Annotated in this window: 40 protein-coding genes, 2 tRNA genes and 2 pseudogenes (1 of these 44 running past the window's edge); 29 read left to right on the top strand and 15 right to left on the bottom strand. The window is 65.5% G+C overall.

What is annotated here, in order from left to right:
* The 6 genes from ctaD to AVT10_RS14770 form a co-directional block, all read right to left on the bottom strand.
* A protein-coding gene (gene ctaD / locus AVT10_RS14795) for a cytochrome c oxidase subunit I (RefSeq protein ID WP_066693146.1) crosses the window boundary here: on the bottom strand, nucleotides 1–1,348 show its 5' portion. It extends 1,178 nt beyond the left edge of the window; only the first 1,348 of its 2,526 coding nucleotides appear in the window; the start codon lies at nucleotides 1,346–1,348; its stop codon lies off the left edge, out of view.
* Nucleotides 1,345–2,319 (bottom strand): cytochrome c oxidase subunit II, encoded by a 975-nt coding sequence (coxB, locus tag AVT10_RS14790; RefSeq protein WP_066693144.1) that lies wholly within the window; start codon nucleotides 2,317–2,319, stop codon nucleotides 1,345–1,347. Before coxB ends, ctaD begins: the two co-directional genes overlap by 4 nt.
* A gap of 52 nt (nucleotides 2,320–2,371) precedes the next feature.
* Nucleotides 2,372–5,410, bottom strand: a complete 3,039-nt coding sequence (locus tag AVT10_RS14785) for a discoidin domain-containing protein (RefSeq protein WP_232308038.1) — start codon at nucleotides 5,408–5,410, stop codon at nucleotides 2,372–2,374.
* Complete coding sequence (locus AVT10_RS14780) at nucleotides 5,407–6,810, bottom strand: glucoamylase family protein (protein WP_066693140.1); 1,404 nt, start codon at nucleotides 6,808–6,810, stop codon at nucleotides 5,407–5,409. Before AVT10_RS14780 ends, AVT10_RS14785 begins: the two co-directional genes overlap by 4 nt.
* An 80-nt stretch (nucleotides 6,811–6,890) precedes the next feature.
* Entirely contained in the window at nucleotides 6,891–9,944 is a 3,054-nt protein-coding gene (locus AVT10_RS14775; RefSeq protein WP_232308037.1) for a TonB-dependent receptor, read from the bottom strand.
* Nucleotides 9,941–10,969 carry a LacI family DNA-binding transcriptional regulator gene (locus AVT10_RS14770; protein ID WP_066693135.1) on the bottom strand — a complete coding sequence of 343 codons (1,029 nt, stop codon included), beginning with the start codon at nucleotides 10,967–10,969 and terminating at the stop codon, nucleotides 9,941–9,943. The genes AVT10_RS14775 and AVT10_RS14770 overlap by 4 nt, the downstream gene beginning before the upstream one ends.
* A 184-nt stretch (nucleotides 10,970–11,153) precedes the next feature.
* On the opposite strand from AVT10_RS14770, the gene AVT10_RS14765 reads away from it, so the two are divergent.
* Together AVT10_RS14765 and AVT10_RS14760 are read left to right on the top strand one after the other, a co-directional pair.
* Nucleotides 11,154–13,439 (top strand): glycoside hydrolase family 3 N-terminal domain-containing protein, encoded by a 2,286-nt coding sequence (locus tag AVT10_RS14765; RefSeq protein WP_066693132.1) that lies wholly within the window; start codon nucleotides 11,154–11,156, stop codon nucleotides 13,437–13,439.
* A 57-nt stretch (nucleotides 13,440–13,496) separates the two neighbouring features.
* A complete protein-coding gene (locus tag AVT10_RS14760; protein WP_066693127.1) occupies nucleotides 13,497–13,736 on the top strand; it encodes a hypothetical protein in 240 nt (79 codons plus the stop codon).
* Here the strand turns inward: AVT10_RS14760 and AVT10_RS14755 are convergent.
* A complete protein-coding gene (locus tag AVT10_RS14755; protein ID WP_232308036.1) occupies nucleotides 13,733–14,614 on the bottom strand; it encodes an ROK family protein in 882 nt (293 codons plus the stop codon). The genes AVT10_RS14760 and AVT10_RS14755 overlap by 4 nt on opposite strands.
* A 166-nt stretch (nucleotides 14,615–14,780) precedes the next feature.
* Here AVT10_RS14755 and AVT10_RS14750 point away from each other — a divergent pair, with 166 nt between their 5' ends.
* The 4 genes from AVT10_RS14750 (at nucleotide 14,781) to AVT10_RS14735 (ending at nucleotide 18,229) form a co-directional block, all read left to right on the top strand.
* Nucleotides 14,781–15,809 carry a LacI family DNA-binding transcriptional regulator gene (locus tag AVT10_RS14750; protein ID WP_066693121.1) on the top strand — a complete coding sequence of 343 codons (1,029 nt, stop codon included), beginning with the start codon at nucleotides 14,781–14,783 and terminating at the stop codon, nucleotides 15,807–15,809.
* A 78-nt stretch (nucleotides 15,810–15,887) separates the two neighbouring features.
* Nucleotides 15,888–15,963: transfer RNA gene (locus AVT10_RS14745), tRNA-Ile, on the top strand.
* Nucleotides 15,964–16,008: 45 nt separating this feature from the next.
* A tRNA-Pro gene (locus tag AVT10_RS14740) sits at nucleotides 16,009–16,085 on the top strand.
* Between the two features lie 107 nt (nucleotides 16,086–16,192).
* The gene (locus AVT10_RS14735; protein WP_066693119.1) at nucleotides 16,193–18,229 is read left to right on the top strand and encodes a hypothetical protein; all 2,037 of its coding nucleotides are present in this window, start codon (nucleotides 16,193–16,195) and stop codon (nucleotides 18,227–18,229) included.
* Between the two features lie 5 nt (nucleotides 18,230–18,234).
* On the opposite strand, the gene AVT10_RS14730 is transcribed toward AVT10_RS14735, so the two are convergent.
* The 7 genes from AVT10_RS14730 to AVT10_RS14700 form a co-directional block, all read right to left on the bottom strand.
* Entirely contained in the window at nucleotides 18,235–18,564 is a 330-nt protein-coding gene (locus AVT10_RS14730) for a type II toxin-antitoxin system YafQ family toxin (protein WP_066693112.1), read from the bottom strand.
* Complete coding sequence (locus AVT10_RS14725) at nucleotides 18,557–18,820, bottom strand: type II toxin-antitoxin system RelB/DinJ family antitoxin (protein WP_232308035.1); 264 nt, start codon at nucleotides 18,818–18,820, stop codon at nucleotides 18,557–18,559. The genes AVT10_RS14730 and AVT10_RS14725 overlap by 8 nt, the downstream gene beginning before the upstream one ends.
* A 178-nt stretch (nucleotides 18,821–18,998) precedes the next feature.
* Nucleotides 18,999–19,715 (bottom strand): MobA/MobL family protein, encoded by a 717-nt coding sequence (locus AVT10_RS14720; protein ID WP_066693108.1) that lies wholly within the window; start codon nucleotides 19,713–19,715, stop codon nucleotides 18,999–19,001.
* An 88-nt stretch (nucleotides 19,716–19,803) separates the two neighbouring features.
* Nucleotides 19,804–20,337, bottom strand: a complete 534-nt coding sequence (locus tag AVT10_RS14715) for a hypothetical protein (protein WP_126013849.1) — start codon at nucleotides 20,335–20,337, stop codon at nucleotides 19,804–19,806.
* A gap of 85 nt (nucleotides 20,338–20,422) precedes the next feature.
* Nucleotides 20,423–21,070, bottom strand: coding sequence for a hypothetical protein (locus AVT10_RS14710; RefSeq protein ID WP_066693103.1), 648 nt, complete (start codon nucleotides 21,068–21,070; stop codon nucleotides 20,423–20,425).
* Between the two features lie 93 nt (nucleotides 21,071–21,163).
* Nucleotides 21,164–21,994, bottom strand: a complete 831-nt coding sequence (locus AVT10_RS14705; protein ID WP_066693101.1) for a hypothetical protein — start codon at nucleotides 21,992–21,994, stop codon at nucleotides 21,164–21,166.
* A gap of 267 nt (nucleotides 21,995–22,261) precedes the next feature.
* Nucleotides 22,262–22,861 carry a hypothetical protein gene (locus AVT10_RS14700; protein ID WP_126013847.1) on the bottom strand — a complete coding sequence of 200 codons (600 nt, stop codon included), beginning with the start codon at nucleotides 22,859–22,861 and terminating at the stop codon, nucleotides 22,262–22,264.
* A 446-nt stretch (nucleotides 22,862–23,307) separates the two neighbouring features.
* On the opposite strand from AVT10_RS14700, the gene AVT10_RS14695 reads away from it, so the two are divergent.
* From AVT10_RS14695 to AVT10_RS14630, 15 genes are all read left to right on the top strand, one after another.
* Nucleotides 23,308–24,189 carry a hypothetical protein gene (locus tag AVT10_RS14695; RefSeq protein ID WP_066693093.1) on the top strand — a complete coding sequence of 294 codons (882 nt, stop codon included), beginning with the start codon at nucleotides 23,308–23,310 and terminating at the stop codon, nucleotides 24,187–24,189.
* A 79-nt stretch (nucleotides 24,190–24,268) separates the two neighbouring features.
* Entirely contained in the window at nucleotides 24,269–24,973 is a 705-nt protein-coding gene (locus AVT10_RS14690) for a hypothetical protein (RefSeq protein ID WP_066693090.1), read from the top strand.
* A complete protein-coding gene (locus AVT10_RS14685; RefSeq protein ID WP_066693087.1) occupies nucleotides 24,973–25,494 on the top strand; it encodes a hypothetical protein in 522 nt (173 codons plus the stop codon). Before AVT10_RS14690 ends, AVT10_RS14685 begins: the two co-directional genes overlap by 1 nt.
* A gap of 458 nt (nucleotides 25,495–25,952) precedes the next feature.
* Entirely contained in the window at nucleotides 25,953–26,534 is a 582-nt protein-coding gene (locus tag AVT10_RS14680) for a hypothetical protein (RefSeq protein WP_198158602.1), read from the top strand.
* Nucleotides 26,535–26,911: 377 nt separating this feature from the next.
* A complete protein-coding gene (locus AVT10_RS14675; protein ID WP_066693079.1) occupies nucleotides 26,912–27,244 on the top strand; it encodes an ArsR/SmtB family transcription factor in 333 nt (110 codons plus the stop codon).
* Nucleotides 27,245–27,255: 11 nt separating this feature from the next.
* Nucleotides 27,256–27,684, top strand: a complete 429-nt coding sequence (gene arsC / locus AVT10_RS14670) for an arsenate reductase (glutaredoxin) (RefSeq protein ID WP_066693076.1) — start codon at nucleotides 27,256–27,258, stop codon at nucleotides 27,682–27,684.
* Nucleotides 27,684–28,970, top strand: a complete 1,287-nt coding sequence (locus tag AVT10_RS14665) for an arsenic transporter (protein ID WP_066693074.1) — start codon at nucleotides 27,684–27,686, stop codon at nucleotides 28,968–28,970. The genes arsC and AVT10_RS14665 overlap by 1 nt, the downstream gene beginning before the upstream one ends.
* A gap of 40 nt (nucleotides 28,971–29,010) precedes the next feature.
* Complete coding sequence (arsH, locus tag AVT10_RS14660; RefSeq protein ID WP_066693073.1) at nucleotides 29,011–29,763, top strand: arsenical resistance protein ArsH; 753 nt, start codon at nucleotides 29,011–29,013, stop codon at nucleotides 29,761–29,763.
* A 367-nt stretch (nucleotides 29,764–30,130) separates the two neighbouring features.
* Complete coding sequence (gene dcm, locus AVT10_RS14655; protein ID WP_066693071.1) at nucleotides 30,131–31,384, top strand: DNA (cytosine-5-)-methyltransferase; 1,254 nt, start codon at nucleotides 30,131–30,133, stop codon at nucleotides 31,382–31,384.
* Complete coding sequence (locus AVT10_RS14650) at nucleotides 31,377–31,850, top strand: very short patch repair endonuclease (protein WP_066693068.1); 474 nt, start codon at nucleotides 31,377–31,379, stop codon at nucleotides 31,848–31,850. The genes dcm and AVT10_RS14650 overlap by 8 nt, the downstream gene beginning before the upstream one ends.
* On the top strand, nucleotides 31,847–33,208 hold the full coding sequence (locus AVT10_RS14645) for a type II restriction endonuclease (protein ID WP_066693061.1): 1,362 nt from the start codon (nucleotides 31,847–31,849) through the stop codon (nucleotides 33,206–33,208). The genes AVT10_RS14650 and AVT10_RS14645 overlap by 4 nt, the downstream gene beginning before the upstream one ends.
* On the top strand, nucleotides 33,205–33,498 hold the full coding sequence (locus AVT10_RS18915) for a glutathione S-transferase N-terminal domain-containing protein (RefSeq protein WP_332307357.1): 294 nt from the start codon (nucleotides 33,205–33,207) through the stop codon (nucleotides 33,496–33,498). Before AVT10_RS14645 ends, AVT10_RS18915 begins: the two co-directional genes overlap by 4 nt.
* Entirely contained in the window at nucleotides 33,458–33,823 is a 366-nt protein-coding gene (locus AVT10_RS18910) for a hypothetical protein (RefSeq protein WP_332307356.1), read from the top strand. Before AVT10_RS18915 ends, AVT10_RS18910 begins: the two co-directional genes overlap by 41 nt.
* A 359-nt stretch (nucleotides 33,824–34,182) precedes the next feature.
* Nucleotides 34,183–35,919 carry a hypothetical protein gene (locus tag AVT10_RS14635; RefSeq protein ID WP_066693058.1) on the top strand — a complete coding sequence of 579 codons (1,737 nt, stop codon included), beginning with the start codon at nucleotides 34,183–34,185 and terminating at the stop codon, nucleotides 35,917–35,919.
* Nucleotides 35,916–37,715, top strand: coding sequence for a hypothetical protein (locus AVT10_RS14630; protein ID WP_066693055.1), 1,800 nt, complete (start codon nucleotides 35,916–35,918; stop codon nucleotides 37,713–37,715). Before AVT10_RS14635 ends, AVT10_RS14630 begins: the two co-directional genes overlap by 4 nt.
* Nucleotides 37,716–37,861: 146 nt before the next feature.
* Here the strand turns inward: AVT10_RS14630 and AVT10_RS14625 are convergent, their stop codons facing one another.
* Nucleotides 37,862–42,265 (bottom strand): hypothetical protein, encoded by a 4,404-nt coding sequence (locus AVT10_RS14625; protein ID WP_066693052.1) that lies wholly within the window; start codon nucleotides 42,263–42,265, stop codon nucleotides 37,862–37,864.
* A gap of 563 nt (nucleotides 42,266–42,828) precedes the next feature.
* On the opposite strand from AVT10_RS14625, the gene AVT10_RS14620 reads away from it, so the two are divergent.
* From AVT10_RS14620 to AVT10_RS18340, 8 genes and pseudogenes are all read left to right on the top strand, one after another.
* Complete coding sequence (locus AVT10_RS14620) at nucleotides 42,829–47,601, top strand: DEAD/DEAH box helicase (RefSeq protein ID WP_066693049.1); 4,773 nt, start codon at nucleotides 42,829–42,831, stop codon at nucleotides 47,599–47,601.
* Nucleotides 47,602–47,817: 216 nt separating this feature from the next.
* Nucleotides 47,818–49,968: a UvrD-helicase domain-containing protein gene (locus tag AVT10_RS14615; protein ID WP_066693046.1), complete on the top strand. Its 2,151-nt coding sequence runs from the start codon at nucleotides 47,818–47,820 to the stop codon at nucleotides 49,966–49,968.
* Nucleotides 49,965–53,171, top strand: coding sequence for a helicase C-terminal domain-containing protein (locus tag AVT10_RS14610; protein ID WP_066693044.1), 3,207 nt, complete (start codon nucleotides 49,965–49,967; stop codon nucleotides 53,169–53,171). Before AVT10_RS14615 ends, AVT10_RS14610 begins: the two co-directional genes overlap by 4 nt.
* A complete protein-coding gene (drmB, locus tag AVT10_RS14605; RefSeq protein WP_066693043.1) occupies nucleotides 53,171–55,063 on the top strand; it encodes a DUF1998 domain-containing protein in 1,893 nt (630 codons plus the stop codon). The genes AVT10_RS14610 and drmB overlap by 1 nt, the downstream gene beginning before the upstream one ends.
* The gene (locus AVT10_RS14600) at nucleotides 55,051–56,790 is read left to right on the top strand and encodes a nuclease-related domain-containing DEAD/DEAH box helicase (protein ID WP_066693042.1); all 1,740 of its coding nucleotides are present in this window, start codon (nucleotides 55,051–55,053) and stop codon (nucleotides 56,788–56,790) included. Before drmB ends, AVT10_RS14600 begins: the two co-directional genes overlap by 13 nt.
* Before the next feature lie 94 nt (nucleotides 56,791–56,884).
* A pseudogene (locus AVT10_RS14595) lies at nucleotides 56,885–57,100 on the top strand (transposase); the annotation flags it as partial.
* A gap of 330 nt (nucleotides 57,101–57,430) precedes the next feature.
* Nucleotides 57,431–57,490: pseudogene (locus AVT10_RS18965) on the top strand (hypothetical protein); the annotation flags it as partial.
* The coding region (locus tag AVT10_RS18340; RefSeq protein WP_420038515.1) for a hypothetical protein at nucleotides 57,491–57,671 on the top strand (181 nt) is incomplete at its 3' end. It lies immediately after the preceding pseudogene.

Here is a 57,671-nt window from a genome sequence, read left to right as displayed (position 1 = left end):
AGAAGGTCAGGTTCGCGCCGACGAACAACATCCAGAAGGCGGTGCGACCGAGCTTGTCCGACAGCTTCTTACCGGTGATCAATGGCCAGTAATAATAGAGACCGCCGAACAGCGGCAGCAGCGTGCCGCCGATCAGCACGTAATGCAGGTGGGCGACGACGAAATAGGTATCGTGCGCCTGCCAGTCGAACGGCGCGATCGCGACCATCACGCCGGTCAGACCGCCGATCACGAAGATGGCGAGCGATCCGCTGGCGTAGAGCAGCGGCGTCGACCATTTGACCTTGCCGGCCCAGAGCGTCGCGATGAACGCGAAAATCTGGATACCGGTCGGGATCGCGACGGCTTCGGACGCAGCCGAGAAGAAGGCGAGGCTGATCTTGGGCAAGCCGGTCGCGAACATGTGGTGGACCCAAAGCCCGAACGACAGGAACGCGGTGCCGACCGCTGCCAGCACGATCCACGGATAGCCCAGCAGATGGCGCTGCGCGAAAGTCGGGATCATCATCGCGAACAGCGCGATCGACGGCAGGAAGACGATATAGACTTCGGGGTGGCCGAAGATCCAGAACAGGTGCTGCCACAACAACGGATCGCCGCCGCGTGTCGCGTCGAAGAACGGCCAGTTGAGCAACCGCTCCATTTCGAACAGCACGTCACCCGCGATCAGCGGCGGGAAGGCGAACAGGATCATCACCGCGACGACCAAAATGTACCAGGCGTAGAGCGGCATCAGGTTCAGCCGCATGCCCGGCGGCCGGCATTTGAGCACGCCGACGATCAGCTCGACCGCCGCCGCCACCGACGACACCTCGATGAAGCTCAGCCCCAGCATCCAGATATCGGCACCCAGCCCCGACAGGTCCGTGCGCGTGGTGAGCGGCGGGTACATGAACCACCCGCCATCGGGCGCGGCGTTGAAGAAGATCGACCCGCCGACGAACACCCCGCCCAGCAGGAACGACCAGTATCCAAAGGCGGACAGGCGCGGGAAGGGCAGGTCGCGCGCGCCCAGCAACTGCGGCAAGAGGATGATCGACACCGCCTCGAACATCGGGACGGCGAACAGGAACATCATCATCGAGCCGTGCAGCGTGAACAGCTGGTTGAAGGTGTTCGCCGAAACCAGATCGTTTTCCGGCACCGCCAGCTGCGTGCGCATGATCAGCGCCAGCACGCCCGCGAACAGCATGAAGCCGAACGCGGTCAGCGTGTACCATACGCCGACCCGGTTGTTGTTGCAGTCGGTCCAGCGCAGGAAAATGCCCTGCGGCGCCTTCCACACTTCGCGCAGGCGGTCCTCCTGCGCGGCGCGGAGCGCGGGATCGTCTTGCGCGTGCAGGCTCATTTCAGGCTTTCCAGATAGGCGGCGATCGCCTGCGCGTCCTGCACGGGCAGCTGCGGATAGGCGGGCATGCGGGCACCGGGCTTCACCGCCGGGGCGTCCTTGATGAAGCGGACCAGGGCATCGCGGGTCATCGGCGTCGTTCCGGCGCCCAGCGACGCGCGGCTGCCGATATGGGTCAGGTCGGGACCGATCAGCCCGGCCGCCCCGGTTCCGGCGATGGCATGGCAGCCGGTGCAGCCATTGGCGGCAAAGGCGCGCGCACCGCCTGCCGTGTCCGCGGCCGGGGTGGCGGGGCGACGCTCGTTCGCCAGCCACGCATCGAACGCCGCCGGCTCCATCGCGACCACGTCGAACGCCATCAGCGCATGGCTGAGCCCGCAAAATTCGGTGCAGACGCCGCGGAAGGTGCCGGCCCTGGTCGCGCGGACGATCAGCCGGTTGGTGCGGCCGGGGATCATATCCATCTTGCCGGCAAGACCGGGGATCCAGAAGCTGTGGATCACATCGCCGGCGGTCAGGTCGAACTGCACGGTGCGGCCGACGGGAATGCGGATTTCATTGGCGGTGACGACCGGCGGGCTGCCCGGCGGCTGGTAGCGGACGCGCCACCAGAATTGTTCGCCCTCCACCGCGATGCGCAGGTCGTCCCGTGCCACGGGCAGCGGCCGCATGGCGGGCAGGCTGTAGAGCAGCAGGCCGAGCAGCACGACGACCGGCAGCACGCCGCCCAGCCATCCGATCAGGCGCATGCCGCCCTTCAGCGTCAGCTTGCCCTCCGGCGCGCGGACGGCGGCGATCATCAATCCCGCGACACCGGCGGCGATGACGATCGCGCCGATCAGCATGATGATGGTCAGGTGACGGACGGTCGCGGCTTCGTCGCCGAATACGTCGAGCGCCGACTGGTGACGGTTGCACGCCCCCAGCAGCAGCAACGCGGCTGCACCTACACTGGCCCTGACGCCGCGCATAATCCCCCTTCGCCCCGCGTCGCATTATACGACACGGATACGAAACGACATGTCAGCGTCGCCGTTCCATCCTGACGGAAATTGGTCCGTTTCGCGCCGGAATGTGCAGGCCGTCGCTGGCGATTTTCACCGCCTTGCCGTCGATCGTCGCCCGGCCGGCTTCGCCGCTCAGTGGCCAGGGCAGGACGAAGCCGCCGGGCGGCATCGCTCCGCCGCCGATGGTCGCGACGACCGCGTCGCCGTCGGCACGGATGGCGAGATCGACGGTGCCATAGGGGGTGCGCAGGCCGCGCACGTCCGATCCCTTCTCGGCCAGCCAGTCGTCGTCCAGCCCACCCGCCAGTACGATCGCTTGGGCGTCCTGATCGACATAGGCGAACAGGTCGAGCGCGGCGCGAGTATAGTCCGATGCGACCCAGGCATGCGGCACATCCCCCAGGAAGCGGATTTCACGCTGATCGCGCCCGACCACCTCTGCCCAGCCATTCCACCCGCCCGGCCGCCGGTCGCCCATGTAGAAATCGAGCATCCGGTTCGCCCGCTCACGCCGGCCCAGCCGGACCATCGCCGACACGTTGCGCAGTTCATAGGGCGTGTAATCGCTCCAGTCGCTGCTGACCGGCCGCGTCATCACCCGCCGCCATTGCCTGTCGAAGGTATTAGCCAGCAGTTTCGGGTCGAGCCGCGCCTGTTCGCCCGCCGGATCGAGCCCCATGGTGGTCGAGGTCGCGTCGAAATCGCCCAGGCTGGTCGCACCGGGGATATAGTCGATCTTCCAGAACCGGACTGCCGCCGCGATCGCGGCGTGTAGGTCACGCTGGAACCGGTCGCGCTGCGCTTCGATCTCCGCCGCCTCGGGCTTGTTCAGCACCCGCGCGGCAAAGGCGGCGTCCTTATACCCGGTCAGCGCCCAGAAATCGTCCCACAGGCTGTACTGCGCCTTGGCCGAATAGCCTTCATGGCTGATCGACGGCGGCATCAGCCCGTACAGCATCCGCCGCTCGGGCGTCTGGTTGGCAGCGGTCCGTTCGGACTGGGCGAGGCTTTCCATATAGCGCCGCGCCGCGTCCAGCTTCGGCCAGTCGCGCTCCAGTGCCGCCTTGTCCCCGGTATAGCGGTACAGGTCGGTGACGAGGTGAATATACTGCCCGTGACTGTCATTTTCCGGCACCGGGTCCGGCCCGCGCGCATCGACACAGCACGGCACCTTGCCGTTGGCGAACAGGTTCGGGCCGTACCAGTCGGCGAACGCGCGACCCGGCGCAACGACGCCCATGCGCAGCATCGTCTCGGTCATCATCGCGCCGTCACGGATCCAGCTGCGATCATAGGAACGCGTGCCGGGCTTCAGCGCGGGTCCGTCGCGGCTCATCAGCACCTGCGCCAGCGCCGACTTGACCGTATCGGCCAGCGGCTGCTTCATCGTCGGCACGTTCATCGTCACTGCGCCCAGCGTCCGTTGCCAGCTGGCGCGTGTCGCGGCATGCGCGCTGTCCAGCGCGGCCTGCGTGACCGACGCGTCGCCGCCCAGTGCCATCGCCGTGCTCCAGCTTTCGCCGGGCGCCAGCGTGATGTCATAGGCCAACCCGCCCGAGGCGAGTTGCGTCGGATCCTCGACCCGCATGGCCTTGCCCGGTTCGGCAGGGTCGGCAAGCGCGCCCTGATCGAACGGCTTGGCCCAAGCCTGCGCCGGGGCGGTCAGCGGGAACAGCCGCCGCGTTACCGCCGCATCGCCGGCAATCGCGCCGGGCGTCGTCACCGCCATCGCGCTGCCGTCCCATGCCAGCGTCGCAATCGGACTGACCCCGCCGCGCTGGCTCAGGAACTGCGCAGGCGGGTTCACCTGGAACGGCCGCACCGCCAGCACCAGTCGCAGCGTGCGCGCGACGTCGCCGGTGTTCTTGAGCGTCCAGCGCGCCATTAGCCGCTTGCTGTCGGCATCGGCGAACAGGCTGGTGTCGAGCGTCCACCCGGCGGCGGTCCACAGCGCATGGGGTATCGGCAGATAGCCGTTTTCAAGGGAATGACCGGTCGCGACGTCGCTCCACGCGATCGTCCGGCCATTTTCCACCACAAAAGGTTCGACCGAGAAACCGCCCTTCGCGATCTCGATCGCGCCATCTTCGCCGATCAGCCCGCTGACCGCACCGCCATCACTGGCGACGAGCGTCCAATAGCTTTGTTCGGTGAAGCCGCGTGGGAAGCGTCCGCGCGGGGCGTTGCGGGCAAGATCGGCGACGAAAGCGTTGGGCGTTTCCGCCCAGGAGCGATCCTTGACCTCGACCTCGGCCAGCCCCTTTGCCCCGCCGATCCGCAGATAGCGCGTTTCGGTATCGGGCAGCGCGATAGGATCGCCGCCGCCATCGCCGTGGCGCACGCTGCGCAGCGTGCGCCAGCGGCGGCGGTCGTCGCTTGCCTCGATGGCGTAGGCGGTCGCAGCACCCGCCCAGTGCAGCACCAGCCCACCCAGTTCGCGCTGGCCACCGAAGTCGATCGTCACGGGTCCTTTGGCGGCGGTCGTCCGGTCGCCATCGATCGCGCGCGGATCGCTCGCCACCGGGGCGGGCAGCGGGCGGGGCGGGGGCAGGGCTTCGAAGGTCCAGTCGTCGACCTCGATCGTGCCTGCCCCGCCGTCTCGCCCGCGCACCACGACGATCTCGACCGCCTGCGTGGCTTTCAGCGTCTTGTCGGTGGTCGGTCCCCAGGCGAACTGCACGTCGCGCGGGCGGATGCGCAGTTCCTGCCATTCGGCGGAGGGACGGAAATTGGGCTTGGTCACCCACCAGACATTGGTGCCATCGGCGTCGGTGAACTTGATCTGCAGGTCGTTGACGCCGCCGGTGCCGCGAACCTTCAGCCGCATTTCCCAGTTGGGCGGGAAGGTGATCGGCAGCGTCCGCCGCACGAACGCATAGCCCGACACCTTGGCGAAATCGTAGCGCAGTTGCAGCGCCTTATCCGTCACGCCGGGCACCGCAGTCGCCGTCGCGCTGACCCCGTCCGACGATGCCGCGCGCCATGCCGCCACATCGTCGAAGCGGTCGAGCGGCTGCGCCTGTGCCGCCGCAGCGAGCAGGACGACCGGGATCACGCCAGCCAGCCCCCCTTGAACCCGGCGCGCTCCAGCCCGCGGCGGATATGCGGATTGCGCCGCATCACCTCCCAGATCATCCCCGACCGGCGGTTCTCGATCATCAGCACGATCGGCCCCTGGTCGATGCCCAGATAATCGCCATCGACCCAGCCCACGCCCGCCACCAGCTTGCCATGCTTGAGCGGTTCGTCGGTGCGGGTCAGCGTCGGGTTGAAGCTGTCGAGGAAGCCGTATCTGTCATAGATACCGGCGCCATAGCGCGCGTGCATCTTTCCGATCATCGGCTCGACGATCTCGGGCGCAAACGCGATCGATCCCAGTGCCGCGGTGGGCGCGACCGTCCCGTCGTCACGCTCGCCCGGCCCGCGCGCGGAATAGCTGTAGAATTCGCGCACCCGCCCGTCGATCGTCACCTTGAAATCGCCCGGTCCGTCGCAGGCGGTCAGGCCCCAGCAGTCGTCGCCATAGCCGACCTTTTGCCCCGGATTCTCATTGGCATAGGCGCGCTGGGCATAGGTCGCGCGGCGGCTGTTCTCGAAATAATCGATGCCCTTCGACGCGATATAGGGATCGCGGATGCCGCGGAAATCGATCCAGACATGGCTGTACTGATGGCCGAACATCGGCGCGAATTGCAGGTGCGGCTCACCCCAGCGATTGCCCCAGCTCTTGTCGAACTGCTGCGTCAGCTGCGCCCAGGTTTCGGCCGGCAGCGGATGCGTCGGGCTGGCCAGCGCCAACACGTACAGGATCATGCCCTCGTTATAGATGTTCCAGTCGGAGCGGATGAAGCCGCTCTCCGGGTGCCAGCCCATCGACACGAACGGCGGGCGGGGCACGATCCAGTCCCATTCGACCGCGCGATAGAGCTGCTCGGCAAGGTCGCGGATGCGTGTCTCGGTCGGGTCAGCACGGTCGAACCAGCTTTGTGCGAACAGCACGCCGCCGAGCAGCAGCGCGGTGTCGATCGTCGACAGCTCGCACCGGGCGAAACGCAGCCCCTGAGTCACGCCGAGGAAGTGGTAGAAGAACCCCTTATAGCCGCTGAACCCGGTCTCGCCGTCGCCCTGCGGCGCCCGGGCGAGAAATTCGAGCGTGGTGAGCGTGCGTTCGGCATGTTGCTGGCGGGTGATCCAGCCATGTTTCTCGCCGACGCCATAGGCGGTCAGCGCAAAGCCGATCGCGGCGATCGAGGCGAAGCTGGGCGTCGGCCAGCGATCGGGCGCAAGGCCGGTCGCGGCATCGGTCGTGTCCCAGAAGAAGCGGAACGCCCGCTCCTGAATATCGGACAGAAGATCGGGATTGCTGGCAGGGGCGGGTGCGATCCCGGTCCGTGGCGTGCAGGCCCCGACAAGCGCGGCGGTGCTGGCGGCAAGGAAGAAGCGGCGATCGATCACGTTGCAGGCCCCTTGAGTTGAGCAGTCACAAAAAAGCCGGGACAGGCGGGGGAGCCTGTCCCGGCAGGGGAGGGAAGTGGTTAGAAGTTGAAGCCCGCCGACAGCTTGATCGTGCGCGGCTGGTTGCCGCCGATGCTGAACGACGAACGCTCGCCATAGACGTGCTGCGTGCCGTCGGTGCGGCTGTTGTCGAGTGGGTTGTTGTTGAAGTCGATATAGTTGCGATCGTTCATCAGGTTGATGATGTCGACGCGGAAGCGAATCCGTGCGGTATCATTGACGAACCGGATCGGGATATACTTCGTCGCGGCGACGTCGAGCTGACGACGGCCCCACTGATCGCCGAGACTGTCGCGGAACGCGCCGACGAACGTACGCTGATACGGGTTCGAAGTGTTGAACGGCGCGACCTGGAACAGCGGCGATTCGATCGAGAACTTGCTCGACAGTGTCAGCCCGATCGGCGTGTCGACGCTACCCGCCATGACGAAGCGGTGGCGCGGTACGCCGGCCGACCGCAGCGTCGGGTAATCGTCGATCGACGGGAAATCGAGGCTGAACGTTTCGCCGAACTGCCGGTTTTCCGACGCTTCGGTGAAGGTGTAGGTCGCATCGAGGCTCCACGGCGACGTCGGCGAATAGGGCTTGGTCAGCTTGACATATGCCGAATCCGCGTCGGTCTTGAGACCGTTGTCGCCGATGAGGATCGAACCGAAGCCCGGCGGCGTGAACGGGAAGGGCGACTGCGGCGTCGGCGCGGCGGTCGTCGGGCCGCTGGCGAAGAAAGAGCCGTCGGGACGACGGTTGCCCAGCAGATATACGAAGCCGTCACGGCTCGAGATATGCTGATAGCCGACCTCGAGTTCGATCGGATTGAACCGCGACCGGAAGCCGAGCGACACCTGATCCGAATAGGGCATCTTCAAGTCGTTCTTGATGAAGCGCAGTTCGCGCCCACCGCCCGTGCTGCTCTGCGCCAACTGCGCCCGACCTTCCGCCGTCAGGTAAATCGGGTTCCAAGCGATGCAGGTCGACGACGGCGTGCACTGGTTGAGCGGGTTCGCGCCCTGGAACAGGAAAGTGCGCTGCTGGAACGCACCAACCGACAGCTCCTGTTGCAGGAAGTCGAACTGGTTGCGATCGTACGACCGGCCGAATCCGCCGAAGACAGTGAAGCGACCTTCCTCATCGATGCGATAGGTGAAGCCGACACGCGGCTGGATGGCGCCCATGAACGCCTTCCGGTTGTTGCCGGTCGAGATGAAGTCGTTGATGTTGTAATCGGCACCCTGCAGGTTCGGGTACTGTGCGATCGCGGTCAGGTTCGACTGCGGCGTCACGAAGTCGAGGAACGCGGGCGTGCGTTCATAATCCCACCGCACGCCGAGGTTCAGCGTCAGCCGGTCATTCACGTCCCAGTCGTCCTGCACGTAGATGCCGAACTGGAAGTTCTTCGACTGGATCGACGAACTGCCGAAGCCGCTCGGTGCGCCAAACTGCAGGCGATACGGAACGTCGGTCTGAAAGCCGGTCGGGCTGAACAGGTTTACATCATAGGTATAGGAACCGTTGATGTTGTTCTGTTCGAGCGTGTTAAGGTCGACCCACTTCGCCTTCACACCCGTCTTGAAGGTGTGACCCTCTAGACCGGTGTAGGTAAAGTCGTTCTGGACGGTCCAGCCCTTCTGCCCCTTGTTCTGGTTGTTGGTGCCGCCACCGATACGCAGGAGATCGATGCGGACCGGCCCGTTGGCGCGCTGTTCAGTGCGCTGGAAGAACTGGTTGATGCCCGGTTCCGCCGGCTGAGGTGCCCAGCTGACGTCTTCGTACGACACACGGAAATCGTTGATCCAGTTGTCGGCGGTGTGCTGCCACCGCGCCATGCCACGCAGTTCCTCGACCGAATTGTTCGTTCGGGTCGAAAAGGCGCTGATGCCGCTGCCCAGACTGTCACCGCTTTCCTTGCGGTACTTGGCGGTAAACTCGATCAAATCCTCGGCAGTCGGCGAAATGTCGATCTTGCCGAAGATCAGGTCTTCGTTGAACGTGTTGGTAAAGTTGCCGAAGCGCGAGCGCAGGTCGGCCGGCAACACGTTGATGTCGACGCCGTTGCCCGGCAGTACGTCGACCGGGCGTTCCTGACGCTTGCCTTCATAGCTGGCGAAGAAGTGCGCGACATCCTTGATGATCGGGCCGCCCAGCGCGACGCCGTACTGGATGTCCTTGGTGTCGACTTTCTTCACCCGTGTCGGGAATAGTTCGGTCGGGCGATAATCGCGCAGGTCCTGGTTCGTGAAGTCGACGAACCCTTCGCCGTGGAACTCGTTCGTACCCGACTTGGTGCCGGCGACGATCGCGACCGAGCTGACCTGATCGAATTCCGCCTTATAGTTCGACGACAGCACCTGATATTCGCCGATGGCGAGCTGCGGGAACGGGTTGCCCGGCGTCGAGTCCTGGCCCGTCACGCCGTTCTTGAGGACATAGTCCTTCTGGCTGACGCCATCGATGAAGACGTTGACTGAGTTCGACCGTTGTGCGCCGCCCTGCAGACGGGCCTGGCCGTTGGCGCCTTCCTCGACGAAGCGGACGCCCGGCGCCAGATCGGCGAAGGCGAGGAAGTTGCGGTTGTTCTGCGGCAGTTGCTCGATCAGGCGCTGCGTGATGTTGATGCCGACCTGACCGCCCGACAGGGTCCGGATGCGGCTGCCGGTGACGATGATTTCCTCGTCGTTCGACGCGACGCTGCCCGGATCGGTTTCGGTCGTCTCACCGGCCGGAGCGGCCGCGGCGGTCGTCAGGTCGAGGTCGAGGCCGGCATTCTGGCCGACGCGCAGCGTGAATTCGTCCGAATTGCGCGTGCCGTTGGTCAGCTGGATTTCCAGCCGATAGGTGCCGGCGCGCAGCGAGGCGAAGTTGTACGTCCCGTCGGCCGCGATCGTGGCGGTACGGCGGATGCCGGTCGCGACTTCGACCGCGGTGACCTGGGTCGCCTTGTTATCCGCGGGCGACGTGATCGTCCCGCGCAGCGAGGCCTGTCCGACCTGGGCGTGCGCCGCCATCGGGGCGACAAACGCCCCCGTGGCCAGCGTCGTCGCGGCGGCGAGCGCCGCGCGGATCATGGTTTTCCTCATGCGTATATTCCCCTTTGTTCCCGGTTTTCCGGGTCTTCCCTTGGTGAAGTGGTGTCGCGCACGACCAGCATCGGTGCGCGCAGTTCGACGCTGCGGTCGTCGCGGCCGTCGATCTGTTCGATCAGGCGCGCGACCGCGCGTTCACCGAGACCTGCGATGTCGATTCGCAGGGTGGTGAGCGATGGCGAGATGAGGCGGGCGAGCGGGATGTCGTCGAACCCGGCGATTGCCACCCGCCCGGGAACGGCGATGCCGGCGCGGCGAAATGCCATCAATGCGCCGATCGCCATCATGTCGTTCGCGGCGAAAACCGCATCGACATCCGTCCCCTCCCGAACCAGTCGTTCCGCTACGGAAACGCCCGACTCTTCGAGAAAGGTTCCATATTCGACGACGGATTCGAGGCCGGCGGCGGCCATCGCCGCACGGTATCCCGCAAGTCGTTCCTCGGCATCGATATTTCCGGCAGGACCCGCCAGATGCACGATCCGTCGCCGTCCGGTCGCGACCAGATGCTCGACCATCGTCCGCGCGCCGGCTGCGTTGTCGATGCGCAGTTCGGGGCGTGGCTGATGGTGCGGGGCGCAGCTGACCAGCACCGCCGGGACGCCGGGGGGCAGGTGGCCGAACAGCTGGTCCGGGTCGATATGCGGTGCCATCACCACCAGCCCGTCGACCCGCCCGCGCATCGTGTGCAGCGCCTCGACGCCGCGCGCCGGATCGGCATGCATGTTGGACAGCAGGAGTTGCAGCCCGCGCTCCGACGCCTCGCGGTCCATGCCGCGCAGCAGTTCGGAAAAGAATTCACCGTGCAGGTCCGGCAACACCACGCCGATCGCGTTGGACCACGCCAGGCTGAGCGAGCGCGCTCCGGCATGCGGGACATAGCCGAGCGCCTGTGCGGCGGCCTCCACCTTCTCGCGCAGCGCGGGGCGGACGTTTTCGTGCCGGTTGAGGACGCGCGAAACCGAAGCGACGGACACGTCCGCCGCGCGAGCCACATCGCGGATGGTGGCATTCGCCATGCTCTTTCGGTCCACTCCCTGCGTCGCCGCGCCTATTCGCGACGAATCCGACGGCCGCCTGCCGTTCGCTCTTGATGTAACCGGTTACATGAATCTACAACGCGCTTCAACACCAGATTCGACAACACAGATTTGAAACACCGGCGCGACTGGATCGTTGCGCAAACGACACAGAGGGGATCGCATGGAAGACATCCGCATTTCGCGCCGCGCATGGTTGATGGGCGCGGGTGCCGTGGCGGCGTGGAGCGCGTCACCGGCTCGGGCGCTACTGGCACAGGCGGGCGACCGCCTGCCGGCATCGGTCGAGGCGCTGATCGGCCAGATGACGGTCGAGGAAAAATGCGGCCAGCTGACGTTGATGGCCGCCGCCTGGGCGGGGGGCGCCGCGAATGCGCTCAACCCGATCAGCGCGACCGCGACGTTCGACGAGCAGCTGGCGCAGGTTCGCACCGGGCGGCTGACCGGCGTGTTCAACGGCAATGGTGCGGAAATGGCGCGCCGGATGCAGACGGTCGCGATGCGCGAGCAGCGGCTGAAGGTGCCGCTGCTGTTCGCCGCCGACATCATCCATGGTTTCCGCACCGTGTTCCCGATGCCGCTGGCGGAGGCGGGCAGCTTCGACGCCGACCTCGCCGAACGTACCGCGCGCGCGGCGGCGGTCGAGGCGTCGGCGGCGGGCATCGACTGGACCTTCGCACCGATGGTCGACATCGCCCGCGACCAGCGCTGGGGTCGCGGTATCGAAGGGGCGGGCGAGGACCTGCTGCTGGGCAAGGTCATGGCCGATGCCCGGGTGCGTGGCTTCCAGGGCCGTCGCGGGCTGACCGCCGACGACGCCGTTGCCGCCTGCGCGAAGCATTTCGCCGCCTATGGCGCGGCGGAGGCCGGACTGGACTATAACACGGTCGATATCTCCGAACGGACGTTGCGCGAAACCTATTTCCCGCCGTTCCAGAGCGCCTTCGCCGCCGGTGCGCCGACGACGATGGCGTCGTTCAACGAATTGTCCGGCGTGCCGGCGACCGCGAATCCGTGGTTGCTCGACACGATCCTGCGCAAGGAGTGGGGGTTCGGCGGGCTGGTCGTGTCCGACTATACCGGTGACGAGGAACTGATCGCCCACGGCTTCGCCGCCGATGCGCGCGAGGCGACGAAGCTCGCCTTCCTGGCGGGCGTCGACATGTCGATGCAGTCGGGTTTCTATATCAAGCACTTGCCCGACCTTGTGGCGAAGGGCGAGGTGCCGATGGCGCGGCTCGATCAGGCGGTGCGCCGCGTGCTGGCCTTGAAGGCGCAGCTCGGCCTGTTCGACGATCCGTTCCGCCGGATCGATCCGCGCCGCGAAAAGCAGCGGGTGCGGACGGCTGCGCACCTCAAGCTGTCCCGTGAGGCCGGTGCGCGGTCGATCGTGATGCTGAAGAATGACGGCGACCTGCTGCCGCTGGCCAAGTCGGGCAAGAAGATCGCGCTGATCGGCCCGTTCGTGCAGGGGCAGCGCGAACTGATCGGCACGTGGAACGTCTATGGTTCGGATGCCGAGGCGGTCGACCTGCTGACCGGCGTGCGCGCGGCGGTTACCGATCCCTCGCTGGTCACCGCCGTCGACGGATCGGGCATCACCGATGCGATCCCCGGCGGGATCGAGGCGGCGGTAATCGCCGCCTCGCAGGCCGATGTGGTGCTGCTGGCGATCGGCGAATCGCAGCGCATGTCGGGCGAGGCGCAGTCGCGGGTCGATATCGGTATTCCGCAGGCGCAGCTCGATCTGGCGCAGGCGGTGCTCGCGACCGGCAAGCCGACCGTCGTCTTGCTGCGCAACGGCCGGGCGATGGTGCTGGAAAAGCCGGTGCTGGATGCGCGTGCGATCCTCGTCACTTGGTTCCTGGGATCGCAGAGCGGCCCGGCGACCGCCGACATCCTGTTCGGCGACATGTCGCCGTCCGCTCGCCTACCGGTCAGCTTCCCCTATTCGACCGGGCAGCAGCCCTATTATTATGCGCACAAGACCACCGGTCGCCCGAACCCGCCGGGGCCGCTCGCCGAATATAAGGCGCGCTATCGCGAAGGGCCCAGTGCCGCCCGCTTCCCGTTCGGGCACGGCCTGACCTATGGTCGTATCGCCTATAGCGACCTCGATCTCGGCGGCGGGCGGCTGAACACCGACGGCGCGCTGAAGGTCCGCGCGCGCATCACCAACAGCGGCACCCGCGCCGCGACCGAGGTGGTGCAGCTCTACATCCACGACGTTGCCGCCAGCATCACCCGTCCGGTGCGCGAGCTGAAGGCGTTTCAGCGGGTGGCACTAGCGCCCGGTGAATCGAAGATCGTGGAGTTCACCCTGCGCGCCGACGATCTGCGCTTCATCGGCACGCAGAATCGCCCGACCGTCGAACCGGGCAGCTTCCGCATCTGGGTCGCACCATCGGCCGAGGCGGACGGCGTCAATGGCAGCTTCGTGCTGGCGTAACGCACCCGGCATCGGTCTTCGTGCGTTAACTCCCTGAACGGCAAGGAGAAGCGCGCGATGACCGACGACGGAAAGCAACCCAATCAGGCGGTCGGTGGCGGTTCCGACGCCGCCAAACCCGATGGCGTCAATACTTCGCCCAGCGGCGGCGAATCTGCCGGCGGCGCCTATCCCAACCCGCATGACGACAGCGATGCCGGCCGCTTCGATGGCGGGCAGAGCGAAAAGGACTATCATGGCGGTCCGGGCGGCGCCCACAACGACGCAACCGGGACCGACAAGTCCGACGCGGATTAGGCGCCCGGGAGCACGCCCTGCGCCATGACCAAGGTGCCGAGCGGGCCGGCTTCATCGCCCAAGCCCGCCCGCACGATCCGCTCGGCGATCGAGTGCTCGTCGACGAAGCCCAGATAGCCGGCCAACGCCGCGACCGTGCGTTCGCGCACCATCGGCAGCACCTGCGGCTGACCCAGCCCGACGCCACCGCCGACGATGAGGCGGGCAGGGGACAGGGTGAGGAACAGCATCGCGAACGCCTCGCCCAGCGCATCGGCGACATCGCGCCACGCCGGATCGTCGGCCGTCAGCAGATGCGCCGGCTTGCCCGCCCGTGCGGCGATCGCCGGCCCACTGACCAGCCCTTCAAGACAATCGCCATGGAACGGGCAGGCACCGGCAAAATCGTCGCCCGCGCGACGTCGCACGCGGATATGCCCGGCCTCCGGGTGCATCATGCCGGTGACCGGCTGCCCGTTGGCGATGATTCCCATGCCAACCCCGGTGCCGACCGTGACATAGAGGAAATCGGACAGGCCGACGCCGGCGCCATGGCGCCCTTCGCCCAGCGCCGCGCCGGTCACGTCGGTATGGAACGCCACCCGGTCGAACCCGGCGGCAAGGGGGCCGACGATGTCCGCGCCCGCCCAATGCGGCTTGGGCGTCGGCAGCATCCGCCCTTGCTCAACCGAGATCGGCCCGAAGCTGGCGATGCCGATCGCTTCGGGACGATGGATTCGCCGCCATTCGGCGAGCTTCGCGGCCAGCGCTCCCAATGTTTCGCCGGGTGTCGTGGTCGGCACGCGGAAGCTGTCGAGGATCGTGTCGCCCCGTCCGATCACCGCGATCGACTTGGTCCCGCCCAGTTCGACACCGGCCACCATCCTGTCCGCAACCATCGATCGATCCTCTTCCGCTGGAACCCGGTCATGCCGCAGCGACCGAGGTCGCGACAAGCCGTGTCGTTACAATCGCCGTTACTTGGCCCTGCAATCGTTTGCAACCATGCTGCTCGCGGTCACATTCCGCTGGCCGAACAATCCAATATGTTCCTACAAGTACGCCATGGACGAATATTCGACAGCGCGTTCCCCCGTACGAACGATTGCCGATCTGGCGCGGCTGGCCGGGGTGTCGCCGGGTACGGTATCGCGCGCGCTGGCCGGCAAGTCGCTGGTCAATGCCGAAACCCGTGACCGCATCCAGGCGCTGGCCGCCGAACACAGCTTTCGCCCGAACCAGATGGCCAGCCGGTTGCGGACGCAGCGCACCGGCGTGATCGGCGTGGTCGTTCCGCTGGGCCATGAGCGGCGCCAGCATCTGTCCGACCCGTTCTTCATGACCATGCTCGGATTCCTCGCCGACCGGCTTACCGAGGACGGTTACGACCTGATGCTGTCGCGCGTCATCCCGGACGCGACCGACTGGCTGGAACGGATCGTCGATTCGGGGATGATGGACGGCGTGCTGCTGATCGGCCAGTCCGACCAGTTCCACACGATCGAGCGTGTCGCCCGCCGCTACCGCCCGCTGGTGGCGTGGGGCAGCAGCAACCTGCCCGGCCAGGTGCATTGCGCGGTCGGCACCGACAATATCGCCGGCGGCCGGCTGGCGGGCGAACGGCTGATCGAGCGCGGGGCCAAGCGCATCGCGTTTCTGGGCGAACTGCGCGCACCTGAAATCCGGCAACGTTGCGAAGGCGTGGCGCAGGCGATGGCGATGGCCGGCATCGCCAAGCCGCCGATCCAGCTCGACACCCATCTCGCATCCGACATCATGGAGCAGGAGATCGCCGCGCATCTCGATCGCGTCGGTGGCGAGATCGACGGCATCGCCGCCGCGTCCGACGTCATCGCGCTGACCACGCTGCGGGTGCTGGCCGACCGCGGCCTGCGCGTGCCGGGTGACCTGCCGGTTGTCGGCTATGACGACCTGCCGCTGTCGTCCAGCGCCGTGCCGCGCATCACGACCGTCCGCCAGGATATCGCCCGTGGCGCCAATGAAATGGTGTCCGCGCTGTTCCGCCGGATCGCGGGCGAGGATGCGCCCTCGGTCGTCATGTCGCCGATCCTGGTCGAACGCGACTCCGCCTGATCGCGCGGGAAGCGGGCAGGGCATGATCGCCCTTGCGCAATCCCCGCGCCCGACGCTATCGCTCCGCACGTACAGCGTGGGCCTGTAGCTCAATGGTTAGAGCTGGCCGCTCATAACGGCTAGGTTGCGGGTTCGAGTCCTGCCGGGCCCACCAACGCTTGTACCGCGCGGCATTTGCGACTAGGGCCGCGCTTCGCGTCGGGGAGTGGCGCAGTCTGGTAGCGCGCCTGCTTTGGGAGCAGGATGTCGCAGGTTCGAATCCTGTCTCCCCGACCACTTTATCGCGAAAGCGACGGATTTCCGCCAATTTGCGTGGCTTGCTATCGTGGTCTGTAACATGGACCGACTACACGATGGTAGGACACGCCGAAAGGCGAAGGCCCTTGGCCCATATCCCCCATACCCGTCGAACGAACGGCCGCTACGTCTTCCAGCGTCGCGTTCATTACCGAAATCTTATCTCGAAACCGGTACCGCTCGCGCTGGGCACCGCCGATCCGAAGGTCGCGCGGACCCGCGCGGCGATCCTGTCGGCGCGCTTCGTCCGGGTTAAGTCGAGCGTGGATGCGATGCTGGAAGAAGGAAGACGCCTCACCGGACCCGAGATCGAGGCGCTGTTCCGCAATGCGCTCGAAGCCGAGCTCACCTCCTATGTCCACAGTGCGTATGAAAATGCGTCCTGGTCGTCGTCCGTGCCCGAGGTCGCCGCGCAGGAAGCCGAAGCCTACCGGATCATCCGCCGCCCCGACCGTCATCTCGGGCTGACCGACCAGGACCGCGCCGAACTGGTGGCACGCGGACTTGGTGCCGACGTCCCGGCAATCGAGGACTATGCGCAGCAGATTCGCGATCTGCTGACTGACGCTGTGGTGGCAAAGCGGCTCGAAGCGATCGGCGCGCCGGTTCACGCGGACACCATCGCCGTCGCCCGGACGCACCTGATCCGCGCCGCGGCAAGTGCTTGCACCCGGGTCCAGCGCGTCTTCGACGACGACATCATGGACGCGGCCGACCCCATCGCCGCGCTGATGGCAGATCTTGGTCCCCCAGCCACACTGCCGAAGCCGATAGCAATCACCGAGCCGGTGGTCGTCCCGATCACGCCGCCGATCGACAGCCAGTTTCAGGTCTATGACCCGCGTCCGTTCAGTGCCGCGATCGACGACATACTGACCGACCTGAAAACAGACGGTATCTGGAAGGGAGACTTGCGGCAGCAGCGCCGCATCATGGAAACATTCGCCTGGATCACCGGGGACAAACCGCTCGGCGCCTACAATCACCTCGATGCGGCGACGTTCAAGAAGGGCATGCAGAAACTGCCTGCCCGCTTCTATTATGGCTCGCTGACCGAGGGTGCCATGTCGCGCCCGTTCGCGGACGTCCTCGCCGAGCTGCCGCCGGTTGCTCCCGCCGATCGGCGCAATCCCAAGACCATCAATCGCGACCTGTCGACGATGGCGACCGTTGCCAGGCACCTGGCTACCACGTCGTGGAAGCCGCGCCTGCCGGGCACGACGGTGATGGACTTCGGTGCCGGGCGCATCGCGATCAAGGTCGATCCGAATATCGATACCCGCCCGCCGTGGACCACGGCGCACCTCGAACATCTCTTCGCCTCTCCGCTCTACACCGGCGGCGGTGGCGCGCTGAAACGCCTGCGCGACGCTGGACGCGATCGGCAGGTCTGGCACGATGCCGCCTATTTCCTGCCGTTGCTCTGGTTTTACCATCATAGTTGCCGCGAGGAGACTGCAGGGCTTGAGGTCGCCGACGTCGTCACGGACCACCCCGTCCCGCACTTCCACATTCGCGATAATCTGACCCGTGGCCGCGATGGCGAAATGGCTGGCGAAAAGCGCGGTGCGCGCAACCGCAAGCTGCCGGTCCATGCAGAACTGATCCGGCTCGGCTTTCTGGACTATGTCGATGCGATCCGGGCCGAGGGGCATGTCGCGCTTTTTCCCGAACTCTACGTCAACGAGGAGAAGCGCGGCGGCGCGCATTTCTACGAACGCGCCTGGCAGCACATGGTCGATTACATCGCCGAGCGGCTACCACTGCCCATGAACCCCGCCGGCAAGGGGCCGGACATCCATTCGATCCGTGCCCTCGGCTCGAGCTTCTACGAGGTCGATGGCGTCAATGCGTTGATGCGCGCGGACGTCATGGGCCACGCCCGTGAAGGGACGAATGGCAAGCACTATTCGAAGCGCATGGCGACGGAAGGACTTGATGTCGTCCTCCCGGAGCGGCGCGACTTCATCGAACGCTATGTCCCCACGATTACCGGCAACATCGAGCCGCACCCGATACGGCTGCTGCCGCTCGAAAAGCGTTCAAGGGTCGGTGCCGGCATCACGCGCAAGCGTCGCAGTGATGCCGGAGTGTCACGGACCGGAGCAGGTGGCGATCGATAAGGCCGTTACTCGCCGAACAGGTCGGCGTGCGTTCCAGCCCTGACGAAGACGATGGTGCCGCCCTTACCGGCACCGTCGTCTGTTTTGTAGATGAGCAGGAAGTCCCCGCCGACATGGCATTCGCGGTGCGAGGACCATTCGCCCTTGAGCGGGTGATCCTTCCATTCCGGCCCCAGCGGCGCGTCGTTGGCGATGAGCAGGAGCATGACGGCCTTCAGCCGGTTCATGTCATACCGGCCCGAACCGGACAGGCGGGTCCAATCCTTGCTGAACGCCTTCGTATAGTCGCAGGCACGGGGATGAGAGGCGCGCTTGGTCTGAGCGCCCTTAGCCATCCAGCGTCCCGATCATCGCCTCACCATCCTCGAACCGGTCCGCACGCGAGGCAATGATGGCATCCGCTTCGAGCATCGCTTGCCGGGTGGCGGCGTTAGGGACCTTCAGTTCGAGCGGGAGCGCCTGGTCGGCCACGATGCGGTGATAGAGAAGCCGCACCGCATCCGCCGCCGACAGGCCCATCGCGGCGAGCGCTGCATTGCCCTTGGTCTTGATGTCTTCGTCCAGCCGGACGTGAAGCATGGTAGAGGCCATCACCGACTCCTGTATCTCAAATGAGATACATAGAACCAAGGCCATCACGGTCAAGGTTCTATGTATGCCACAGTCAGTTGCTGCCTTCCAATTGGCCGGCCCGGCCTTCACTCGCATCCGCATCCAGCGAGCGGCTATGCCCGAACCCAGCCGGCTGACGGATCGCTGGGTCTCACCGCTAGGACAGGATCGGCAGCGTCGACCATCGAAAGCCCGCCTGTGCCATCAGACGGGTCGTGGCGCACCGCCTTCGCCACGCGACACCAAGTCGCCGTTGCTGTTCCGAGGACGCGATCCAGGCAGGATGCCGTTCACCCTTTCTGGCACCCGTCTTCCACCGCCGTGCCGTGACGATCGCGTGGCCATGCGGCGAAACGAGCCAATCCCCATTGCATCCCTCAAGTGCGTGAACGGCCCATGCGACGGCGGCACCCTTGCTGGACAACTCACGCTCAAGGAAGCCCCGGAACATCCAGTGCCAATGCGTCGGCGACACGCTCTCTGGAATCTGCGCCATGACGTGCCAGGCGCTGACGGCGGTTGGATCGCCGGTCGCGAACGCCGCCTCGTCGGCATCCTGCCAGATCCGGTAGCCCTCGGTTGCCCATAGCGGAGCGTTGGCCGGCAACAACAGGCCTGCACCGCGAAGCTCACACCGTCGTTCCGCGAACGCAGCGGGCATAGGACCAAAGCGGTCCTCGACGTCCGAGTCCCGCCAGATATAGGCCGCGTTGCACGTCGCTGTCTTGTAGCTCGGCATGCGGTGAACCAGCCGCCAGTCTTCGGAGATGGGTCGAATCTTGAAGTCGATCGCATCGGCAGGCCGGCGATTGCGGGGCGGAGCTGCGAGGAGGGCACGACGGGCGTCGGCAAGTTCGGCTTTGGTTATGAACATGGGTGTCTCCTAGAAACGACGACGCCGCCCGGATCAGGGGCGGCGTCGTCGGAAGCATCGTGATCCACGATGCTGATGGTGAGGGGTGTCAGGCGGCGATCTTGAGATGTTCGTGTGGGATTGCGTCCTTGAACGTGCCCCCCGGCGGCACCCAGAGCGCCTTTTCCAGCGTCAGCGGTACCTCCATCGCGGCCGCATGCTGCCAGCGACGCCAGGCGATCTCTTCTCCCCGCGCCTTGCGGTGTCTGGGCGGCAGCTTGGCGCTGGTCAGGAACGACCGCGGGCCAATGAACCAACGGCGATCATAGGCCAGCAGTTCGAGCGGTGCTTTCTCGTCCGCTGCATACAGATGGACGTCTGGGATCCATGCCACGCCTGCACCTTGTCGAACCGCCAGGGACACGCTCGATGGTGCGTCGATATCCAGCGCGAAGGCGACGTGGACCGGATCACTTCCCTTGTCGGCCGCGATCTGCGTCAATTCCAACGCTTGAGAAACGTCGCGCGGCGAGCTGGAGCGCCATGCCGTCGTGTGGAACGGCAGCGCGTAGGCCGGATAGTTCATCAAGGTGCGCAGGGCGATGCACCAAGCTTGTGCATGGTCGAGATATGGTGAGGTCATTATGGTCTCCTGTTCGATGATGACGGTCTGTCTTCCGCGGGTTCTTTTTCCGCTCTCCAACGAACCTCGCCTTCTCCATTTCTCGTCAGGCAGGACTGCCGGTGGGCACCACTGCGTTCATGCGCCGGCGGCGCAGAACCCAGGCGTCGGTAGCCGCCTCGGCTTCGAGCCCGGACACGCTGGCGGCACGGACGAAGGTTCGCCAGATCGCCAGCGCCTCGTCCGCGAGGTCGCGGCGAAGCCGGTCGGTCGCGCCGACCGCCCAGTCGCCGGTCATCGCGTCGATGTTCCAGGCGGGCGCATAGATCGCCATGTCCTTCGCGACTTCGGCAAACGCCGGCGCGCCAGCACCGCCATGCTGTAGCGCCATGTCGACGACGCCGCCGGTGAGCAGCAGACGGAGCCGTTCGAGGAAGCGATGGGCAACTGCAGGCGGAGCCGTCGCGGCCGCGTCGAGTAGCGCCGGGACGAGGCAGTGGTCGACGTTCCAGCCGATCAGCATGGCCTCGCCCGGCAGACGGGCCACGGCCCATTCGAGCAATGTGCCCTCTGCCTCGCCTGCCGGAATGGCATGAGCGCGACGTGCAAAGCGCCAGCGACCCTTGTCGTCACGTTCGGCGATGAAGATCGCGATGCCGACGAGATGCTGGCCGGCAGCGTGACGGCCATTGAGGGAGGCTGGCATTGGAACGGTTGCGGTGGTGACTGCGACATAGCTGGGATTCGTGATCATTCATGCTCCGATGGGCACACGTCATCGCGCCGCCGGCATTGCCGGCAGCGGATGTCCAGGTTGATGGGTGGACAGGCCTTGGCGCCCGGCGGATCAGCGTGCGCTGGCGGCGAAGGCCTGCTCGTCGCGCTCCTGCGCAAGCCGAAGTTCAGCATCGGCCGATGCCCTTGCGGCGCGAAAGCCCGGTGCATGGGCCAGCGCCCAGCGGGCGGGTGGGCACTCGGCGAATCCGCGGAAGGGTTTGAGTTCAGGCGTCGTCTGGAGCCAGACGGCGAAGTCCGCCAGCGGCAGCGCCAGTTCGGCCGGGTCAGCGTTCTTCCACGCGGCCCAATGAAGCCATACGATCCAGGTGGCGATGGTGTCCTCGGCGACGTAGCCCAGAACCGCTTCGACATCCCCCGCGCGCCACAAAGCGCCGACGTCGGATCCGTGGATCGACGTCTTCACGGGGATTTGCAGCGTCTCGCAGACCGCCGCCAGTGACAGCGTACGCGACGAACCATACCCAGACATCTGATCGGCCAGATCGCAATGGGTCGTATCGTAGCGGCTGGCCTGAGCCTGCCGAGCCAGACCCGGGAGGCCGAACATGTGGTGGGACATCGCCTGCAGCCGAAGAACCGGCAGATCGAAACCCTTCGAATTCCAACCGATGCCGACGACTCCGGCCGGGAGGCACGCATCGACCTTGCGGTAAAACTGCGCCTCCTCGTTGTGGTGACAGACCAGCACATTCAACCGGAAGCTGTGCGCGCCATCGGTGCCCCGCGTTGCGGCCAGAAACGCCGCCGCTACCGGCTGGTGCCGGGGGATCGGGGGAAAGCTGCCGTCCGTCGGTTCGTCTTGGACGATGGTTTCGATGTCAAACGCAACCACCTGCTCCGTGGGGTGATCGTCGCGGGGACGCTGTTGCCAGATGCCCATATGCTATTCCTCATGTCGAAGGACGCACCGCCCGGTGGCGGTGCGGATCGATCGGAGCGGCGGCCGCGACATGCAGCTTTTCCTCAACTCCTGACCGATCACGACGCCCGCTTCAGACAGGCTCTGCACACGCCGCACGCCGACACAGGAATGGCGCACATCAATTGCTGTCCGCATTGGGATAAGCATTTTCTCGGAAGATCCCGGCGAGGGCGCCGTCGTGTTCCCGCCTCGACAACGTCCACGGCACGACCTGAACCGACTGGATTATGAGGCTTTGTCGCGAACCGGCATCCGAAAGGGATTCCAGAACGGATGACGCTTGCCTCCGTGACCGCGCATATCCGCAGCGGTGCGGATGGGCGGTAGCGCATCAAGACGCTGGTCGACCTTGCGACGGATATAGCGCGCGATCGCCTCGACCTCGACGGCGGTGAGGACGGTGTAGTTGCCTCGCACCACGCCACACTTGTTCAATGCAGCGATCAGCGGACCATATTCCGCGCTATCGGCTTCCTGACGTTCCGCGGCATCTTGCTGTTTCCAGCGGCGACGTTCGGCGGCATCGACCTCTGCGATCATTTCCTCAGCCAGTTCGATCGTAACGATATGGCCAAGCGCCTCCGCGAGTGGCTTTTCGAGTTTGCGTATCGCGTTGGCGCGGTCCGTCTGGAGGCGGTCCCGCGTGTCGTCGACGTAAGTCTGAACGCGGAAGGCGTTCACGAGCATCCGCCGCGCAGGCTCTCCGGCAGTGCCCCGCTGGTCTCCGTCGTTCGCGCGGATGCGGGCGAGCGCGTCGTCGATGGCACTCCATCGGCCATTGAAGCGGCGGGCTAGGTATCTGAGGGTGGTGGTTAGGTCCTTCACAATTGATCTCCGACAACGTCGGTTGTTGTAGGTTCGCTTCCGGTTCGCTCCAAGCGAACGCGCAAAGCTCCGATGCGGTCGAAGACGCAGCGGGGCGCCCGAGGACGCCGCGCGTTCGATCAAAGGCGCGTCAGCGCCGACCCAGACGAGCGACAGCGAGGACACCCGCCTGAAGAGGCGGCGCAGCAAACGTGATGCTCTGCCCCACGTTTGCGGTATTGCGCCTAAAAGTCTTGATCGCTCAAATGATGGATTACCTACTGTAATTCGATCAGGCGCTTCCCCTGCGGAACGAAAGCATATTGTTTGTAGCGCTTACCTGTATGTTTTGCTCGGGACATTTCCGCTTACGCAAGTATCGTTCTTGCGAGACATGACAGATTTGGGGATGTAAATGGATCTCCGCCTGAGTTCGGACTTCTTCCGAACCGGCGGAGGACTTTACGTTGCAACATCTTCAGACGGCGCTCGATGCATTGATTGGCGTCGGAACCGACCTGGTCGTCAACGCCGCCGCATCGTCGGCGCGCGGATATACATCGGTCCGCGAGACCGCGATCGACCTGCGGAGCGAAGCGGCGCTCCATCAGCTCGTCGGCCCCGCGCTGTACAAGTTCGCCAGTGGCATGTCGAATGAGGTCGAACGTCGTGCGACTCCGCGGTTCAAGTCGATCCTCGCGCATCCGCGCCACGGGCGTGACCAGCTCATCGACGAAGTCGACAACGCAGACACCGAACTCAACACAGCCATTCATGGGGTCGGGTCGTCGCCCACCGCAGGAGCACTCTTCCGCGTCGCGCTTGCGATCATTCGCGTCCGTGCCATCACCTTGGCGGTCGGCGAGCACGCATTCGTAGATCCACGCGGTACCAAAGGAAGTGGCGGACCGACGCCGCGTCGCCGGGCGATCAAGGCGACCGATCTCGGCGAGGACGTGGCGCGATGTGTGATCGCTGCCATCGACGCCGGCGGTGGGTGGCATACGGCCTTGGAACCGCTCCGAATGATGGAAGCAACCGGCGCGAACCGCAACGGCGTGGCAACCAAGATCCTGGCGTTCGCGGACATGGAAGGCGGGCACGCCATTCTGGAGCGCATCGCCGCCAGCGTGCGCCCGCACTTCCCGCCGCCGGTTCAGCCGGCGTCGACAGATTTGCCGGCATCTGATGCCGTGGTCCAGGACGTCAGCACGCCGATTGGAATCGCCAAGGCAGATCGCGTGGTTGCCACGGCCGCCGAGCGCCGTCCGGCTATCGACGGGATAGGTCGCCGGCCGTCCGCTGCGGAAATCGCGCGTCGGCGCAAACTGGAGAACTTGGAGCGATGAACCTCCGAATCTCGGCATCCGCCCGCGCGCCGCCCGATCGACAGGCCGTAAAACTGCGAAATCATACCGGAGATGTAAGATGAATATGAATAATTATTATCGTTACCTGCACCTGTTCGAGAAGGAGAAGGGCGGCGTCGGATCGACGGGAAGCCTCGTGTCGGCTGCGCATGCCGTGATGATGCGTGGCGAGCCCGTGGTCTTTATCGAGTGCAGCGTGACCCAGAGCGACGTCTCGAACGCCTATGCGAAGCGGCACATGGTGCATGAGGTTGACCTGAAAAGCGACGACGCCGCGGACCAGATCCTCAGCGCCGTCCAGCAGGCGGAACCCGGCGCGCGGATCTTCGTCAACGTGCCCGGGGGGCATCTCGACGATCTCGATCGCGTCCACGATCTCGTTCGATATGTGAAGAACAAATACCCCGATCTCATGCAGGTCGCCGTCACCTGGACGATGGGCCTCGACGCCGCCTCCCGCACGACGCTGGATGTGCTGCGAGAGACCGACATCCCGGGTCAGCTCATCCTGAACCTGCCGGAGTGGCATGGCGAGCTGGAGGACTACAGTCACGTCGACCAGGATCTGCTCGACAGCATCCGGGCGGAAGGGGGCATCGTCCTGGACATGCCCGAGCTCGAGCCGCACCTCTACGATCGGTTCCGCAAGGACGAAATCGGCTTGGATGTGCTGTCCCAGGCTCGGGGCATGACGTTCGGAAACGTCGCCGCATTCGAAATGTGGCAGGACAAGATCACCGCGAAGCTGGCGGATATCTACTGATGTCCGGCGGCACGTCAGCGATCGTGAACTTGTACATCGCGATCTACGGCCATGCGCCTTCGTCCCAGACGACGAAGGCGCTGATCCGCGCCGAGCAGGTGCTCGGCATCACCAAAGGAGATGCGCTCGCGAGGTTCTACGTCGTCCTGCTACACTCCGCCGATCGCATCGACGATGCTATCGGTCAGCGCAAGGAAGACGAGAAGGAGTTCATCAAAAATCTGCGTGGCGCGACGAGGAACCTGGCGACGATTGTCCGCGAAGTCGACGATGCCGGTCGCAAGGTGATGCGCACCGCGAAGCAGCGCGGGTCGCTGCTTTCGGACGACGATGTGGTTGCGGTGGATCGTTCGGCGTCCCCACTGTTCGCGTATCTGCGTCACGCCTTCTATTTCACCAGTATCGGCGAGGACGACGAGGAGCGCATCAGTGCCGCACGTCTCGACCTTTTGGCTACGGTCGTGCTCTTGGTCTTCAGCGCTGGCGCGATCTGGGGGATGTTCCGGCTCTTCCCGGTTTGACGGCGGGCCGGAAGCTGGCTGGTCCGCCTATTGATTATATTAAGTCACCGGGGGGTCTACTACCGACGAAAATTGGATTGCAGTGGTGTTAGCGCTTACCGGCAACACCCGGGGTCGTGTGGTGATCCTCCATGCCCCCGGGCGTTGTCCAGTTGCCGGTCTGCGTCACGCCTTCTATTTCGCCAGCATCAGCGAGGACGTCGAGGAGCGCATTATGCCTCCGCACCTTGGCCCTCGCCGCTACGGCCGTGCTGCTGGCCATCGCAGCTCGTGCAAGGTGGGGGATGTTCCGGCTGTTCCCCATATGACACCGCGACGGCAGACCAGAAGCCGGCTGGGCCACCCATTGATTATATTAAGTCACCGGGGGGTCTACTACCGACGAAAACCGGATTGCGATGATGTTAACGGTTGCCTGCTAGCGCCCGGTTATGTGGCGATCCTCCATGACTCCGGGCGTGGCCCGATTGCCGAAGGGTATGTGCCTCAGGCCGGAAAGCGCCCGAGCGCTGCTGCATGCCGAGCGGTTCGCGCGCAAGGCCTTGTCGCCGATGGACACCGCGATCACCATCGAGTTCAGCTCGGCGCTGGCGAGTAGCATGCAGCCCTACATGCTGTTCCGCAAGATCTGGGAGAACACGCGGCGCGCGTGGAACTACCGCGTGAAGCAGGGCAAGGCGCACGGTTCCTTCGACGCGATCGCGGTTTGGGAGCAGCCAGCGCATGGACCGATCCATGTGCATTGGCTGCTGCGCTGGTCTCCGCTCGACCGGGACGATCTCGAGCGGCGCATCCGTCGCGCGCTGAAGAAGCTCGCGCCCGCCATGCCCAATCGCTGCCTGATGGTGCAGCCCGCGAAGACGACGAGCAAGTTCGCCAAATACATGGCAAAGGGTATCGACGCTCCCTACGCCGCCCATTTCTATCTGACGCACTCGCCGCAAGGGCCGATCCCCCATCGTCGGATCATCATCTCCCGGTCCTTGGGGCCAACGGCGCGCGAGGTTTACCGCAAGGCGACCGGGCTTTCGCCGCTCTGACGCCCGCATCGATCGAAAGCGGATTGCATGTCCCTGTACGGGAATCGGTCTGACCGTCGCTGGAAAGACGTAGCGTCAACCATCACCTTGCGGTTCGGCAAATCCTCACCGGTTGATGGCCAGCCTGCGGACGATGGTTTGATCAAAATGTGACCCAATTTTAGAACACATTCTGATCACTAAGTTCTGTCCTAATCGACCCCACTTCGGACGTCCATTCATCGTTTCCAATATGACAGATGTCCCGCCCGGGGTTCAATTCGCAGTCGTCACCAGCTCGGGGACAGCGCACGCACAGGGTTTGGAGGACGGCGAAACCGCACGACGTGCTCCTACAATCTCGTGAATATGCTGTTTATATCTGTTATGCTGGATTCATGGATAATGATTCGGCTATCGCCGCCCTTGGTGCGCTTGCGCAGGGCACCCGGCTGGAAGTGTTTCGTCTCTTGGTCCGGCATGAGCAGGACGGCATGGCGGCCGGCGAAATCGCCCGTCAGCTCGACGTGCCGCAGAACACCATGTCGGCGCATCTCGGCATCCTTGCGCGCGCCGGTATCGTCCGATCCGAGCGCCACAGCCGGTCCATCATCTACCGCGCCGACCTTGATAGCCTGCGGGCGCTGACGCTGTTCCTGGTCAAGGACTGCTGCGCCGGCTCACCCGAGCTCTGCGCGCCCCTTATCGCCGAACTCTCCCCCTGCTGCTGAAAGGACGCGCCATGGCCGTCGACGTCGTGATTTACCACAACCCCGCCTGCGGCACGTCGCGCAACACGCTGGCGATGATCCGCAACGCCGGCATCGAGCCGCACGTCGTGGAGTATCTGAAGACCCCGCCTTCCCGCGCCCTGCTAGTCGAGCTGATCGATCGTGCCGGCATCACGCCCCGCGATCTGCTGCGCGAGAAGGGCACGCCCTACGCCGAGCTCGGCCTTGGCGACGCCTCGCTGACCGACGACGCCCTGGTTGACGCCATGATGGCGCACCCGGTCCTGATCAACCGGCCGCTGGTCGTCTCGCCGCTCGGCGTGAAGCTCTGCCGTCCGTCGGAGGCCGTCCTCGACCTGCTGCCCGAGCCGCAGCGGGGTGCGTTCGCCAAGGAGGATGGCGAACAGGTGGTGGACGCCTCAGGACAGCGCGTCGCCTGATGCTCCTCGCCCTCGCCATCTTCGTCGTCACGATTGCGCTGGTCATCTGGCAGCCCCGAGGCCTCGGCATCGGGTGGAGCGCGCTGGGCGGTGCGGCCGTGGCGCTGCTAGCCGGAGTGATCTCGCTCTCGGATGTGCCGGTGGTGTGGGGCATCGTCTGGAACGCGACTGCGACGTTCGTCGCGATCATCATCGTCAGCCTGCTGCTGGACGAGGCCGGTTTCTTCGAATGGGCGGCGCTGCACGTCGCCCGATGGGGCGGCGGGCACGGCCGACGCTTGTTCGTCCTGATCGTCCTTCTCGGTGCAGCCGTGTCGGCGCTGTTCGCCAACGACGGTGCCGCGCTGATCCTGACGCCGATCGTCATCGCGATGCTGCGAGCACTTGGCTATCGTGATAGAGCGACGCTGGCGTTCGTCATGGCGGCGGGCTTCGTAGCCGACACGGCCAGCCTGCCGCTGATCGTGTCCAACCTGGTCAACATCGTGTCGGCCGACTTCTTCCGCATCGGCTTCGCCGACTATGCCTCGGTGATGGTGCCGGTGGACCTCGCGTCGATCGCGGCGACGCTGGTCGTGCTGCTGCTGTTCTTCCGCCGCGACGTGCCGATCGGCTATGACGTCGCTGCGCTCCGCACGCCGGCCGACGCGATCCGGGACCACGCTACGTTCAAGGTGGGCTGGGTCGTCCTTGCCGCGCTCCTGACCGGCTTCTTCCTGCTCGAACCCATCGGCGTTCCGGTCAGCGCCGTCGCCGCCGCCGGCGCGGTCCTGCTGCTCGCCATCGCCGGGCGTGGCCATGTCATCGCGACCCGCAAGGTCCTGCGTGGCGCACCGTGGCAGGTCGTGATCTTCTCGCTCGGCATGTACCTGGTCGTCTACGGCCTGCGGAACGCCGGCCTGACCGACCATCTCGCCGGTCTCCTCGACCGCACAGCCCAGGGCGGCGTCTGGGGTGCGGCGTTCGGCACCGGCATCATCGCCGCGCTGCTGTCGTCGGTTATGAACAACATGCCGACGGTCCTGGTCGGCGCCCTGTCGATCGACGCGACCCACGCCACGGGTGCTGTCCGCGAAGCGATGATCTACGCCAACGTGATTGGCTGTGACCTCGGCCCCAAGATTACACCGATCGGGTCGCTGGCTACCCTCCTATGGCTGCACGTCCTCGGCCAGAAGGGCATTCGGATCGGTTGGGGCTATTATTTCCGCGTCGGCGCGACACTGACCGTCCCCGTGCTGCTGGTCACGCTTGCCGCACTGGCGATCCGGATCAGCGCCGAATGACCTGCGGAAACCCTCTGAACACCGCTGGAAACCCCATTTGATGCCCCTTCGCACCCTCACCGACCCGGACCATCTGCCCGCACTCGATCACCGCTACGCGCTGGAGCGTCCCGCGCTGGGGCTGGGTGCAGGCGACCCACCGCCGCGCATTCTGCTGCTCTACGGATCCCTACGCGAACGATCCTACTCCCGACTGTGCGTCGAAGAGGCGGCACGCCTGCTGCGCTTTTTCGGAGCGGAGACCCGCATCTTCGACCCGTCGACCCTGCCGCTGCCGGATCAGGTGGTTGGCGACGACCATCCCGCTGTCCACGAACTGCGCGAACTGTCGATGTGGTCGGAGGGACAGGTGTGGTGCAGCCCGGAGCGGCACGGCCAGATCACCGGCATCATGAAGCTGCAGGTCGACCACCTGCCGCTGTCGATCGGCGGGATGCGCCCGACGCAGGGCCGGACCCTGGCCGTGATGCAGGTGTCGGCTGGGTCGCAGTCGTTCAACAGCGTGAACACCCTTCGCGTTCTCGGCCGCTGGATGCGGATGGTGACGATCCCGAACCAGTCGAGTGTCGCCAAGGCGTTTGAGGAGTTCGACGACGCTGGCCGCATGAAGCCGTCCAGCTACTATGACCGCATTGTCGACGTGATGGAGGAACTCGTCCGCTTCACGATCCTGCTGAGACCGCACGCCGCCCAACTGGTCGACCGGTATTCGGAGCGTAAGGACGCTGGGGTGCCGATCGACGCGGCGACCGACCTGTCTAGTATCGCTACGGCGCCGCAGAAACTTGACTGATTGAATGGCAACCCTTGGCTCGGTCGTCATAAACCTTCCAACTGCTCATGCGCACTGATGGGTCCCGACTTCTTGTCCCGTAGGACCCAAAAGCGGTTTGAATCGCCCCGGGTTTTTTTGGGGACTCCAAGTCCTGATAAGATGGAGCCATGACGAGCAAGGCGACGAACATATTTGCGCCCGAGGTTCGCGAGTGAGGTAAGCGGATGGTCCCCGATCACGGGCAGGATCATCCGTCCGCGTTGCAGGTGTCCCGGTCCAACTGGAGAAAATGAGTTCGTCTGGATCATGGGGAACATTGACAGAACAAACTTGCCTGCTGGGTGACGTTGCGCCATGGTGTCGCAAATCGACACAGGGAACAGGCATGCACAGGCTACGATCGACACACAGCGAGTTTGGCGCACTAATCGCGCGTGCGGGGCTGACGCGCGCCGAGGCGGCAGCGCTGATCTCGGTAACGCCACGCACGATCGAACGCTACCTGTCAGGCGACGCAAAGCCGTCGCGGCTGGCAGTCCGCGTACTTGAGGACGCGGCGCGACGTGCATCGGCACCTCCGCGTCCGGTGTCGTTCCGGTTTATCGACTTGTTTGCCGGGATTGGCGGTTTGCGGATCGGCTTTCAGGGGATCGGCGGGCATTGCGTGTTCACCTCGGAGTGGGATCGTCATGCGCAGGATACGTATGCGCTGAATTTCCGCGACAACCATCCGCTGGCGGGCGACATCCGTGACTATGCCGATGATCCCTCGCTGATCCCCGAGCACGACCTGCTGCTGGGTGGCTTCCCGTGCCAGCCCTTCTCGATCGCAGGCGTGTCAAAGAAGAATGCACTGGGGCGACCTCACGGCTTCCTATGCGACACTCAAGGCACGCTGTTCTTCGATACCGCGCAAATTATCGCGCACCACCGCCCGGTGGCGTTCGTGCTCGAGAACGTCAAGAACCTCGAGCGGCATGACAAGGGCCGCACCTTTGCGACCATCATGAACGTGCTCCGCAACGAGCTCGGTTATCATGTGCAGGCGCGGGTCATCAGTTCTGAGCACTGGGTGCCGCAGCGCCGCGAGCGCGTCTTTATCGTCGGCTTTCGCGAGCCGACCAGCTTCGATCTGGCGGGGCTGCAGCTGCCGCAGGGTGGTCCGAAGCTGGGCAGCATCCTCGAGCGGCATGAGGACGTCGATCCGAAGTACACGCTGACCGAGCGGCTGTGGGAATATCTGCAGGGGTACAAGGCCAAGCATGCCCTGAAGGGCAATGGTTTTGGCTACAGTCTGTTCGGTCCCGACGATGTCACCCGCACGCTGTCGGCCCGTTATCACAAGGATGGCTCGGAGATCCTGATCGACCAGCCGGGCAAGCGCCCGCGCCGTCTCACCCCGCTGGAATGTGCGCGGCTGATGGGCTTCGATCACGGCGACCGGCGCTGGAAGATCGAGGTCTCGGACACACAGGCCTATCGCCAGTTCGGCAATGCGGTCGTAGCTCCAGTGGTCGAGTTCCTTGCCGATGCAATGCGTCCGCATCTGGAGGCTGCGATCGTCAACACGCAGGATCGCTCTGCGGCGTCGGTGACGATCACGCGTCCCGACCGGGAACCCGTTGCCGCCCATGGCTGACGTCGTTCCGGCTGATGTGCGCAGCCGGATGATGGCAGGCATCCGCAGCACCAACACAAAACCCGAGCTTCTGCTGCGCCGCGGGCTGCATGCCCGCGGACTGCGCTTCCGGCTGCACGATCGCAGCCTGCCAGGCACGCCCGATCTGGTGTTTTCACGCTGGCGCGCGGTGGTACAGGCGCATGGCTGTTTCTGGCATGGCCATGACTGCCACCTTTTCAAGTGGCCCAAAACCCGTGAAGAGTTCTGGCGCGCGAAGATCGCGCGCAACCGCACGGTTGATGCGCGCGCCGAAGCTGCGTTGCATGATGCCGGCTGGCGCGTCGCTGTCGTATGGGAATGTGCGCTGAAGGGTCGCACGCGGCGCGATCATGGCGATGTGCTCAATACACTGGCGACATGGATCCGCAGCAAGGATACGGTCATCGAGATCCGTGGGCTGGACGCCATGCTGGAGGAACGGTGACTACGCAGATCGACATGTTTGACGATGGTGACAATGGCGGCGCGATGTTGCTGGTCGAGCTGCTGCGCTCGGCCAGCCTCGTGCTGGTCAAGAAGCTGTCGAACAACGACCGCGATTGGGCGCAGTTTCCCAACAAGCATCAGGGCGGGGTCTATATCCCCCCAGCGCAGCGCGAGAGCGGGTTCTTCCCGCAGCTGGTCGAAAAGGCCCGCGCTGATGGCGAAGCCACGATCCGCGAGTGCTTCTTTCGCACCGAATGGCCACAGGTCGATATGGTGCGCGAGAAGACCCGGCTGGTGCATTACACCAGCAAAGGCGCCGAGACCCACATGACAGGCGTCCCGAAGCCGGCTTTCGCTACGCTGTCGCCGGCCTCGTTCCTCGTCATGGGGCGCTATGTCACTGAGGGGGTGTCGATCTACCGCTGCCTGACGATCGATTCCGCCTCAGCTGACGCGCTGCTGCTCATTGATACGCTGAGCCTGCCGGCCGACTTCGTCTCCGGCATCTTTGAGCCGGCAGCGGCGCTGGCGGCCGAGCGCGACGCGATCCTCGACTTTGCAGGTCGCGCGATTGAGGCATGGCTGGCAGGCGAGATCGCCGCCTTTGCCGACGGCAATGCCGCCCTGCCTTCCACTGTCGTGCTCGCCCGCATGGCACGCGACAGGTATCTTGCCGACCATGGCCTTACCACGCTCGATCCGTGGGCGATTGAGCGCCCCGGCGACGCGGTGCGCGAGATCAGCCGCACGATCGAGTGGGAGCTGTTCCGCGAGTTCCAGCGCCGCGAGCGCGCGATCATGCTGGTGCGCACGATCCTTGGCGACACCCCGTCCGACGTCACCGCCGCCGGCATCATCCGCAGCGTCATCGACAATATCGGCGAGGTCGACCGGCTGATGCTGTCGGCCAGCCAGCAGCGCAAGTCGCGTGCGGGCTATTCGTTCGAGCACCAGATCGAGGCAATGCTCGCCGCCGGCGCCGTGCCGTTCGAGAAGCAGGTGGTGATGGACGCAAGGAAGCGCCCGGACTTCATTCTTCCCTCGCTTGTGCGCTTCACCACACCGGCACCCGGTGCCACCAACGGCCTCATCCTGAGTGCCAAGACGACGCTGCGCGAGCGCTGGAAGCAGGTTCAGCGCGAGATGGCCGGCGGCGACCTGTTCTTGGCCACCGTCGACGAGTCGATCGCTGCCAATGCGATCGAGGACATGGCCTCGCTCGGGATCGTGCTGGTAGTGCCCGAGACACTGCGCGAGTCACGCAGCACCGAGTATGTCCGCCACGCCAATGTGATCGGGTTTGACGAGTTCTTTCACGAAGAGCTGCGCGGGCGGCGCATGACGGGATGGGCATGAGGGGTGGGGATACCGCCACAAGTGCGAACAGCCTTCCCCTGCTCTATTCGTTCCGGCGTTGTCCCTATGCGATTCGCGCGCGGCTTGCCCTGCTGGCGAGCGGCACGGCTTGCATCATCCGCGAGATCAGACTCTCCGCGAAGCCCGCCGAGCTGCTCGCTGTGTCGCCGAAGGCGACCGTGCCGGTGCTGTCCGATGGGAGCGTGCTCGACCAGAGCCTCGACATCATGCGCAAAGTGCTTGCACGCCATGATCCGGCAGGCAGGCTGGCTGGACCGTACCGACGGTGATCTGATCGCCGCCGATGATGTCTCGTTTAAGCATAACCTTGACTGTGCAAAATGCCCTGACCGTCACGACAGCGAACCGGCACCACACCGCGCCGCATGTCTTAAGCTGTCGCGCCCGCTTGAGGAGCGCCTGTCCGCTAACCGCTGTCCTTGCGGTGATGCCATGGGCCTTGCCGACGCAGCCATTCTGCCCTTCGTGCGGCAATTCGCTGTGATCAATCGCTGCTGGTTTGACACCCAGCCTCTGTCGCTCACCGGCACTTGGCTGAATGAGATGGTCAGCTCCGCCCTGTTCGACGCTGCAATGGTCCGTTTGCCACCATGACGAGGCGGAGATCCTGAAACATTGTTCCCGCTGGTAAAGGGTCTCCGAGATGGGCCGATGTGTGAGGTCGAGGGATCCGGCAGCAGGTAGATACCTGATCAGAAAGACCCAAACTCGGCCTTTCAGGCCGTCATCTTCGCTCCCCGGCTCCTGCCATTCATTAATGTTCTGAATCGGGTTCGAAGGCCTAGATGTTGCCGATGCTAATATGGCGAGATTTGGGACTTTCCTGCCATTCTGTTCCAGCGTGTTCAACGACAGCTTTTACCAAACCTAGACATTCGCGATGGCTTGAGCACTGCTAGATACTGGATATAAGGACCGCGGACCGACCTAAGCGTCCGCCGATTGGGGGACGATTGAGCGACCGGGACGATATCATCGCAGCAGCGAATGCGGGCGCGCTGCCCGAGATGTTCGTCGAACGGCTAAGCCGTCACCGCACTGACGAGCTCGGCAAGGCTTTCCGCGCGGCCCTAGCCAAACTCCACAACGACGGCACGATCGATGTGCTGGAACCTGCGCGGCAGATCGCGACATCACCGATCAACCAGCACGACTTCTTCACGGTGATGCACGTCTATAGCGATCTGATCCCGGCGCTCGACGCCAGCGTCCCGGACATGCTCGCCGCCGTCAAAGCCCTGTCGACGCGCGCCGGCGAAGATCTCGCCTCGGGCATGGCCAATGGCGGCTATCGGACCTGGGCCGAACAGGGCAGCCGCGCTCGCGACACGTTCGAGACAATCAACCCCGAGGATGGTGACGACAGCGCCTATGTCTTCTTGGCGTTGCAGGCGCTGGCCAAGACGGAGCCCGATGCGGCGCTCGACCGCGCGATCCTCTATGTCGGCCGCAATGCAGGTCCGGCGCAGTCGGCCGCGGCCAAGGCGATCGGCACGTTCGATCTTACTGATCCCGACCGCCGTACCCGCGCTACCGACGCGCTCGCCGCCCATGCAGCGAGCGCCGACGACAACAGCCTCGGTCATATCCTCGCGGCAATCTGTAAAATCGCCAAAGCTCATCCCGACACCCACACAAAGGCCGCGGCGCTGATCGACGCCAATATCGAACGCACCGGAGACCATGCGATCCACCAGCTGTCGCTCGAACTGATGTTCCATGCCGACGAGCTACCGCCGGCAATCGTAAAGCCTCTGACCGCGATCATGCACCGTGTTCCGATCGGCAATCGCGGCATAATCCGCCACATTGGCGCGGCGGCGGGCAAGCTCGCCGACAAGAACCGCCTCAACGAAGCGCTGGCGCTGATCACGCCGTTGCTCTCACAGCATGAGGAGCTGACCTCCCTCGAGCCGCTCGGCAGCCTCAACTATCATCTGCTGCAGTTACCGCCCGACGAACTCGCTCAAACCATCATCATCTGGCTGCTAGCGTGCGACCCCAATCTTGGCCGCGCTACCATGGCGCTGGTCGGCGACCATCATGGCGATACGCCGCTTATCCTCGATCCTCGCTCCGCAGCCGCCAGCCTCGACGACCCCGAGCGGCTGCTGCTTGCCCACCGAGCGATCGGCTGGCTGTTCGTCCATCCGGTCACTGCCGCGTCGCTGGTGGTCGGCCTGCTCAACGGCGCCGGCGACGCTGCGCAGCGCACGATCGCCGAACTGCTGTTCGATCCGCTGCTGATTAACTTCTCGGGGTCGGTTGGCGACTGGATCGCCGAACAGGCCAAGGCTCCGGGTCATTCATCACAAGCCATCCTCAACGATCTCGTCACGCGGCTCGAGACTTATATCGAGGGGCTGCGCAAGCCTGGCCGGATCAAGGAACTGCGCCCATCCGAGCGCGAACGGCTGATCGAGAACCACCGCCAGCATGAGTCGATGCGCCAAGCCTATAAGGCATCGGAGAAAACCTCGATCCTCGCGTCGCTCGCAACGCGGCAGGTGCTGCTCTACGGCACGCGCTCGATCAGCTATTTCAAGGGAATGGGCGGCAAGCAGCAGCGCAGCGAGATTAAGATGCACAGCTTCAGCCACAGCATCGAATCGCCACGCCTCAACATCCTCGAGCCGTTCGACCTCGACTATATGCTGCGCGTGTTTCGCGCGATGAGAACCGCGCCATGAAACTCGTCATTCGGGAATATCTGGCGTCGCTGAAGGAGCGCGACGAACTCGACGCGGTTCTACCCGACCTACTGACCGAACTGGGCTTCACGGTCTATTCGCGGCCGGCGCGTGGCACGCGCCAATATGGCGTCGATGTCGCCGCGGTCGGCTCCGGCCAGGATGGCATCCGGCGCGTGCATCTGTTCTCGGTCAAGTCGGGCGACCTCGACCGCAACGAATGGAATACGGCGAGTCCACAAAGTCTTAGGCCGTCACTCGACGAGATCCTCGATCATTATATCGCGAGCCGCATCCCGCCGGAATATGCGAGCCTCCCTATCGCGATCTGCCTAACCTTCGGCGGTGCGATCGACGAGCAGGTCCGCGCTGAAGTTACGGGTTATATGACCCGCAACACCACGCCCAAGATCACCTTCGAGGAGTGGAACGGCGATCGGCTGGCAAAGGTCATTATCAATGGCATATTGCGCGAAGAGCTCCTCCCAGCACAGCAGCGCAGTCATTTGCGCAAGGCCGTGGCGATGGTCGAAGAACCCGACATCGCGCTCGACCACTTCCAGACGCTTTTGCGCGCAATTGCCGACCAGCCCGCCACAACGCCCGCAGCCCGGCTCAGTCAGGCACGGCTGATCAACATTTGTCTATGGATCATGTTCGTCTGGGCGCGCGAGGCCGACAATGTCGAGGCGCCCTACCGGGCCAGCGAGCTAGCCTTGCTCGAGGTGTGGCAGCTGCTGAAAACTGACATTGCTAGGACCTCGAGATCCGGCGAGGCCGCCAGCCTCGTGCTCAACGAACTGGCTGAGCTCCATTTCACGATCTGGCGTGCGCTGTTCGAGGACAAGATCCTACCGGCGGCCGAGATCCGTCACGCGATCTCAACCGCGGTCGAAAGCCACGCCGCACTCGACATCAACCTAAAGCTGTTCGATCTCGTCGGCCGGCTTGCGCTGCGCGGGCTGTGGCTGGTCTGGCAATTGTCGCCGGCAAGCGGCCCCGTTGTTCTGACCAACGACTATCTCAACACGCTCCCGGCCCTCGTCAGCGACACCACCCGGGCGACCGTCAATCAGATCGACCGGCTGATCGAGGCCATGATGGCGATAGTCAGCAACAATCGCGCGCTTCTCTCGCCGATCGGTGACTGGCAGGCGATCGACATTGGTATCGCTTTCACCTTGCTCGCCTGCCGTCCCGGCGCGCATGGCGCGATTGATCAATGGGCCGATGAACTTGCCAAGCACTCGATGTTCGCGTTCAAAGCGCATGGCCGTTACCCGATCACCAGCCGCTCCTACTGGGATCTGGTTGATCATCCGTCCGAGCACAGTGACGAGTATCGCACCGCCTCGACCGAGGGCAGCATTCTCTATCCGTTGCTAGCGCTGTGGGCGGCGGCCAGAGGCGAGCAGGCGCTATTCGACGAGATCGCAAAGTTCAGCGAAGACGGCCTTGCACATCGCACGTTCCAGACTTGGTTTCCCGACGCGGATAGCGAGGACAATCTTTATCTCAACCGCGACAGCCACGGGGCGTCGCTAGCCGGCATTCCAGTTACCGAAGGCACGCGAGACGCGCTCGATTTCATTCTCGCCGAAGCGAAGACCAACAAACATTATGACCAGCTCACGGCGGTGAAGCTCGGCCATTGGCCGATCGTGCTGACCGCATGCCGCGCATATCGCCTGCCAGTACCGCCGCAAGTCTGGCGCGACCTGCTGCCACATGTCAGCCGGCCAGCCAGGGGGCCGGTCCCGCCGCCAGATGACGGCACGCCTGAGCCACACGCATGAGCCACCAGACGCTGGCCCCGGAGACGCGCGCTAGACGCGGTCACCTGCCAGCACGGTTCCGCCACGCCTACAGAGGCCTCGCAGATGTCGAACTGTGACGCGGATCTGGCAAACAACCGGGATGGGTCGCTTTCCTGGCGGGCCGCTTACGTGCATCGTTTGGACCGTGCCTTGATCGATGTTCTGGTCTTCGCTGTGTTCGACTTGCGTTTGGCTCGCGCGGCCGTGCGCTTGTCCTTGAGCGGGACCACCCCGGAGACGTCGATCGCGCACACAATCGGTTGCGGACCGGTCGCGGCGCTTTCGCGCATTGCCCGTGCGCGCGCATGAAGGTGGTCCATGACGACGGAGAAGGGGACGAGTGGGTCGCCCGGTGCGATTTCCCAGCCGCCCGGGCGCGGCTGCTGGAGGACGAGGAGCAGGATGCCGCGACGCGCCGTCTCATGGCGCAGATACTGACCGCAAAGTTGAACTTCGAGCGCCGCTTCCAACTGCTTGACCGAAAGGCCATCCGCCACCTTGATCTCGATCGGCAGGTCGACACCGCCATGTCGGCTCGTTAGCGTGATGTCGGGTTCCTTTTCATCCGCGAAATGGGTCTCGCGCTGTATGGTATAGGCTTCCTTGCGCCGCTCATCGAGTTGGGTCGCGACCCATCGTTGAACCGCATTCTCGTCGGCCAGTCCCTGCAACGTATCGCCCTGCGCGAACTTGCCGTGAAGAAGATCATGCTCGATTGCCTCAAGCCTGCGCCGCGCTATCAGTTGCAGATCTTCCGTCGTGCGCGGCGCACGATCGAAACTCTGCTCGAATACGATCACGTCGGACGGCAGCCAGGCGGCTAGCACCGAATTCACCTCGGTATGTCGCTCGGCATGGATGCGCAGATGCTTGGGCTCGATCGGAAAATCGGGGATCTCCGCCATGCGCCGGATCGCGGCCTGTGTGGCTTCGCCGGGCGTCTTCAGTAGCCTGTCGAAGATCATATGCCGCGCGTCCTGCGCCTCATCGCGCAATCCCGGGGAATAGACCTTGCCGTTCGCGCGCACGATGTCGTCCGCGGGCCGGACACCCTCGAACGCAATGATGAGCAATTGCTCGAGCCGCTCGGCGGAAAGAGGCAGTGGCGGTGCTACGGTGCGATTGAACCGGCCACCGAACAGCCGCGGCAACAAAGTGCAGCACAAGGCGGTCTGGTCCTGACCGTCGAGCATGCTCATTTTCTCGCGCAGCCGGTCGACGGCACAATCGCCCTCCAGCGCGAAGAGAAGCAGCAGATAATAGGCTGCGACCACGGGGTCGGTCGCCGCCGTCGCGCGCGCTTCGGCCAGCTCCGCCAATCCCTCGGACAGGAAAGGCTGCGCTTGGATCAGCACCGAGACGATCTTCTCGAGCGCCACGGCTGCCAGATCGTCATGGTCGCGCAGATAATCGATCAGGTCCGGAACCAGCAGCCGGGCAAGCACGCCATCGGCATATTCCAGCCGGTCGAGCATCCCGTGGTCCACCTCATTGACCCGGTCGAGCTGCGCGCGAGACGCCCGCCACAATACCGAGCGCACGGCCTCGGGATGCGCCTGGCTGAGCGGTACGAGATAGTCAGGAAAGCCGTTGAGCTCGATCACGGCCAGCCGCGCCGCCTGCGCGGCGCAGGCTGGATCGAGCTGCTCCGCCCAGTTCGGGACCGTGGCTGCCGCCAGCGACATGCCGGTCAATGCCATGATGTCGAAGCTCGTGACCGTGCGGCGCTGGGCGGCCTCTTCGACGGTTCCGACCGGAGTGCGCTTATAGGCGAACGCCATCAAAGCCTCGCCGAAGCGTCTTGTCATCTCCGGCCCGAACACCGGCTCGACCACATCGAGGCTGTCGATCGAGTAGCGCGAGCGGGACTGGGTCCGCCAGGAGAGGAACTGCCAGAGATGATAGAGGCGCGAGTCTACGGTCTCGTCGGTCTGAGGCGACAAGCTGTCGAAGAAGTTCGGATCGTCACGGAGCTTGTTGATGAGCTTGACCCAGCTCTGATCGCGCGCTTCAGCTTGGTGTTCATTGCGCTTCCGCGCCGCTTCGAACCCAGCCATTCGCTCGACCATCTCGGGCGTCTCAGGCGGCGGCGACCGCCAGGCCGCAAGCTGGGCTGAGAGCTCCGCATCGTCGGCGACGGCGTCGACGATGCGCTGCATGTCTCTGTCGGTGCCCCCGAAATCCCGCCAGAGCGTATGCGCCGCGCGGAGCGCCGTCAGCCGATCCTGCCGGTCGGTTCGCTCGCGCATATCGAGGAGGAGCCAGTCGATGTCGGCGAGACTCAGCAGCACCGGCCATCCGAGATGCTGGACGAACCAGATGTTGAGCTCGCCATCGTCACGCGCATAGGGATGCGTGCGTAGCCGCACGATCGACCGCCAGAGCGACGTGCGGCGCCGCCCCGGCGATGCACCAAATGCCTCGCCCAGCGCCTTGAAGCTTGCCTCGGACCCGATCCGACGGTGCGATTCGTGCAGCAGTAGGAAGAGATCCGTGACGACATCTGGGATGTCCGACGGATGATAGTCGAGGAGATGAAGCGCCGCGCTGGCTGCCATCTGCGAGAAGGCCTCGCGAAACGGCTTGTCGTCGTCGACCGTGTCGCCGCTGAAATCGCCGGACCGAGCGACGACTTCCGTCAGGAAACGGTGCAAGTCTTCCCGGCGCGTCAAGCCCGCCGGCAGCTCACTGCCCAGCGGCAGTATGGTCGCAATGTCGTCCTCGCCCGTGACCCCGGCATTGTCGATCAACGCGAAGAATGCCTCAACATCGATCTCCTCCGGGAACAGCGCGTCCAGGGCCTGGAGAATGATCGAGCGTGAGAGATCGGACCCATGCTCCACAACGTGCCGTGCATAGGCGGTGCGATCTGCCTTCTCGCCGAGCTTCAGAAGAGCCCGGCCCGCGAGCAGCTGCGTGATCTCGTCGGTGCTGCGGTCGTAGGCAACTTGGCGCACCACGGGAAGACCGCCTTTCTGGCCGCCGAAATCGACGAGGCGCAGCAGAAGGTGCCGCGCTTCCTCATCGCCTTTGGCAATCTCCCACCAACCCGGGATATGGTCGTCGAGACCGGGATCGGCGAACCGGCGAAGCCCCTGCTCGCCGAACCAGAGCTTCTGCGGATCGATCGTCTCGACCTGCGCGAGCGCCGCCGCAAATGCTTTGACCCGCACCGGTATCGGCAACGATCCCGGATCACCATAGCGCAGAAGATTATAGGGCGACCGAGCGATGAGTGAGGCGGCGATCGCATCATTCTTGCCGGCCAGCCATGCCGACACCTCGACCATCTCCGGCCGAACCAGCCGATAGCCATAGGTATCGGCGAACAGGAGATCGCGCACCACCGCCACGGGACACCCCTCAGCGAGAAGCCATCCCAGCCAGCGCGCCAGCAAATAGCATCGCAGCGTCGCCTCATTGTCGTTGTGCAGCCGCGCCCGGCCTAGCGTCGCCGGATCAAAGACCGGGCGCCCCAGCAGCAGAAGCCGTTCGCCGTCGGGCCAGTCCGGCAGGATCTCCTCGATCGGCATCGAGCGCTCGGGAGGCGACAGGTCCAGGCCGGCGGCAGGGACCCGCACGGAATCGCGCCCGCACAGCAAAAATGCTGCTCCAATCCGGTCGATGGCGTGAGCGCCCTTGGCGAGGTCGAGCGGATCGCGCTTGCGGCGAAGCGGATCGGGATCGAGCAGTCTCGCCTTTAGGCTGGCCTCGATCATCTCCCGAAGCGAGCCGAGCCGCTTATGATCGCGCCAGAACTCCACCATCCAACCTAGGTCCATCGGCCGCGCCGCGAATTCCCAGAGGCTGCCATGATCGACGGCAGCCAGGAGAGCATCGATCGCCTCGATGCCCGAGGCACGCGCGAAGCGCTCGACCTGCCAGCGGCTGAGCGGCTCCATGACCAGGACACTGATCTCTTCGCGCACTCTTGGCGGACTTTCGTCCCGGTTCTGCAGTGTCGCGCGAACCTCGTCCGCGACATCGGTCGGCGGAGGGGGCGGCTCGGGGAGCGAGAGCCATTTCTCGACCGAGATGCGATCAGCCGTCTTATCCCAATCGGTATAACGGCTCGAGATGTAGAGATGAACGCGCTCCTCCAGCCCGGCGATTGCATCGGCCAGCTTCCGACAGGCGGCGTCGAAATGATGTCCTTGGTCCTTGGCTTCGTCGACCGAGTCCACGAACAGCCAACAAGGCGCGTCCGGGTCTGCCCGCCATTGCGCAAATCGAGCGCGGTCGGCCGGAACGAGCGACGCCTCGAGGCCGGCGTCCGCGACGTCGCGCACAGTCACCTTGAACGCAAACTTGTTCGCCTGGCGCAGCGCAGAACATTGATAGTCGAATTCGCTGGACTTGCCGCTGCCCGCCTCGGCCAGAACGATGGTGCGGCGCTTCTCCAGCAGTTCGGGCCACGCCGGCATGCCTTTCAGGTCCTCGCCGAGCAGCCCCCGGAACGGCCGGTCCTCGTCCCCTTCCTTGGTAGCCGGACGAAACCGGCGACTGAGATCGTAATGCTCCCCGAACATCTTCTTCCTATAGCGGCGCCGTCGATTCCGAACAGTGCCATGATGCTCTTTGATGTTGGTGCTGCAAGCCGCAAGCGGAGTTGATCTTGTGCGTTCGCCAAGATTTCTTCGCACCGGCATCGGATCGTTACCCGGCCTTCGGCAAGTTATGTCAGAAGAAGACATTGGGGGTGCTGATCGGAGCGTCAGGATGTGGTCGAATGCTGCCGGACGGCTTCGCGTAATCCAATGACCCAGTTCCGGACGTTCATGCTGACTTTTCAGCCCCTCAGCTTCGGACAACCGTTCGGAAACGGCTGGTTCACTCGACTCGCATCAAGTGGAACCCGTTGGCCGCTCGAACTGTATCGACCATTCGATGAGCTGCGCGATGAAGACGGTAGGATCACCACCAAAATATCACACGGCCGTCCGTCAGCGCGACCGCATGAGCCTGAACGGGCCGACGTCCGATCGCCGGCACAGCTCGGTTGATCGACTTTCGATCGAGTGTCCATGACGGCTTAACAAGCCTGCCTACATCGGTCACATTCGACGGCGCACGAAGGGGGGACAGGGGCAGAATGGCAATTGTGAACCCCGCCGCGACTAGCGGCGGCTATGATAGACTCGCACCCTTCATCGTCGAGGAGTGCGAACGCCGCATGCGGGCCTACGAGGCACAGCCGCGCGACGTCAACGAGCACTACGAGACCGAGGTGGAAGTGCTTTCCGGCGGGTACGCTTGGAGGCAGCTCTTCGAACTCGTCCAGAACGCCGCCGACGCGATCGGAGAGGCCGGGGACTCGAGCGGGCGCATCCAGATTACGCTCGAGCGCGACCGCATCGTCGCGGCGAACACCGGCGCTGCGCTGGACGAGGGCGGCATCGTCGCCCTGCTGAACGCGAGGAGCTCGTCCAAGCGCGCCGGTCAGATCGGCCGGTTCGGCATTGGCTTCAAGTCGCTCCTGAAACTCGGCGGGGCAGTCGAGATCGTCAGCCGCTCCGTCGGCCTGCGATTCGACCCCGAATGGTGCCGCACTACGATCAGGCAGCGGCTCGGACTTGAGACGGGCGCCCGCGCACCCGGCATGCGCCTCGCGGTGGCCGTGGATCCCGCCGATCCGAGCGGGCCGCTTCGACCCGACGGAGACCTCGACTGGGCGACGACGGTGGTCACCGCCGAGGTGGCGGACCCCGCCGTCCGCGAGCGGCTCGTCAGCGAGATGGTCTCCTTTCCCGCGGAGTTTCTCCTCTTCCTCGACGCCGACGTGGAACTCGTGCTCAACGTGGACGGGGGTCCGCTGCGCATCATCACGCGCAGGCACGATGGCGACCTCCTAGTCGTCGGCGACGAACAGAGCGAGACCCGCTGGCGCGTGTTCCAACGGCGGGTTCGGATCACGGATGCCGCTGCGATCGCTGACGCCCTCCATCTGCAGGCCCGCGACGAGGTGCCCCTCGCATGGGCCGTGCCGGTCGGCGGGCGTGAGGCGGCCGGACAGTTCTGGGCCTTCTTCCCCACGCAGAGCCAGACGCTCGCCGAAGGCATCCTTAACGCGCCCTGGAAGCTGAACAGCGACCGCACGGGCGTCATCAAGGGGGCGTGGAACGAGGCCCTCATGCAGGAAGCCGCGAAGCTGATGGCCGACCACATGGGCTACCTCGCGACGACTGAGGACCCGGGCATCCCGATCGGCGCGCTTCCGAGACAGCTCGAGCGGCAGGACGAGATCGCGGCCTCGCTTGTGAAGCCGCTTTGGGACCTGCTCGCTGACCGCCCAATTGTGGCGGACGGGACTGGCAGTCTCCGGCGCGCAGCCGAGCTGCTGCGGCATCCGACACAGGACGCCGAGCTGCTGCGGCGCTGGCATGGCATCGCGGGCGAGATGCGCACGGGACCGTTCGTGCACCCGACCTGCCAAGCGGGCCGGAGCCGCGGGGCGCGGCTCACCGCGCTCGCGCAGGAGGCGACCGGCCGGCGCAACAGGTCCCTTTCGGGCAGGCCCGAAGCCTTGGGGATCGTCACCGCGCCTCGTTGGCTGGAACGCGCCGCGAGCATCGACCCGACCACCGCGACAGCGCTGCTCTCGCTCGTCGGCGACGCGGCGGAGCGCAAGCTTCTCGCCCCGCAGGATCTGCGCGCCGCGGCGATCATCCCCACCGCCGGCGGGCGTCTGGCGCCGGCCGCGCTGACAATCATCACGTCCGGCAGCGCGCCGGCCGGCCTCGAGCCCGTCGCCCCGGCCGTCGTCGCAGACGAGAGATCCAAGGACGTGCTCACGCGCATCCTCGGAGTGCGGGAGATGGCGGAGGATGTCTGGGGCGACGTGCTCGCCGGCGCCTTGGCCGCCGCAAAGGCGTCGGGCGGCGACAACTGGGTCCCGTTCTGGGCGAACCTCGCGGATGCTCCTCCAGAGGCGGCGTCCGCCTTCTTGGCGAACGTGAACGCAAACGACCTTAGGTTCCGTGACAGGACGGGCGCGTTCAGGCCCCGCGACGAGCTCGTCGTCCCCTCCGTTGATGAGGCGGACGACGTGCCCAACGAGCTGGCGCTCGACCGCGACTTCCATGCACCGCACGCGTCACGGCTGCCGGCGTGGCTGCTCGCACGCCTGCCGCCGCCCGGCGTCCGGTTCGGCATCGAACTCACCGGGCGTGCGGGGCGCTTGGTCGAGGGCTACTTCAGCAACCTCCGCTCGCTCGGCTGGCCGAGGATGAAGGGCAGTCCGCGCTGGGGCAAGACGGGGGTCCTTCAAGCGAGCATCATCGACATGCCGCACGGCTGGAAGATCCTGCCCTTCGCACCCGCGGGGCTCGCGGCGGATCTGGGGAGCCAGTGCATCGCGGCGCTAAGACGGCAGACGACCGCCATCGGAGGCGACGGTGACGGTAATTTGTTCGATGCGGTGACCTTCGGTCATCTCACCCGTCGCGAGAATTACGAAGAGTTCACCGCGCCGCATCCGTTCCTCGCGATCCTTGCGGAGCATGGACGGGTGCGAATCGGCGACAGCATCGTCGCGCTGAGGGCGGCGCCGGAGGAGACGGCACTGGTGCTGGACGCCGCAGGGCTATGCGACGGAGCGGCCGTCACCGCCTTCCGTCGCGCGATGGCCGAGCCGACCGAACTCGATCCCCTCGGTCGCGGGAAGTCGGCCGATCCGACGGAGGTGGCCGGAGCCTGGTCGGCGGTGTTCTCCGCCGCCGCGCAGGTCAGGGACCGGTTCGACAGGCTGTGCCCCGTTTGGGAGGGGGCAGTCCGCGACGGGGCTGTGCCTCCGGTCGTGCCGACCCGCGACGGACCACTACCGATCGATCAGGTGTTCGTCAGCGTCGACAGAGACCAAGCCGCCAGCGCAAGTGAGGACGGACGCCTCATCACCCTGTCACCCGCCGCAGCGGACTTATGGATCGACGCCGGCGCCCGGCTGCTCGCCGAACACACCGAGACCTCCTACGACGACACGCTGGACAGGCCGGGTCCTCTTACCGGCCTATTCCCCGAGCTGTCGCCACTGTTCGCCTCGGTCACCCCGCCCGATGCGATGTGGGTCTTCGGACTGTCGGAGCGCAGCGGCTACCAGGACCGGGAGCCTCCGGTCGCCCGCGACGCGACCGGCGTGGTGCTTCTCGACCGCGACCGGATGAGCGCACTGTCTTGGGCGGACGGCGTCAAGGCGCTCGTTCAAGCGCTCCACGGCTTCGGGCTGCTCCCGACCGATCCTGCCGAGGCCATGGCCTTGCTTAGCAGCGCCCGCGCGGCCGAAGCACGTGCGAACGTGCGCTCGGAGCCCAACCTGCCGCTGCGACTGCTGCGGGCAGTCGGCGGCGATCCCGCCGTCCTCCTCGCCACCCTTCCGCAGCCGGCCGTGCGCGCGCTGTGCGGCAAGGCGGAGGCGGTGACGATCGCCGAACTCGCCATCGCGATCAACGGACCGGCCATCCTCTCCAGACTCCAAGCGGCGCTCGCCTCGTCGGGCCTGCAGCCTCCCGAGCGCTGGGGCGGCGAGAGGGCGCGGGAGTTCGCGACGGAACTGGGGTTCCCCGCTGAGTACGGGAGTAGCGTCAGCGTGAGGCGCGATCCCGAGCTGCTGGTCTCAGGCCCTGCTCCTCTGCCGAACCTGCACGACTACCAGCACGACATCCTCGCCTCACTTCGCGAGCTCATTGAGAGCGGACGGGGAAGACGGCGCGCGGTCGTAAGCCTGCCTACCGGGGGCGGCAAGACGAGGGTGGCTGCGGAAGCCGTCGTGAGGCTCGTCCTCAACGGCGAGGGCGAGCGGAGCGCGCTGTGGGTCGCGCAGACGGACGAGCTGTGCGAGCAGGCCGTGCAGTGCTTCCGGCAGCTCTGGTCCAACCTCGGCCGGGAGGGGCAAGATCTCAGGGTCGCGAGGCTCTGGGCCGGCCAGCCGGACCCACGCCCTCCGGCCGCGGACGAGCCGGTCGTCGTCGTGGCGAGCATTCAGACGCTGAACCTGCGGTTCGACGTGCGCGGTCTAGAATGGCTAAGCCGCCCCGGGGTCGTCGTGATCGACGAGTGTCACCACGCTATCGCGCCAAGCTACAGCTCGCTACTGCGCTGGCTCGACGTGCAGACTGGGACCGAGACCGCCCGGGACCGGGAGCCGCCCGTGCTAGGGCTGAGCGCTACCCCGTGGCGTGGTCGCGACGAGGACGAGTCCGCACGTCTCGCCGCTCGCTTTGATCGACGATGGCTGCCGCGTGACCAAGCGGGCCTGCACGACGCCCTAAGGCGGCGCGGCGTGCTCGCGGAGATGCGTTACAGCCCGATCAGATACGACCGGCCCGTCGAGCTGAGCGAGGCGGAGCGACGTCACTTTGACCAGTATGGGGAGCTGCCGGAGCACGTTATCGAACGGATCGGACACGACAGGGAGCGCAACGACCTGATCTTCGAGCACGTGCTCGCCAGCCAAGCCTCCTCCATCCTCCTGTTCGCCAATTCCGTAGCCCACGGCCAGTACCTAGCGGCGCGGCTCCACCTCGCCGGCTGCCCGGCGGCGGCGGTCAGTGGGGAGACGGACCGCCTCGCCCGTCAGCACTTCATCCGACGCTTCCGGGAGGGCGAGCTCAGAGTCCTCTGCAACCACTCGGTGCTCACCACGGGCTTCGATGCACCCAAGTCGGACATGATCCTGATCTCGCGACCGGTATTCAGTGCGGTCCGATACATGCAGATGGTCGGGCGCGGTCTGCGGGGGCCGGCGAACGGAGGCACGCCGCACTGCGAAGTGGCGACCGTAGAGGACAACATCCTCACCTACCGCGACCGGCTGGCCTACCACTTTTGCAGGCAGTTCTTCGAAGCCGGGCGGGAGCGGGCGGCGGCATGAGCCCGCGGATCCACCACTATATTCGACGCGCATCTATGCTTCCGGAAGCGCGCCCGCCGTGGCAGGCGGCGGGCGTGAGTAAGTCGGGAAAGGGGACTGCCCGACGTCGCGATCGCCCTGCCTCAAGCAGGCACTCGTCGCCTCCCGGCTTACACGACCGGATGGCAGCCACTTGCGTTTCCCTTACAGCCGGCTAGCCTGCGAACGGGAGGGATCATGAGCACTGTGCAGGTCGCCGTCGAGAAGGCGGGCAAGCTCATAGAGACGGTGGAACGTCCGCTCCGGGAAGCCAAGGGCGGACCTGCGGTGATGTATCGTCGTCACCTCTGGCGCCTGCACGAGGGCCGGATCGAGATCAATGGAACTCCACTCGACAACGAGGCGGACGGACCACGGCAGCCGCGCGTCAACAGGCCCGAGCCGGAGGCTCCTCCGGACGACACGGCGGTCCGCAATTGCATCGCAGGAGCCTCGGCTTCAGCACGGATGCTGGTCGACGCGGGTCCGGGTACCGGCAAGACGGAGATCGCGGCCCGGCGGCTCGCGGGGCTCGTCAGACGGGAGCTCTCGCCCTCGCAGCTTCTCGTCCTGAGCTTCTCGCGCAGCGCGGTGCGAACACTGACCCAGCGCATCGGAAGGATCGGCGAAACTGACGCGCGCGTCGTCGAAGAGCTTCGCCACCTATCGATCAGGACCTTCGACTCTTGGGCGTTCAGGATGCTCCGCCTGCTTGGCGAAGCGCCCCAAACGCTTATCACCCGACCACACGACCACAACATTGCCGCGCTCACCGAACTCATGGGAGGCGATCGCCGGGACGACGTGCGCCGCTTCATCGGCGACCGGCGGCACATCGTCGTGGACGAGTTCCAAGACCTGCCCGGTGTTCGCGGCGACCTCGTCCTGGCGCTTCTCGCCCTTCTGGCGCCCCGGGGCCAAGAAGGCTGCGGATTCACGATTCTCGGTGACCCGGCGCAGGCGATCTACGGCTTCGCCAGCGGCGCACGCGAGGATGGAACCCCCTTCCCGACGCCGAAACAGTATTGGGACGAGGTAGGCCGGCTCTACGACGGCGAGCTCACGCATGGGTCACTGGTCAGGAACCACCGGGCGGAGGCATCCCTCGCACAAACGTCGTCGAGCCTTAGAACCGTCCTACTCGGCGACCGTCCCGAACGGGAGAAGCTCCGGGTAATGCTGGCCGCGATCTCGGCGCTGCCGGAGCCAGCGAAGCCGCTGGGGCGCGGCCTGCTGGAGGCCGCCACGGGAGGCAGCCGCGCGATACTGACGCAGACCAACGGGGAGGCGCTACGGGTGCTGCAGGCACTCTACGGCCAAGAAACTGAAGCCACGGCGGTCCCCGTCCGGCTGCACGCCGGCAGGCACACCGCGCTGCCGCCCGCGTGGATCGGAGCGCTGCTCAGGAAGGCGCGGTCCACTTCGGTACCGCGATCGCAGTTCGGCCGCATCCACACCCATCTCGCAGATGCTTGGGGTAAGGAGGGTTGCGCACGGCTGGGATTGCCGGTCGAGGAGGTGGCTTGGCTGCGGCTCGCGCGTGCGAGCGGGGCCGCCGAGGACGCCAACGCCATCGACATGGCCCAGCTTCGCGACCGCCTCACGTGGCCCGACGCCTTCCCAGACGACCAGCCCGTCGCCGAGGGCGGCGTGATCGTCACGACCGTCCACCAGTCCAAGGGCATGGAGTTCGACGCCGTCACCCTGCTCGAGCCGAAAGAGCGCCAGAAGCGAGACGACGGCGTGGAAGATGATCCGGGGGAGCGGGCCAGCGTCGCTTACGTTGGCATGACACGGGCCGGACGGACGCTCGAACGCGCACCCGCGGGTCAGATCTACCGCGTCCCTGTCCATTGGGATTTCGCCGACGGGCGCCGGCGGCTGTCATGCTGGCGCAAGCGGTGGATCAACATGGAGATGGGGCTGCGCGGCGACATCGACCCGCTCGGCTTCGCGGATCCCGAACTGCTAGGAGGAGCTGAAGGCGTGGAGGCGCTGCAGGCACTTCTCTTGACTGAGGCCGCCACCCTGCCGGGGCGTAAGGTCATGCTCTGCAAGCATCGGGCCGGCGACCATGCCGAGTGGCACATCCATCTCCAGGAGGGCAACAAGCCGGGCAGGCTGCTCGGCCGGACCGCCAACCAGCTCTCGAAGGATCTGCTGAAGGTGCTGCACAAGAAAGGCTACAAGCTGCCGCCCACGATCCTGAACCTCAGGATTTCGTCGGTCGGCACGGTCTCCGCCGGCGACACTGACCGGCTTGGCGAACCGGAGCGCACGAGCGGACTGTGGCTTGGCGTCGGACTCTTCGGCACCGGCGATTTCCAAACGTGGAAGGACAAGGATTGACCCGCCTCGACCACCGACCGGTCCGCAGCGACCTCGTGTCCACCGCGACCGCTCTCCTGCTCGGCCCGCTAGCCGACGACGAGGAGATCGCCTCCGCGCCCGTCGACACCTATCTCACCGGCATCCTCTGGCCGGAGGGCGAGATCCTTGGTGCGATCGAGGACGACCAAGACGACGGTGCGCCGCAGGAGATGGACGGCGAGGCCGATGCCGGCGTGCCCGGATACCGGGCCGTCAGGCCATGCTCGCTCGGCCTGACCTTCGCCGCCGACGAGCAGGCTACCATCTTGGTCTCGACCGCGCGAACCGCGCGCTACGTAGCTATTGAGCGCGAACCGCTGAAGGAGGGCGGAAAACCCAGACGCATGTGGTTGAGGCGACAGCTCGACTACCGGCTCGAGATCGCGCCCGGCGCGGCCGGGACGTGGCGGGTCCACCAGTTCTCCGGAGCCGACGGCGCGCCGGTCTCCGATCCCTCCGTCTGTCTGCACGTCAGGCGGCGGATCACCGACGGCCGGCAGGTGCTGACACTGACCCTCATCAACAGGGCGCAGCCGACCGAAGACCGAATGCGCGACGAGTTCTGCCTGCTCCAGTCGGGACTGGAGGTGAAGGCGCTCGCGGCGGACGGCGGCGGGGCGATCAGGCCACGGCCCGCGCCCGCAACGGTCGGGGCGGACGAGGACGCGCTCTCAGCGACCCTCCTTTACCGCGACGTGCTCGAATACGCCGCCGGTCACGGAGTGGCCGTCGAGTGGGAGCCGTCCGAGCAGCGCCGAGTGGCACGTCTCGAGACCGCCTGGATGCCCGCCGCGCTGGTCAAGGGCATGAGCGCATCCGGCCACGGGTCGCTCCGGGATTTCCTCGGCCGGCACGAGCAGGCGCTCTCCGCCTCGTGGCTCTCACGAGAGGAAGGGCGTGAAGAGGTTCTGGCGGCGCTGGAGGACTTCGCCACCACCTACGAGGCGTGGATCGACAGCACGCTGGCAGTCCGGGTCACGACGTTCGAAGGGGATCTGGGGGACGCAGCCGAGCGCAACCTCCAGCGCTGCCGCGACGCGCTCCGCCGGATCAGGGCGGGCATCGCCACGCTCCGGACCGACCGCCACGCGTGGCGCGCGTTCACGCTCTCCAACGAGGCGATGGACCGGCAGTCCCGGTTCGCCTCAAAAGCGGACCGGGCCGGTCCGCTGACCTGGCGCCCGTTCCAGCTGGCCTACATCCTCATGGTGCTTCCAGGGCTGGTCGACGGGTCGGATCCGGATCGCGATCATGTCGACCTTCTGTGGTTCCCTACCGGCGGCGGCAAGACTGAGGCGTATCTGGGGCTGACCGCCTTCCAGATCCTGCACCGCCGGCTCACGAGCGAGCGCCGCCGCGAGGAGGGCGGCGTCGACGTGCTGATGCGCTACACGTTGAGGCTGCTCACCGTGCAGCAGTTCCAGCGGGCCGCCGCACTGATCTGCGCGTGCGACGCGATCCGGATCGAGCGCGCCGACCTAGGCGAGGCGCCGATCAGCCTCGGGCTCTACGTCGGAGGCGACGCCACTCCGAACCGCACGGGCGATGCGATGAACGCGCTTGACCTCGAGCACGACTACCAGAAGCCCAAGTCCACGCCGCGGCAGCTCCTCGACTGCCCCGTTTGCGGGAGCGGGCTGGACGCCGGCTGCTACTCGCGCGCGCCCTCCGATTCCGGCATCGAGATCCGTTGTGCCAACGCCCGGTGCGCGAGCAGAGGCGAACCGCTGCCGGTCATGACGGTCGACGACTTCATCTACGACGCTCCGCCGAGCCTTCTTATCGGCACAATCGACAAGTTCGCGCAGCTTCCGAGGAGGCGCGACCTGCGTGCACTCTTCGGACTCGATGGTGGCACTAGGCCGGGTCTCATCATCCAAGACGAGCTGCATCTTATATCCGGCCCGCTCGGTTCCATGGCGGGTCTATACGAGACTGTCGTCGACTTGCTCTGCACGGAAGATGGCGTCAGGCCGAAGGTGATCGGATCGACCGCGACCATCGGGCAGGCGTCGCGTCAGGTGCGGGCCCTGTTCGACCGGCCGGTGCTGCAGTTCCCGCCATCCGGCTTCGAGGCCGGCGACTCGTTCTTCGCAGTGCGCGACGAGACGGGTGCCGACCGGCTCTACCTAGGCCTGTGCTCCGCGGGACGAAGCCCCAAGTTCGCCCTGCAGGCGGCTGCGGCCGCGCTGCTCCAAGGCATCGCGCATCTCGTCGAGAACGGGGCCAAGCCGCCGCTCGCCGATCCCTTCTGGACAAGCGTGCTGTACTTCAACAGCCTTCGCGAGCTGGGCGGCGCGCACGTCCTCCTGCAGGATGACATTCCACGCCAGATCGCCTTCCTCGCCAGCAGGCTCGGGTCTAGGCCGAGGCGCCTCGAAACCGACGCCATTGAGCTTAGCAGCCGAGTCTCGTCCCGCGATCTTCCGGCCTACCTCAATGAGCTCGCCAATCCGCTGCCCGACGGGTCTGACCCGTTCGATCCCGAGCCCCGCGACGCCGTGCTCGCCTCCAACATGATATCGGTCGGCGTGGACGTGTCGCGGCTCGGGCTCATGCTTGTGAACGGCCAGCCAAAGTCCACGGCGGAGTACATCCAGGCCAGCAGCCGCGTGGGGCGCGGCATCGACGGGCTGGTGCTGACCCTCTACAATTTTGGTCGTCCTCGCGACGTGTCACACTTCGAGCACTTCCTCTCCTACCACGGAGCGCTCTACCGCAGCGTGGAGGCGACCAGCGTCACCCCGTGGGCGCCGCGCGCACGTGACAAAGCGCTACACGCGGTAGTCGCGGCCGCCGTAAGACACCTGAGCGCCGGAATGGACGACGATGACGCGGCAGCCGCCTTCGATCCGGAGGCTCCGGACGTCGGGCCGCTGATCGCCGCGATCCGCTCCCGGGCGGCATCCGCGTCGCTGGGCATTGAGGCGGCCGAATCGGCCGATGACGTGAACGCCATCGTCGCCGAATGGGCGGCGCGCAGCCAGAACGCGCAGGCCTCAGGCACGGATCTAGTCTACTGGAAGAGGGCGGCGCCCTACGGGCGAACCAAGCCGCACCTCATGACCTCCGCCGAGGAGGGCAGCCAGCCCGGAGCCCTCGCTTGGACCACGCCGAACTCCATGCGGGAGGTGGAGCCCTCGACCGCCTTCGCCCTCAAGACCGTGACCAGGAGAATGTGATGGCCAGACGGCCCCGCTTCGCGCCCGCACCGGCCGCCACGGACGCCATCGAGCCGATCGGCAGCGTCCGGCGCTCACAGCTCGTCTCGACCTTCGGGATCGGCGCGATCGTCGATCTCGAAAAGGGATCGTTCATGCCGATGGGGCTCGAGGACTGGGAGCGGGTGAACTCGCTCCCGGCGCTGCGCATCGGCGAGGAGAGGCTCCAGTCCATGCTCGGCGTCAGCCACTTCCGGCTGGGACCCGTGAAGGAGCAGCTCGCGGGTACCACACAGGTGCGCGCGCGCAGCGCGGCGCCGGCAGTCAGGTTCCCAGAGTGGCACGAGTGTCCCAAGTGCCACCGAATCGGGAAGGAGGGCGCTCCCTTCGAGCTCGCCGACGACGGCGCGCGGTTGCGTTGCACGGCGCACGGGAACGCCACCACTTACACCAGTCCCGTCAGGTTCGTCGTCGCGTGCAGAAAGGGCCACCTCAGCGACTTCCCGTGGGAGTGGTGGGCGCACAGGGGGCGGCAGGAGGGCGTCTGCCAGCGACCGCTCCTGAAGCTCGGGTCGCATGGGCAGTCTGCCTCGCTCGCCGACCTCTACGTCACCTGCGAGGGCTGCGGCACGGCCGAGCGGCCGACGCGGGAGTCGCTCGGCTCCGCCTTCGGCGCCGACGCGCTCGGCGGCTGGAGGTGCGACGGCTTCCGGCCTTGGCTGCACGACCGGCAGGCCGACTGCCGCGAGCCGGTCCGCGCCCTGCAGCGCGGTGCGTCCAACATACACTTCGGCGTCGTCGGTTCGGCGCTCTCGATCCCGCCGGCATCCGAGGCGCTGAACCTACTCATCGAGCAGTCTAGGATGTTCCTCGACGGCGTTCCCGACGCCGCGCTGCCATCGGTGCTCGCGGGCGTCTCGCAGACCTACGGCGTGCCGGTCGCACAGCTCCTCGCCGCCTACAGGCGGGTCCGGGCGATCGAGGAGGGCGGACCGGCGCTCACGGAACGGGCTGCGCGCGAGCAGGAATACGACGCGCTGTCGCAGGATAGGAACGATCCCATCGTGGGCGGCATCGTCCCGCAATTCCAGAACGAGGCACTGACTCCTCCTCCAGCTCTGGCGAACTGGTTCGATCTGATCGGGGCCGCCTCGAGACTGCGGGAGGTGCGCGCGCTCGCCGGCTTCTCGCGGATCGAACCGCACCCGGTGAGCGCCGAGCGCGTCGCCGAGGCCATCGCCCAAGGGAAGGTCTCGCCGCTCTCCAAGACTCCACGCTCGTGGCTGCCAGGCGCGGAGATCAGAGGCGAGGGCATATTTCTCCGCTTCCGGACCGAAGCGGTCGACAAGTGGATCGCCGCCAGTCCCGGTGCGGTGGAGCGCGCAAACATCTTGGAGGCACGCAGCAGGCGGATCGCGGAGCAGCGGGGATACGAGCGCGACTACACCATCACGGCGCGCCTACTGCTCGTTCACTCGTTCGCGCACGCCTTGATCCGCCAGATCTCGGTGGAATGCGGCTACTCGGCTTCAGCGCTCCGGGAACGCCTCTACGTCTCGGACTCGAACCGGATCATGAACGGCGTGCTCGTATACACAGGCTCACCCGACTCCGAGGGTAGTCTCGGAGGACTGGTGCGTCTCGCGGAGCCGGAGCTGCTCGAGCCGATCATCTTGCGGACACTCGCGAACGCGGGGTGGTGCGGAAGCGACCCTGTCTGCCTAGAGACAGACCCAAAGCAATCAGGGGACCGGGTGAGCGGTGCGGCATGCCACTGCTGCCTACTTCTGCCGGAGACCGCCTGCGAGCGCTTCAACCGCGAGCTCGACCGCGCCGTGCTGGTGGGCGACGCCGAGAGCACCTTCGAGGGCTTCTTCGGCCCGATCGCTCCGGAGGCCTCATGGCAGTCCTGATCCCCGACGTCCCCGACAAGTGTCCCAACAGCGAGCGGCTCGTCTACGAGCGGCTCGGGCGCGAGCTTCCGGATGATTGGGTGGTGCTGCACTCGCTCGGCCTGCCGGGGCACGAGACCAAGATCTGGGGCGAAGCCGACATGATCGTGCTCTCCACCCTTGGCGTGTTCGCGCTCGAGGTGAAGGGCGGCAAGGTGTCCTGCTCGGATGGGGTCTGGACCTTCTCCGGCGACTTCAGGAGCTACAGCAAGCGCGAGAGCCCTTGGACGCAGGCGTCCGGAGCGATGAACGCCGTCAAGTCGAGGCTCCAAGAGGCGAACGGATCTTTCAAGGACGCGCTGTTCGGCTTCGGGGTCGTGATGCCCTACACCGAATTCAGGCAAACCGGCGCCGAAATCGTTCCGGAGGTGCTGCTAGACAAGCGTCAGTTCCGCGACACGCTAGGCCACTACATCTCGGCCCTGCAGAGGCACTGGCACGAGGTCTGCGCCGACAAGCACGGCAGGAACTACCGCGGGCTCAGGCCGGACGAGATTCGGCTCGCCCGCCAGATCCTTCGCCCGGACCTTGAGACGGCGCTCAGCTTGGGCGGCTACCTGACTGGCGTCGACGCGCGACTGCTCTACCTGTCCAACGAGCAGATCCGCGCCTCGCGCCGGCTCGCGGCCAATCCCCGGACCGTCGTCCGCGGACCGGCCGGCACCGGGAAGTCGGTGATCGCGCTCGAGCGTGCCCGCCAGCTCGCGGCCGGCGGCAAGCGCGTCCTCATGCTGTGCTTCAACCAGCTGCTCGCCAGCCATGTCCGGCAGGGGCTCGCGGCGGAGGCCGACGGCCCGAAGCCGGAAGTCCGCCACGTCCACGCGCTTTACCACGAGCTAATTAGAGCCGCGGGCATGCTCGACCGCCTAGACGCGGAGAATGCGGAGCATCCCAATTTCTTCCCGCGCCGGTTCCCCGAGATCGCGGCCGAGGCTCTGTGCGAGCGCGCCACCGAGCGTTGGGACGTGGTCGTGCTGGACGAGGCCCAAGATCTACTCACGCCCGAGCATCTCGACGTGATCGACCTCTTAGTCGAGGACGGGCTAAGGCGCGGCCGATGGCACTTCTTCCTCGACCCGCTCCAGAACATCTACGGAGTCGAGACGCAGGACGCTGTTGAGCAGCGGCTCGCGGAGGGCGCACCCGCGTTCGACGACCTGTTCGAGAACTGCCGGAACACGCGGCAGGTCGCGGTACAAGCCTCGATCACGTCCGGCATCGACCTCGCGGTCGCGGGGGCGCCGGACGGCCCGCAGTGCCAAGTCCACTACCATGCCGGCGGAGACGACGGCGTCGCGCGGCTGGACGCGATCGTCCGCGAGCTCATCGCGCGCGACGTGCCGTCGCGCGACATAGCGATCCTCTCGACCCGGCGGCATGAGAACTCGATGCTCGCCGGCCGCCGTGAGATCGCGGGCCGAAAGCTCGCCGAGCCGGTCGACGAAGCGGCGCTGAAGGCCGGCGCGCTGCTCTTCACTACGATGCATTCCTTCAAGGGGCTCGAGCGGCAGGTCGTGATCGCCATCGACATGGAGGAGGTGGGGCACGACCGATGGGCCATGCTCCACTACGCGGGGCTGTCTCGCGCGCGGGGACTGCTCCATCTCCTTCTACCGACAACGGCACGGAAGGCATATGAGCGGCAAGCAGAGGCCTTCGGACGCCGTCTTCAGCAACGGGTCGCCTGAAACAGGGCGGAACTACCAGCCGAGGGCGACGCTCGAGTCAGGACCCATTGATGTGAGCGTTGCGATCTGATTCAGACTCCGCAACGAAACCGGAATGGGTGACCTGTTTTGGCTGACGGATGAGCAGGTCGAGCGGCTTCGGCCGTTCTTCTCAAAAAGCAATGGCAAGCCTCGGGTGGATGACAGGCGTGTGTTGAGCGGCATTGTGTTCGTCAACCGGAACGGCCTGCGCTGGAGCGATGCATTCAGCGCCTATGGGCTCCACAAGACGCTCTACAACGGCTGGATGCGTTGGGGTGAGGCGGGCGTGTTGCCCCACGAACCGGGTACTATGTGACTGCGAGGATCACGCACGCGCCAAGACGCAGCGGGACCGCATCTCGGGCGGCTGCATGCGCGGACGCTGCTCCGTCAAGATTTTTCCGCGATCGCGCTGAACGACCGCTATTGGGGGTCGTAGCTCCTATCTGATGGTGGGTGAACGAACGGCGGAAAAGTCACTTTTGTCCTAAAACCGCCGGGCCGCTTTCCACCAAACGCCACTGAAGACTAACACTGCGGGGCTGGTCAATTATGGCAACTCGCACGAACCAGTAGGTCAGGATATGAACCACGGAGGGGTCAGATACTAATCGAGGAATTGCGGGACGTCCGCCGCGCATCGGGTCTATCGCAACGGGCTCTAGCCAACCGAATCGGAGTGGATACGCAGACCATCAAAAGGTTGGAGGGCGGCGTAGGTTCGTTGGCCACATTGATCGCGGCGATGACGGCATTGAACTTCCGGGCAACGGGCGTCGGTCGTGGCAGTTCGCTGTCCGAACAGCTGCGGGATTGTCGAAGCAAGCGTGTCAATCGGCGTCCAAAAAGGACCCCCTATC

Source organism: Sphingomonas hankookensis (assembly GCF_001619955.1).
Lineage (GTDB): Bacteria > Pseudomonadota > Alphaproteobacteria > Sphingomonadales > Sphingomonadaceae > Sphingomonas > Sphingomonas hankookensis_A.
This window is presented reverse-complemented; position numbering and strand designations above follow the sequence as displayed.

Excerpts from the sequence above, each read along its gene's own strand:
- AVT10_RS14760 (WP_066693127.1), top strand. The coding sequence starts at position 13,497 with ATGACCGACGACGGAAAGCAACCCAATCAGGCGGTCGGTGGCGGTTCC.
- arsC (WP_066693076.1), top strand. The coding sequence starts at position 27,256 with ATGGCCGTCGACGTCGTGATTTACCACAACCCCGCCTGCGGCACGTCG.
- AVT10_RS14685 (WP_066693087.1), top strand. The coding sequence starts at position 24,973 with ATGTCCGGCGGCACGTCAGCGATCGTGAACTTGTACATCGCGATCTAC.
- AVT10_RS14615 (WP_066693046.1), top strand. The coding sequence starts at position 47,818 with ATGAGCACTGTGCAGGTCGCCGTCGAGAAGGCGGGCAAGCTCATAGAG.
- AVT10_RS14770 (WP_066693135.1), bottom strand. The coding sequence starts at position 10,969 with ATGGCGAATGCCACCATCCGCGATGTGGCTCGCGCGGCGGACGTGTCC.
- AVT10_RS14675 (WP_066693079.1), top strand. The coding sequence starts at position 26,912 with ATGGATAATGATTCGGCTATCGCCGCCCTTGGTGCGCTTGCGCAGGGC.
- AVT10_RS14750 (WP_066693121.1), top strand. The coding sequence starts at position 14,781 with ATGGACGAATATTCGACAGCGCGTTCCCCCGTACGAACGATTGCCGAT.
- AVT10_RS14625 (WP_066693052.1), bottom strand. The coding sequence starts at position 42,265 with ATGTTCGGGGAGCATTACGATCTCAGTCGCCGGTTTCGTCCGGCTACC.
- AVT10_RS14630 (WP_066693055.1), top strand. The coding sequence starts at position 35,916 with ATGAAACTCGTCATTCGGGAATATCTGGCGTCGCTGAAGGAGCGCGAC.
- AVT10_RS14710 (WP_066693103.1), bottom strand. The coding sequence starts at position 21,070 with ATGATCACGAATCCCAGCTATGTCGCAGTCACCACCGCAACCGTTCCA.
- coxB (WP_066693144.1), bottom strand. The coding sequence starts at position 2,319 with ATGCGCGGCGTCAGGGCCAGTGTAGGTGCAGCCGCGTTGCTGCTGCTG.
- AVT10_RS14705 (WP_066693101.1), bottom strand. The coding sequence starts at position 21,994 with ATGGGCATCTGGCAACAGCGTCCCCGCGACGATCACCCCACGGAGCAG.
- AVT10_RS14765 (WP_066693132.1), top strand. The coding sequence starts at position 11,154 with ATGGAAGACATCCGCATTTCGCGCCGCGCATGGTTGATGGGCGCGGGT.
- AVT10_RS14775 (WP_232308037.1), bottom strand. The coding sequence starts at position 9,944 with ATGAGGAAAACCATGATCCGCGCGGCGCTCGCCGCCGCGACGACGCTG.
- drmB (WP_066693043.1), top strand. The coding sequence starts at position 53,171 with ATGGCCAGACGGCCCCGCTTCGCGCCCGCACCGGCCGCCACGGACGCC.
- AVT10_RS14650 (WP_066693068.1), top strand. The coding sequence starts at position 31,377 with ATGGCTGACGTCGTTCCGGCTGATGTGCGCAGCCGGATGATGGCAGGC.
- AVT10_RS14620 (WP_066693049.1), top strand. The coding sequence starts at position 42,829 with ATGGCAATTGTGAACCCCGCCGCGACTAGCGGCGGCTATGATAGACTC.
- AVT10_RS18910 (WP_332307356.1), top strand. The coding sequence starts at position 33,458 with ATGATCCGGCAGGCAGGCTGGCTGGACCGTACCGACGGTGATCTGATC.
- AVT10_RS14755 (WP_232308036.1), bottom strand. The coding sequence starts at position 14,614 with ATGGTTGCGGACAGGATGGTGGCCGGTGTCGAACTGGGCGGGACCAAG.
- AVT10_RS14665 (WP_066693074.1), top strand. The coding sequence starts at position 27,684 with ATGCTCCTCGCCCTCGCCATCTTCGTCGTCACGATTGCGCTGGTCATC.
- AVT10_RS14725 (WP_232308035.1), bottom strand. The coding sequence starts at position 18,820 with ATGGCCTCTACCATGCTTCACGTCCGGCTGGACGAAGACATCAAGACC.
- AVT10_RS14730 (WP_066693112.1), bottom strand. The coding sequence starts at position 18,564 with ATGGCTAAGGGCGCTCAGACCAAGCGCGCCTCTCATCCCCGTGCCTGC.
- AVT10_RS14720 (WP_066693108.1), bottom strand. The coding sequence starts at position 19,715 with ATGTTCATAACCAAAGCCGAACTTGCCGACGCCCGTCGTGCCCTCCTC.
- AVT10_RS14690 (WP_066693090.1), top strand. The coding sequence starts at position 24,269 with ATGAATATGAATAATTATTATCGTTACCTGCACCTGTTCGAGAAGGAG.
- dcm (WP_066693071.1), top strand. The coding sequence starts at position 30,131 with ATGCACAGGCTACGATCGACACACAGCGAGTTTGGCGCACTAATCGCG.
- AVT10_RS14715 (WP_126013849.1), bottom strand. The coding sequence starts at position 20,337 with ATGACCTCACCATATCTCGACCATGCACAAGCTTGGTGCATCGCCCTG.
- AVT10_RS14600 (WP_066693042.1), top strand. The coding sequence starts at position 55,051 with ATGGCAGTCCTGATCCCCGACGTCCCCGACAAGTGTCCCAACAGCGAG.
- arsH (WP_066693073.1), top strand. The coding sequence starts at position 29,011 with ATGCCCCTTCGCACCCTCACCGACCCGGACCATCTGCCCGCACTCGAT.
- AVT10_RS18915 (WP_332307357.1), top strand. The coding sequence starts at position 33,205 with ATGAGGGGTGGGGATACCGCCACAAGTGCGAACAGCCTTCCCCTGCTC.